The sequence below is a fragment of the Rhizobium sp. 05L429 genome (assembly GCF_056397645.1).
The window spans coordinates 114,594-171,862 of record NZ_JBFTNV010000012.1 but is presented as its reverse complement, the minus strand read 5'-3'; the positions used below and the strand labels follow the sequence as shown (position 1 = coordinate 171,862).

The 57,269-nt window shown below is 60.6% G+C and carries 55 protein-coding genes and 1 tRNA gene (2 of these 56 cut by a window edge); 39 read left to right on the top strand and 17 right to left on the bottom strand.

The features are described from left to right. The 3 genes from AC1DNW_RS15345 to hflX all read left to right on the top strand — a co-directional run. On the top strand, nucleotides 1-725 hold the 3' portion of the coding sequence (locus AC1DNW_RS15345; protein WP_477853372.1) for a D-amino-acid transaminase. 139 nt of this gene lie to the left of the window's left edge; the window shows 725 of its 864 coding nt (coding positions 140-864); the start codon falls outside the window, past its left edge; it ends in the stop codon at nucleotides 723-725. 110 nt (nucleotides 726-835) lie between these two features. Further along, complete coding sequence (gene hfq / locus AC1DNW_RS15340; protein WP_003539403.1) at nucleotides 836-1,078, top strand: RNA chaperone Hfq; 243 nt, start codon at nucleotides 836-838, stop codon at nucleotides 1,076-1,078. Between the two features lie 78 nt (nucleotides 1,079-1,156). Further along, nucleotides 1,157-2,482, top strand: coding sequence for a GTPase HflX (hflX, locus tag AC1DNW_RS15335; protein WP_113310133.1), 1,326 nt, complete (start codon nucleotides 1,157-1,159; stop codon nucleotides 2,480-2,482). A 20-nt stretch (nucleotides 2,483-2,502) separates the two neighbouring features. On the opposite strand, the gene mazG is transcribed toward hflX, so the two are convergent. Beyond that, the gene (mazG, locus tag AC1DNW_RS15330; protein WP_113310132.1) at nucleotides 2,503-3,348 is read right to left on the bottom strand and encodes a nucleoside triphosphate pyrophosphohydrolase; all 846 of its coding nucleotides are present in this window, start codon (nucleotides 3,346-3,348) and stop codon (nucleotides 2,503-2,505) included. 6 nt (nucleotides 3,349-3,354) lie between these two features. After that, nucleotides 3,355-3,942, bottom strand: coding sequence for a nucleoside deaminase (locus tag AC1DNW_RS15325; RefSeq protein WP_113310131.1), 588 nt, complete (start codon nucleotides 3,940-3,942; stop codon nucleotides 3,355-3,357). A gap of 48 nt (nucleotides 3,943-3,990) precedes the next feature. Between AC1DNW_RS15325 and AC1DNW_RS15320 the strand changes: the two genes are divergently transcribed. The 6 genes from AC1DNW_RS15320 to AC1DNW_RS15295 are packed head-to-tail and all read left to right on the top strand — an operon-like array spanning nucleotide 3,991 to nucleotide 9,436. Then, nucleotides 3,991-4,245: a hypothetical protein gene (locus AC1DNW_RS15320; protein WP_113310130.1), complete on the top strand. Its 255-nt coding sequence runs from the start codon at nucleotides 3,991-3,993 to the stop codon at nucleotides 4,243-4,245. Beyond that, nucleotides 4,229-5,665 (top strand): siroheme synthase CysG, encoded by a 1,437-nt coding sequence (gene cysG, locus AC1DNW_RS15315; protein ID WP_477853369.1) that lies wholly within the window; start codon nucleotides 4,229-4,231, stop codon nucleotides 5,663-5,665. Before AC1DNW_RS15320 ends, cysG begins: the two co-directional genes overlap by 17 nt. 1 nt (nucleotide 5,666) lies before the next feature. Then, nucleotides 5,667-5,981, top strand: coding sequence for a DUF2849 domain-containing protein (locus tag AC1DNW_RS15310; protein ID WP_113295596.1), 315 nt, complete (start codon nucleotides 5,667-5,669; stop codon nucleotides 5,979-5,981). An 8-nt stretch (nucleotides 5,982-5,989) separates the two neighbouring features. Then, nucleotides 5,990-7,660 (top strand): nitrite/sulfite reductase, encoded by a 1,671-nt coding sequence (locus AC1DNW_RS15305; protein WP_113310128.1) that lies wholly within the window; start codon nucleotides 5,990-5,992, stop codon nucleotides 7,658-7,660. Nucleotides 7,661-7,670: 10 nt separating this feature from the next. Then, nucleotides 7,671-8,183 carry a DUF934 domain-containing protein gene (locus AC1DNW_RS15300; protein ID WP_113295594.1) on the top strand — a complete coding sequence of 171 codons (513 nt, stop codon included), beginning with the start codon at nucleotides 7,671-7,673 and terminating at the stop codon, nucleotides 8,181-8,183. A gap of 41 nt (nucleotides 8,184-8,224) precedes the next feature. After that, nucleotides 8,225-9,436, top strand: coding sequence for a UbiH/UbiF family hydroxylase (locus AC1DNW_RS15295; protein WP_477853367.1), 1,212 nt, complete (start codon nucleotides 8,225-8,227; stop codon nucleotides 9,434-9,436). A gap of 120 nt (nucleotides 9,437-9,556) precedes the next feature. On the opposite strand, the gene AC1DNW_RS15290 is transcribed toward AC1DNW_RS15295, so the two are convergent. From AC1DNW_RS15290 to AC1DNW_RS15280, 3 genes are all read right to left on the bottom strand, one after another. Beyond that, complete coding sequence (locus AC1DNW_RS15290) at nucleotides 9,557-10,078, bottom strand: YidB family protein (RefSeq protein ID WP_113295592.1); 522 nt, start codon at nucleotides 10,076-10,078, stop codon at nucleotides 9,557-9,559. Nucleotides 10,079-10,273: 195 nt separating this feature from the next. Beyond that, a complete protein-coding gene (locus AC1DNW_RS15285) occupies nucleotides 10,274-10,414 on the bottom strand; it encodes a hypothetical protein (protein ID WP_162748546.1) in 141 nt (46 codons plus the stop codon). Nucleotides 10,415-10,563: 149 nt separating this feature from the next. Further along, the gene (locus AC1DNW_RS15280) at nucleotides 10,564-11,313 is read right to left on the bottom strand and encodes a cytochrome c biogenesis CcdA family protein (RefSeq protein ID WP_113310126.1); all 750 of its coding nucleotides are present in this window, start codon (nucleotides 11,311-11,313) and stop codon (nucleotides 10,564-10,566) included. Nucleotides 11,314-11,749: 436 nt separating this feature from the next. On the opposite strand from AC1DNW_RS15280, the gene AC1DNW_RS15275 reads away from it, so the two are divergent. Then, nucleotides 11,750-11,929, top strand: a complete 180-nt coding sequence (locus AC1DNW_RS15275) for a hypothetical protein (RefSeq protein WP_113295590.1) — start codon at nucleotides 11,750-11,752, stop codon at nucleotides 11,927-11,929. Between the two features lie 127 nt (nucleotides 11,930-12,056). On the opposite strand, the gene AC1DNW_RS15270 is transcribed toward AC1DNW_RS15275, so the two are convergent. The 3 genes from AC1DNW_RS15270 to AC1DNW_RS15260 all read right to left on the bottom strand — a co-directional run bounded on the left by AC1DNW_RS15270 (nucleotide 12,057) and on the right by AC1DNW_RS15260 (nucleotide 12,875). Further along, nucleotides 12,057-12,326, bottom strand: coding sequence for a hypothetical protein (locus tag AC1DNW_RS15270; RefSeq protein WP_007826745.1), 270 nt, complete (start codon nucleotides 12,324-12,326; stop codon nucleotides 12,057-12,059). A gap of 1 nt (nucleotide 12,327) precedes the next feature. Next, nucleotides 12,328-12,756: a helix-turn-helix domain-containing protein gene (locus AC1DNW_RS15265; protein WP_477853364.1), complete on the bottom strand. Its 429-nt coding sequence runs from the start codon at nucleotides 12,754-12,756 to the stop codon at nucleotides 12,328-12,330. 43 nt (nucleotides 12,757-12,799) lie between these two features. Next, nucleotides 12,800-12,875: transfer RNA gene (locus AC1DNW_RS15260), tRNA-Lys, on the bottom strand. A gap of 45 nt (nucleotides 12,876-12,920) precedes the next feature. On the opposite strand from AC1DNW_RS15260, the gene AC1DNW_RS15255 reads away from it, so the two are divergent. Both AC1DNW_RS15255 and AC1DNW_RS15250 read left to right on the top strand, forming a co-directional pair. Then, a complete protein-coding gene (locus tag AC1DNW_RS15255; protein ID WP_477853362.1) occupies nucleotides 12,921-13,094 on the top strand; it encodes a hypothetical protein in 174 nt (57 codons plus the stop codon). Beyond that, complete coding sequence (locus tag AC1DNW_RS15250; RefSeq protein ID WP_477853360.1) at nucleotides 13,095-13,331, top strand: hypothetical protein; 237 nt, start codon at nucleotides 13,095-13,097, stop codon at nucleotides 13,329-13,331. On the opposite strand, the gene AC1DNW_RS15245 is transcribed toward AC1DNW_RS15250, so the two are convergent. Genes AC1DNW_RS15245 through AC1DNW_RS15235 form a run of 3 tightly spaced genes read right to left on the bottom strand, consistent with a single transcriptional unit; the run spans nucleotide 13,328 to nucleotide 17,869 of the window. Continuing rightward, entirely contained in the window at nucleotides 13,328-14,194 is an 867-nt protein-coding gene (locus AC1DNW_RS15245) for a DMT family transporter (protein WP_113310197.1), read from the bottom strand. The genes AC1DNW_RS15250 and AC1DNW_RS15245 overlap by 4 nt on opposite strands. Before the next feature lie 22 nt (nucleotides 14,195-14,216). Continuing rightward, a complete protein-coding gene (locus AC1DNW_RS15240) occupies nucleotides 14,217-16,613 on the bottom strand; it encodes a PIG-L family deacetylase (protein ID WP_113310125.1) in 2,397 nt (798 codons plus the stop codon). Between the two features lie 35 nt (nucleotides 16,614-16,648). Further along, on the bottom strand, nucleotides 16,649-17,869 hold the full coding sequence (locus AC1DNW_RS15235) for an ROK family protein (protein ID WP_113310124.1): 1,221 nt from the start codon (nucleotides 17,867-17,869) through the stop codon (nucleotides 16,649-16,651). Nucleotides 17,870-18,132: 263 nt separating this feature from the next. Between AC1DNW_RS15235 and AC1DNW_RS15230 the strand changes: the two genes are divergently transcribed. From AC1DNW_RS15230 to AC1DNW_RS15185, 10 genes are all read left to right on the top strand, one after another. Beyond that, on the top strand, nucleotides 18,133-19,389 hold the full coding sequence (locus tag AC1DNW_RS15230; protein ID WP_477853358.1) for an extracellular solute-binding protein: 1,257 nt from the start codon (nucleotides 18,133-18,135) through the stop codon (nucleotides 19,387-19,389). Nucleotides 19,390-19,398: 9 nt separating this feature from the next. Further along, nucleotides 19,399-20,346, top strand: coding sequence for a carbohydrate ABC transporter permease (locus AC1DNW_RS15225; RefSeq protein WP_477853357.1), 948 nt, complete (start codon nucleotides 19,399-19,401; stop codon nucleotides 20,344-20,346). Continuing rightward, complete coding sequence (locus tag AC1DNW_RS15220; RefSeq protein ID WP_113295583.1) at nucleotides 20,343-21,200, top strand: carbohydrate ABC transporter permease; 858 nt, start codon at nucleotides 20,343-20,345, stop codon at nucleotides 21,198-21,200. The genes AC1DNW_RS15225 and AC1DNW_RS15220 overlap by 4 nt, the downstream gene beginning before the upstream one ends. Before the next feature lie 3 nt (nucleotides 21,201-21,203). After that, nucleotides 21,204-22,718 carry an argininosuccinate lyase gene (gene argH / locus AC1DNW_RS15215; RefSeq protein WP_113310122.1) on the top strand — a complete coding sequence of 505 codons (1,515 nt, stop codon included), beginning with the start codon at nucleotides 21,204-21,206 and terminating at the stop codon, nucleotides 22,716-22,718. Next, nucleotides 22,718-23,749: a sn-glycerol-3-phosphate ABC transporter ATP-binding protein UgpC gene (locus tag AC1DNW_RS15210; RefSeq protein WP_113310121.1), complete on the top strand. Its 1,032-nt coding sequence runs from the start codon at nucleotides 22,718-22,720 to the stop codon at nucleotides 23,747-23,749. The genes argH and AC1DNW_RS15210 overlap by 1 nt, the downstream gene beginning before the upstream one ends. Continuing rightward, a complete protein-coding gene (locus AC1DNW_RS15205) occupies nucleotides 23,746-24,642 on the top strand; it encodes a carbohydrate kinase family protein (protein ID WP_477853354.1) in 897 nt (298 codons plus the stop codon). The genes AC1DNW_RS15210 and AC1DNW_RS15205 overlap by 4 nt, the downstream gene beginning before the upstream one ends. Before the next feature lie 266 nt (nucleotides 24,643-24,908). Continuing rightward, nucleotides 24,909-26,207 (top strand): efflux RND transporter periplasmic adaptor subunit, encoded by a 1,299-nt coding sequence (locus AC1DNW_RS15200; RefSeq protein ID WP_113310119.1) that lies wholly within the window; start codon nucleotides 24,909-24,911, stop codon nucleotides 26,205-26,207. Nucleotides 26,208-26,219: 12 nt separating this feature from the next. Then, complete coding sequence (locus AC1DNW_RS15195) at nucleotides 26,220-26,936, top strand: ABC transporter ATP-binding protein (RefSeq protein WP_477853387.1); 717 nt, start codon at nucleotides 26,220-26,222, stop codon at nucleotides 26,934-26,936. Then, a complete protein-coding gene (locus AC1DNW_RS15190; protein ID WP_477853352.1) occupies nucleotides 26,926-28,128 on the top strand; it encodes an ABC transporter permease in 1,203 nt (400 codons plus the stop codon). The genes AC1DNW_RS15195 and AC1DNW_RS15190 overlap by 11 nt, the downstream gene beginning before the upstream one ends. 115 nt (nucleotides 28,129-28,243) lie before the next feature. Then, nucleotides 28,244-28,858: a GntR family transcriptional regulator gene (locus tag AC1DNW_RS15185; protein ID WP_113310116.1), complete on the top strand. Its 615-nt coding sequence runs from the start codon at nucleotides 28,244-28,246 to the stop codon at nucleotides 28,856-28,858. Nucleotides 28,859-28,906: 48 nt separating this feature from the next. Here AC1DNW_RS15185 and AC1DNW_RS15180 read toward each other — a convergent pair whose 3' ends face one another. Continuing rightward, nucleotides 28,907-29,719 carry a ferredoxin--NADP reductase gene (locus tag AC1DNW_RS15180; protein WP_113295575.1) on the bottom strand — a complete coding sequence of 271 codons (813 nt, stop codon included), beginning with the start codon at nucleotides 29,717-29,719 and terminating at the stop codon, nucleotides 28,907-28,909. A gap of 246 nt (nucleotides 29,720-29,965) precedes the next feature. On the opposite strand from AC1DNW_RS15180, the gene pcsA reads away from it, so the two are divergent. The 14 genes from pcsA to AC1DNW_RS15110 all read left to right on the top strand — a co-directional run bounded on the left by pcsA (nucleotide 29,966) and on the right by AC1DNW_RS15110 (nucleotide 46,091). Further along, nucleotides 29,966-30,691, top strand: coding sequence for a phosphatidylcholine synthase (pcsA, locus tag AC1DNW_RS15175; RefSeq protein ID WP_113310115.1), 726 nt, complete (start codon nucleotides 29,966-29,968; stop codon nucleotides 30,689-30,691). Between the two features lie 10 nt (nucleotides 30,692-30,701). Then, nucleotides 30,702-31,682, top strand: coding sequence for a quinone oxidoreductase family protein (locus tag AC1DNW_RS15170; protein WP_477853351.1), 981 nt, complete (start codon nucleotides 30,702-30,704; stop codon nucleotides 31,680-31,682). A 39-nt stretch (nucleotides 31,683-31,721) separates the two neighbouring features. Beyond that, nucleotides 31,722-33,290, top strand: a complete 1,569-nt coding sequence (locus AC1DNW_RS15165) for an ABC transporter ATP-binding protein (RefSeq protein ID WP_477853349.1) — start codon at nucleotides 31,722-31,724, stop codon at nucleotides 33,288-33,290. Next, entirely contained in the window at nucleotides 33,280-34,365 is a 1,086-nt protein-coding gene (locus AC1DNW_RS15160; RefSeq protein ID WP_477853348.1) for an ABC transporter permease, read from the top strand. The genes AC1DNW_RS15165 and AC1DNW_RS15160 overlap by 11 nt, the downstream gene beginning before the upstream one ends. Further along, nucleotides 34,362-35,282: an ABC transporter permease gene (locus AC1DNW_RS15155; protein WP_477853346.1), complete on the top strand. Its 921-nt coding sequence runs from the start codon at nucleotides 34,362-34,364 to the stop codon at nucleotides 35,280-35,282. Before AC1DNW_RS15160 ends, AC1DNW_RS15155 begins: the two co-directional genes overlap by 4 nt. 54 nt (nucleotides 35,283-35,336) lie before the next feature. Then, nucleotides 35,337-36,413, top strand: a complete 1,077-nt coding sequence (locus AC1DNW_RS15150; protein WP_113310111.1) for a BMP family ABC transporter substrate-binding protein — start codon at nucleotides 35,337-35,339, stop codon at nucleotides 36,411-36,413. A 144-nt stretch (nucleotides 36,414-36,557) separates the two neighbouring features. Continuing rightward, the gene (gene ytfQ / locus AC1DNW_RS15145; RefSeq protein WP_477853344.1) at nucleotides 36,558-37,520 is read left to right on the top strand and encodes a galactofuranose ABC transporter, galactofuranose-binding protein YtfQ; all 963 of its coding nucleotides are present in this window, start codon (nucleotides 36,558-36,560) and stop codon (nucleotides 37,518-37,520) included. Between the two features lie 118 nt (nucleotides 37,521-37,638). Next, entirely contained in the window at nucleotides 37,639-39,162 is a 1,524-nt protein-coding gene (gene ytfR, locus AC1DNW_RS15140; protein ID WP_113310110.1) for a galactofuranose ABC transporter, ATP-binding protein YtfR, read from the top strand. Next, the gene (locus AC1DNW_RS15135; protein WP_113310109.1) at nucleotides 39,159-40,169 is read left to right on the top strand and encodes an ABC transporter permease; all 1,011 of its coding nucleotides are present in this window, start codon (nucleotides 39,159-39,161) and stop codon (nucleotides 40,167-40,169) included. The genes ytfR and AC1DNW_RS15135 overlap by 4 nt, the downstream gene beginning before the upstream one ends. After that, a complete protein-coding gene (yjfF, locus tag AC1DNW_RS15130) occupies nucleotides 40,166-41,134 on the top strand; it encodes a galactofuranose ABC transporter, permease protein YjfF (RefSeq protein ID WP_113295567.1) in 969 nt (322 codons plus the stop codon). Before AC1DNW_RS15135 ends, yjfF begins: the two co-directional genes overlap by 4 nt. 13 nt (nucleotides 41,135-41,147) lie before the next feature. Continuing rightward, a complete protein-coding gene (locus AC1DNW_RS15125; RefSeq protein ID WP_113310108.1) occupies nucleotides 41,148-41,921 on the top strand; it encodes a FadR/GntR family transcriptional regulator in 774 nt (257 codons plus the stop codon). 63 nt (nucleotides 41,922-41,984) lie between these two features. Then, nucleotides 41,985-43,346, top strand: a complete 1,362-nt coding sequence (gene glmU, locus AC1DNW_RS15120; protein ID WP_477853342.1) for a bifunctional UDP-N-acetylglucosamine diphosphorylase/glucosamine-1-phosphate N-acetyltransferase GlmU — start codon at nucleotides 41,985-41,987, stop codon at nucleotides 43,344-43,346. Nucleotides 43,347-43,454: 108 nt separating this feature from the next. Continuing rightward, complete coding sequence (glmS, locus tag AC1DNW_RS15115; protein ID WP_477853341.1) at nucleotides 43,455-45,281, top strand: glutamine--fructose-6-phosphate transaminase (isomerizing); 1,827 nt, start codon at nucleotides 43,455-43,457, stop codon at nucleotides 45,279-45,281. A gap of 123 nt (nucleotides 45,282-45,404) precedes the next feature. After that, entirely contained in the window at nucleotides 45,405-46,091 is a 687-nt protein-coding gene (locus AC1DNW_RS15110) for a DUF502 domain-containing protein (RefSeq protein ID WP_113295563.1), read from the top strand. Here the strand turns inward: AC1DNW_RS15110 and recG are convergent. Continuing rightward, nucleotides 46,088-48,193, bottom strand: a complete 2,106-nt coding sequence (gene recG, locus AC1DNW_RS15105; protein ID WP_113310106.1) for an ATP-dependent DNA helicase RecG — start codon at nucleotides 48,191-48,193, stop codon at nucleotides 46,088-46,090. The two genes, AC1DNW_RS15110 and recG, sit on opposite strands and share 4 nt — an antisense overlap. A 94-nt stretch (nucleotides 48,194-48,287) precedes the next feature. On the opposite strand from recG, the gene AC1DNW_RS15100 reads away from it, so the two are divergent. Both AC1DNW_RS15100 and mfd read left to right on the top strand, forming a co-directional pair. Beyond that, the gene (locus AC1DNW_RS15100; protein WP_113295561.1) at nucleotides 48,288-48,590 is read left to right on the top strand and encodes an FAD assembly factor SdhE; all 303 of its coding nucleotides are present in this window, start codon (nucleotides 48,288-48,290) and stop codon (nucleotides 48,588-48,590) included. Further along, nucleotides 48,587-52,093 (top strand): transcription-repair coupling factor, encoded by a 3,507-nt coding sequence (mfd, locus tag AC1DNW_RS15095; RefSeq protein WP_477853338.1) that lies wholly within the window; start codon nucleotides 48,587-48,589, stop codon nucleotides 52,091-52,093. The genes AC1DNW_RS15100 and mfd overlap by 4 nt, the downstream gene beginning before the upstream one ends. Nucleotides 52,094-52,153: 60 nt before the next feature. Here mfd and AC1DNW_RS15090 read toward each other — a convergent pair whose 3' ends face one another. Next, nucleotides 52,154-52,825 carry a DsbA family oxidoreductase gene (locus tag AC1DNW_RS15090; RefSeq protein ID WP_113310104.1) on the bottom strand — a complete coding sequence of 224 codons (672 nt, stop codon included), beginning with the start codon at nucleotides 52,823-52,825 and terminating at the stop codon, nucleotides 52,154-52,156. A 126-nt stretch (nucleotides 52,826-52,951) separates the two neighbouring features. Then, complete coding sequence (locus AC1DNW_RS15085) at nucleotides 52,952-54,754, bottom strand: extracellular solute-binding protein (RefSeq protein WP_113310103.1); 1,803 nt, start codon at nucleotides 54,752-54,754, stop codon at nucleotides 52,952-52,954. A 285-nt stretch (nucleotides 54,755-55,039) separates the two neighbouring features. Between AC1DNW_RS15085 and AC1DNW_RS15080 the strand changes: the two genes are divergently transcribed. Next, nucleotides 55,040-55,711 (top strand): invasion associated locus B family protein, encoded by a 672-nt coding sequence (locus AC1DNW_RS15080; RefSeq protein ID WP_477853336.1) that lies wholly within the window; start codon nucleotides 55,040-55,042, stop codon nucleotides 55,709-55,711. A 109-nt stretch (nucleotides 55,712-55,820) separates the two neighbouring features. On the opposite strand, the gene hspQ is transcribed toward AC1DNW_RS15080, so the two are convergent. Continuing rightward, on the bottom strand, nucleotides 55,821-56,150 hold the full coding sequence (gene hspQ, locus AC1DNW_RS15075) for a heat shock protein HspQ (protein ID WP_113295556.1): 330 nt from the start codon (nucleotides 56,148-56,150) through the stop codon (nucleotides 55,821-55,823). Nucleotides 56,151-56,304: 154 nt separating this feature from the next. Beyond that, nucleotides 56,305-57,269: the 3' portion of a type I glutamate--ammonia ligase gene (gene glnA, locus AC1DNW_RS15070; protein ID WP_003559365.1), read on the bottom strand. It continues 445 nt past the right edge of the window; the window shows 965 of its 1,410 coding nt (coding positions 446-1,410); the start codon falls outside the window, past its right edge; the stop codon is at nucleotides 56,305-56,307.

Sequence of the window (57,269 nt, the reverse complement as noted above, 5' to 3'; positions counted from 1 at the left end):
CCCGGCATCTGAACCGGCTCGACCGTTCGCTGGGGGAACTGCGCATCGCCTGGCCGATGAGCCGTGCGGCGTTGACCCAGGTGATTCGCGAGACGCTGCGCCGCAACCATGTCCACAACGGCCTTTTCTACTTGCAGGTAACGCGCGGCGTTGCCCGCCGCGACCATGTCTTTCCCGCCGAAGGGACGCCGCCATCCATCGTCATCACTGCCAAGAGCACGGATCCGTCTGTTATCGCGAAAAAGAATACGACCGGCATCAAGGCGATTACCATTCCCGACAACCGATGGGACCGAGTCGACATCAAGACAGTCGGACTGCTGTCGAACGCTCTCGCGCGTCAGCAGGCGAAGGAAGCCGGCGCTCAGGAAGCAATCTATATCGACGCGGACGGCATGGTGAAAGAGGGGGCCGCGACCAACGTATGGATCGTCGATGCCGACGGTACACTGGTAACGCGACCTGCCGAACATGGCATCCTGCGCGGCATCACCCGCACGACTCTGATCGACKTCGCAGCCAAATTGGAGGTTGATATCGTCGAGCGGAAATTCTCCGTTTCGGAGATGATGGCCGCCCGTGAGGTTTTCATCACCGCGGCTACAAGCATTTGTTTTCCAGTGGTTTCCATTAACGGACAGGCGATTGCGAATGGTCATCCGGGAAGCCTCTCGCAGAATATTCGGGAAGCCTTTTTCGACGTTGCGGAAAAGATTACGATTTGATACCAAGATTTGCTGGGCAGGTGGAATGAGGGTGCCACCTGCCTTGCTGATGAGGTTGATTGATATTCTACCGGCTTGATCAGGCCGGCAATAAAGAAAGAAGCGGCGCGATGGCGGAACGTTCTCAGAATCTGCAGGACTTATTTCTCAATACTGTACGCAAGCAAAAGATTTCCCTGACAATCTTTCTGATTAACGGCGTGAAACTCACGGGTGTTGTCACCTCTTTTGACAATTTCTGTGTTCTTCTTCGCCGTGACGGCCATTCGCAGCTCGTGTATAAACACGCGATCTCGACCATCATGCCTGGTCAGCCAATGCAGATGTTCGAGAGCGAAGAAGCAGCGTCCTAACCAAGGCCAGCCGTCATTTCGACACGCGATACAAAGAACGATTCCATCATCCCTGAAGCCGCCAAGCACAGGGATGATATGCGCGCGACTGTCGTCGTGCCGGTGCTGAAGTCGCGTTCGCGTGGCGGTCAGACTGACTCGGCTTCGACCCGCACTCCCGAAAGCCGTCTCGACGAAGCGACGGGCCTTGCCCAGGCAATCGACCTCGATGTCGTGAACGCCTCCATCGTATCCGTCAACGATCCGCGTCCGGCAACACTTCTCGGAACGGGTAAGATCGAGGAAATCAAGCACCTGCTCGATGAGCGCGATTCCGGTCTCGTGATCGTCGATCATCCTCTGACGCCGGTGCAGCAGCGCAATCTCGAAAAGGAATGGAACGCCAAGGTTATCGACCGGACGGGCCTGATCCTTGAAATTTTCGGCCGCCGCGCTTCCACCAAGGAGGGCACGCTGCAAGTCGATCTTGCGCATCTGAACTATCAGAAGGGCCGTCTGGTCCGAAGCTGGACCCACCTTGAACGCCAGCGCGGCGGTGGCGGCTTCATGGGTGGTCCGGGTGAAACCCAGATCGAAGCCGACCGGCGCATGCTGCAGGACCGTATCATCAAGCTCGAGCGCGAGCTGGAGCAGGTGGTGCGCACCCGCCAGCTTCACCGCGCCAAGCGCCGGAAGGTGCCGCATCCGATCGTGGCGCTCGTCGGTTATACCAACGCCGGCAAGTCGACACTATTCAATCGCATTACCGGGGCAGGGGTTCTCGCTGAAGACATGCTCTTTGCGACGCTCGACCCGACCCTGCGCCGCATGAAGCTGCCGCATGGCCGCACCGTCATCCTCTCCGATACCGTCGGTTTCATCTCCGATCTGCCGACCCATCTGGTCGCCGCCTTCCGCGCGACGCTGGAAGAAGTGCTGGAAGCCGATCTCGTCCTGCATGTCCGCGACATGTCTGACGTGGACAATCAGGCCCAGAGCGCCGACGTGCTGCGCATCCTCAACGATCTCGGCATTGACGAGGCCGAAGGCGAGCGCCGCATTCTCGAAGTCTGGAACAAGATCGACCGGTTGGAACCCGAAGCCCATGACGCCATGGTGCAGAAGTCCTCCGGCATGAAGAATGTCATTGCCGTTTCCGCCATCAGCGGCGAAGGCGTGGACAGGCTTATGGATGAAATCAGCCGCCGTTTATCCGGCGTCATGACGGAAACGACTGTCACGCTGCCGGTCGACAAGCTGGCGCTGCTGCCCTGGCTTTACGACCATGCCATCGTCGATAGCCGCGAAGACAATGACGATGGCTCGGTGACGCTGGAACTGCGCCTGTCTGAGACGGAAGCCACCGAGCTTGAGCGTCGCGTCGGGCATGGTCCCAAGCCTGCAAAGGAAGACTGGGACCGGTAAGGCACCGATTGTTCGGTGCTTCACTCCGCCCCAGCCACCACAGCCCGCTCGATCGCCTTGGCCGCCTGCCAGATCTCTTCCATGCGTTCCAGGCTGGCTGCCTCCAGCGTCTCACCTTCTGCATCAAGAACCTGTTCGATATGATTGAATCGACGTCGGAACTTCGTATTCGTGCCGCGCAGCGCCTGTTCCGGATCGGCCTTCACATGCCGGCCGATGTTGACGATGGCGAAGATCAGGTCTCCGAGTTCGTCGCTGACCTTTGATTTATCGCCCTCGCGCAGTGCAACACGCAGCTCGTCGACCTCTTCCTCGATCTTGTCGAGGATCGGCTCAGGTGCCGACCAGTCGAAACCGACCTTGGCAGCGCGTTCCTGCAGCTTCAGAGCTTCCGTCAGCGCCGGAAAGCTGCGTTGCACCGAGCCGAGGAAGCCAGCCTTGAAATCTTCTGTGATGCCCCGCAGCGCCCGGCGTTCGGCGCGCTCGCGCTTTTCGGCCTGTTTGATATTGTCCCACTGCTTCTTCACTGCGTCGGGCGTATCCGCATCCGAGCGGGCAAAGACATGCGGGTGGCGACGGATCATCTTGCGGGTAATGGCTTCCACCACATCGCCGAAGGAAAACTCGCCTTCTTCCTCGGCCATGCGCGCATGAAAGACCACCTGCAGCAGCAGGTCGCCGAGCTCATCGCAGAGATCGTCCATATCCTTGCGCTCGATCGCATCGGCAACCTCATAGGCCTCCTCCATCGTATAGGGCTTGATGGTCTCGAAATTCTGCTCGATGTCCCACGGGCAGCCGGTTTCGGGATTACGAAGTGCCGCCATGATCTCGATCAGGCGCGAAATGTCTTTCGAAGGTTCCATGGTCTCTCAGCTCAGCGGAATGTCGTTGGCGCTTTTGGTGGCCTGATAGGTATCGGAAAGGGCGGCGTAGCGCGATTTGATCCGCGCTGCCTGCGCCTTGAGTTCAGCCTTCAGCGGAGCATCCTCGGTCTCGACGAGATCGGCGACCGCAAAGCTCTTCCAGAAAGCGTTTTGCCGCCTGTAGCCGCCGGGCTCCAGCCCGAAAACTTCCTTCAGGATCTTCAGATCATGCGGGATCGCGAAACTGTCGCGCGAATCCTCATGGCTGAAAAAATAATAGAAGTTGTCGAACCCGGCCCAGGTGATCGCCGACATGCACATGGTGCAGGGTTCATGAGTAGAGAGGAAAATCAGGTCCTTCGTCGCCGGTTTATCGTCAAGCTCGTAGAAGCGCTTCAGTGTGTGCACTTCGCCGTGCCAGAGCGGATTTTCGAGCTCGTTATTGGTCTCGGCGACGATGAGCGACAGATCGGATTTGCGCAGGATCGCTGCACCGAACACTTTGTTGCCGGAAGCGACGCCAAGTTCCGTCATCGGCAGGACGTTCTCTTCCATGACCTGTAGAAGGCGGGAGGCGATTGTCTTTTCCGGCATGAAAATCTCCTGTTCGGCTCATCCTATCGCCCATCGGAATGAAGCGGAATGCATAAGTCCGGCACTCGGGACTTTGCCACAGGCTTTATCGCTTCACCCGTTGGCATCGGGCAAAAAGCTGCAATAACGGCTCAAGATATGTGCTTTTTGCGCCGCACGGGTCAGTTTTCTCAAATCATTGATCAACCGGGTAAAAGAATACGCGACTGGCCGGCCTTTGGAATTCTGTTTCTTCAATCGGCTGTCCGAAGAATGCATATTCTGGCAACTTCGAAGTGGATTGAGAATGCCTCCCAGGACTGAACAGCTTTCGGTATTTCCCGCCTTCTTTCGCGTGGAAGGTCGGACTGCGACCGTTTTTGGCAATGGCGATGAAGCGTTCGCCAAGGTCCGCCTGCTCTTGAACACGCAGGCACGCATTATCGCGCATGCCGATCGCCCGGAAGCCGATTACCACGCTTTTCTGATTGCCAACCGCATCGAGACTGTCCGCGAAGCTTTTGCGCCCGAACAGGTCGAGGGTGCCGTACTGGTGTTTGCTGCAACCGGTGACGCGGAACGGGATCGCCGTATCGTTGACGCAGCCCGTGCCGTGAAGATCCCGGCCAATGCCGTCGACCAGCCCGACTATTGCGATTTCTACACGCCCGCTCTCGTCAATCGTGCGCCTGTTGCCGTTGCGATCGGTACCGAAGGGGCAGGGCCGGTGCTGGCGCAGATGATCCGCGCCCAGATCGATCAGCTCCTGTCGCCCTCGCTCGGCCGACTCGCCGCTCTGGCGACCAGCTATCGCAAGGCCGTCGAACACGTCGTTCCGCGTGGCGTTTCCCGCCGCATCTTCTGGCGCCGTTTCTTCTCCGGCCCGGTTGCCGATGCTGTCGCTAACGGTAACCTGCCACAGGCGCGCCGCGCCGCCAATGGCCTGTTGCGCTCGCTGGATCGCGTTGAAGGCCGCGTCTGGCTGGTCGGCGCCGGTCCCGGTGCCGAAGATCTCCTGACCTTGCGCGCCCAACGCGTGATGATGGAAGCCGATGTCATCGTCTATGACGCGCTCGTGCCGCAGGTAATCGTCGATATGGGCCGCCGCGATGCCGAGCGTCTCTCGGTCGGCAAGCGCAAGGGCTGCCATTCGAAGTCTCAGGAAGAGATCAACGACCTCTTGGTAGATCTCGGCCGCCAGGGAMAACGCGTCGTGCGCCTKAAGAGCGGCGATCCGCTGGTCTATGGCCGGGCAGGGGAAGAGATGGCAGCGCTGCGCGCCGCAGGCATCTCCTATGAGATCGTGCCYGGCATCACCTCCGCCTTTGCCGCGGCTGCCGATTTCGAGTTGCCGCTGACGTTGCGCGGTGTTGCCTCGTCGCTGGTATTCACGACCGGACATGATCTGACGGGTGACGTTCTGCCAGACTGGGCGAGCCTTGCGGTCTCGGGTGCCACGATCGCCGTCTATATGGGCCGCACGGTCGCAGCCTCCGTCGCAGAACGCCTGATGCAGGCCGGTATTCCCTCGGAAACCACGGTCGCCGTGATCGAGAATGCCAGCAGGGCTGACCGCCGACTTTTGCATGGAATCTTACGCGATCTTCCTGATCTGCAGCACCGTGATGAGTTGACCGGGCCGGTTATGGTCATTATCGGCGATGCGGTCGCAGGAGCCAATTTCGAACTGTCCGAACCGCTGGTGCGCGAACGTATCAGGTTCGATGAACTTGTAAGGAGCTGACATGGTAGACAAGGTTCTGACCGCCAATCGCCTGACCGACGGCATTGCCGTCTGGCTGAACGCCAATGGCGAATGGGTGACCTCGTTGCAGGAGGCCCTCGTCGCCCGCCATGCCGAAGCCGTCGCCGCACTCGAGGAGATCGGCAAGAAATCCTATGCCGACAACAAGGTCGTTGACGTTGCTGTCGTCGACGTTCAGGAAACCAACGGTCAGCTCTGGCCGTTGCGCCTGCGCGAGCGCATCCGCGCTCAGGGCCCAACCATGGAATATGCGCCTGGCTACAAGCCGGCCGATCCCGAATTCATTGCAGTCTGAGGAAGACGATGTACCGTTACGACGAATTTGACCACGCCTTTGTCGCCGAGCGCGTCGAACAGTTTCGCGACCAGGTCCAGCGCCGCCTTTCCGGCGAACTGGCCGAGGACGCATTCAAGCCGCTGCGCCTGATGAACGGAGTCTACCTGCAGCTTCACGCCTACATGCTGCGCATCGCCATTCCCTACGGCACGCTGAGCTCGCGCCAGGTACGCATGCTCGCCCATATCGCCCGTACCTATGACCGCGGCTACGGCCACTTCACCACACGTCAGAACCTGCAGTTCAACTGGCCGAAACTGTCAGATATTCCCGATGCGCTTGCCGACCTTGCGAGCGTTGAGATGCACGCGTTGCAGACCTCGGGCAACTGCATCCGAAACGTAACCGCCGATCACTTCGCAGGCGCCGCCGCCGACGAGGTTGCCGATCCGCGCCCTTACGCCGAAATTCTGCGCCAATGGTCGTCGGTTCATCCGGAATTTTCCTTCCTGCCGCGCAAGTTCAAGATTGCCGTCACCGGCGCGGAGCGCGACCGCGCCGCAATCCAGGTCCACGATATCGGTCTGCATCTGAAAAAGAACAACAAGGGCGAGATCGGCTTTGCTGTCTATGTTGGTGGTGGTCAGGGCCGTACGCCGATGATCGCAAAGCTGATCCGCGACTTCCTGCCCAAGGAAGACCTGCTTTCTTACACCACCGCCATCGTGCGCGTGTACAATCTGCATGGCCGCCGTGATAACAAGTACAAGGCGCGTATCAAGATCCTCGTGCACGAGACCGGCGCCGAAGAGCTTGCCCGCCAGGTCGAGGCTGAATTTGCACAGCTGAAGGATTCCGAGCTGAAGCTGCCGGAACAGGACGTACAGGCAATTGCCGCCTACTTCGCGCCGCCGGCCCTGCCGGAACGTGCCGAGGGCTGGGAAAACCTTGCTCGCTGGAAGAAGGCCGATGCAGCTTTTTCGCGCTGGGTGCAGCAGAATGTCCAGCCGCACAAGAACCCCGATTACGGCATGGTGACGATCTCGCTGAAGCCGATCGGCGGCATTCCGGGTGATGCGTCCGATTCGCAGATGGATGCCATTGCCGATATCGCCGAGGAATATGCCTTCGACGAAATCCGCGTCAGCCACGAACAGAACCTCATCCTGCCGCATGTCGCACTTGCCGACCTCGAAGCCGTCTATCGCGGGCTCGTGGCGATCAATCTGGCTGAAGCCAATGCCGGCCTGATCACCGATATCATCGCCTGTCCGGGGCTGGACTATTGCGCGCTCGCCAATGCGCGCTCCATTCCGCTCGCCCAGGAAATCTCCCGCCGTTTCGGCGATGCGGCGCGTCAGGCTGAGATCGGCGAGCTGAAGATCAAGATCTCCGGCTGCATCAATGCCTGTGGCCATCACCATGTCGGCCATATCGGTCTTCTGGGCGTGGAAAAGAAGGGTGCAGAACTCTACCAGATCACGCTTGGCGGCTCCGGCGACGAACACACCTCGATTGGTGAAATCATCGGCCGCGGCTTCGAGCCGGATAAGGTGACGGATGCGATCGAGACTATCGTCGAGACCTATCTGCGCCTGCGCCTTGATGCGTCCGAAATCTTCCTTGCAGCCTATCGTCGCGTTGGTCCGCAGCCTTTCAAGGARGCGCTCTACGGCTCGGCGGCGGAAGCGGCATAAGGAGAGGATGATGACGAAGATCTGGAGAGAGACCGGGTTTGTCGAAAACGATCCCTGGGTGATCGAGACCGACGAGGTGAAGGCATCTGGCGATCAGAAGCCGCTTTTGACCCTCGACGAGCTGATTGCTAAAGCCGACGAGAGCAATGATGTCGGCTTCGGCGTGCTGATCAAGCCGGCGGACGATGTCCTGAAGCTGGAGCCATATCTCTATCGCCTGGAGATCGTGGCTGTGGCATTCCCGGCCTTCAACGATGGCCGTGCCTTCAGCCATGCTTCGCTGCTGCGCCAGCGTCTCGGCTTTACCAACGAACTGCGTGCAGTCGGCGACGTGCTGATCGACCAAGTGCCGCTGATGCTGCGCGTCGGTATCGACAGTTTCGCCGTCACCAACGAGACGGCGATCCGCCGCCTGTCGGAAAAGCGCTTGCCGTCCATTCCGCATCATTATCAGCCGGCGGTGCGTGACGCCGAAGCCGGCAAGGGCTATAGTTGGCGCCGTCAGGCAAAGCCGGCCGCTTGAGGCTGCTGGTTCTGCCGTCTTTTTGATGACGGAACGATAGCATGAGCAAATTCGAAGTGGCGGTGATCGGCGGCGGTCTCGCCGGCATGATCGCCGCAGTCGCCATGGCGCGCGGCGGTCGCAACGTGGCGCTGGTCGCCCCTCCATCCCCCAAGGAAGATCGCCGCACCACGGCCCTGATGGACCAGTCGATTCGCTTTCTGGATCGGCTGACACTTTGGGAAAAACTGCGCCCGGCAGCCGCACCGCTCACCAGCATGCGCATCATCGACGGCACCAACCGTCTGCTGCGTGCGCCGACCACGACCTTCCGCTCCGCCGAAGTCGGGCTGGGTGCCTTTGGCTACAATTTCCCGAACAAGGCGCTGATGGATGTGCTCGAGGCTGCCGTCGCCGCCGAAGGCAATATCACCCGTTTCACCGCCATGGCTGAAACGATCGGKATCATGCCGGAGGCCGTGTCGATCACGCTCGCCGGCGGCGAAGAGATCAGTGCCGATTTTGCTATCGGTGCCGACGGCCGCAAATCCAAGCTGCGGGAGACTGCCGGTATCGACGTGCGCACCTGGTCCTATCCGCAATCGGCCATGGTGCTGAATTTCGCGCACACGCTGCCGCACCAGAATATCTCCACAGAGTTCCACACGGAGCATGGGCCATTCACGCAGGTGCCGCAGCCGGGCAATCGCTCCAGCCTCGTCTGGGTGCAGAATCCTTCCGATGCAGCAGCCCGCATCGAGCTTTCGCTCACTGAGCTCGGCAATGTCGTGGAAGAGCGTATGCAGTCCCTGCTTGGCGAGGTCAGTGTGGAGGAAGGCGTCCAGATCTGGCCGCTGTCTGGCATGATGGCGCATCGCTTCGGCAAGGGCCGCATCGCGCTGATCGGCGAGGCCGCCCACGTCTTCCCGCCGATTGGTGCGCAGGGCCTCAATCTCAGCCTCCGCGATATCATGGCGCTGACGGATCTTCTGTGCTCGCGCGCGGAATTGCCTGTTCCCGCCGATGCCGGCACCAGCTTCGACCGCAAGCGCCGCGCCGATATCATGACGCGCACCGCAAGTGTCGATCTGCTGAACCGTTCACTGTTGTCCGATTTTCTTCCCGTTCAGATGCTGCGCGCCGCAGGCCTGCATGTCTTGGCGGCTATTCCGCCGTTACGCAACATCGTTATGCGCGAAGGCATCGAGCCGGGCCGCGGCTTCCGGGATATTCCGGACGCGATCAAGGAACGCTTAAAGCGGAAGAAAGCGTGATTTAGCGTAGCCAGCAGAGAGCGGGGACCGTCGTATCTGGCCCCGTTCACACGGGGCTCGTGTTCAAACCCCGCGTGCGCGGAACGCGGAGATCGTTGCTGCCGGATTTGCCTATAGCCGTTAAACTGAAGTTCGGCCGCCGGATGTGGCATTGCTGGCGGAGGAGAGGAAATCATCCTCCGCGCTTGGAATCTTTCCATTGGGCGTCAGATCGTCGACGGCTTTGGGCAGGTCGTTGGCAAGACGCCCCAGGATTTCTTCACGGGACAACCCTGTTTTCGCCGCGAGCTCATTCAGCACATCCGGGCCCAAAGCCTCCTCTAGCTGGCCGCCATCGATGTTGGCGTTGGGGCCAGGCTTGACCCATGACTCGGCCTTGTCGCCGTGCCCGTTTTGCTGAAAAGTTTTGAGCAGATCGCCCAAGCCGCCACTGAGGATTCCGCCCGTCGTAAGGCCGCCCAAAAGATCGCCGAAACCACCCGAACCGCCGAACACGCCTCCGGCATTGCCAGCCTGCTCGCCTCCTGCACCAGTGCGCTGCGGATTCTGAATTCCTCGCAGCAGTTCGCCAATCTTGTCTCGGTTCTGATATCCCGCGATTGCAAGCACACCAAGAAGCGCCTTCAACGGTCCGCTCATCATGTCGGTTCTCCTCGTAGGGTCGTGGACACAGCAACCCTCAACTTTCGGAGAGCCTAATTGTTCCGCCGGGATCAGCCCTTACCGGGCGGCATCCATTTTTGTACGGGAAATGGATCGAGAGCCCACCGCTTCAAAACGTTGGCCGTAATTATTGAGCATCCATCAAGCTTGAGATTGGCTCCAGGCGAACGATGACTAGCGGACGCTTCCGGTAACCGATTCGTTGTCCGGCGCGACGGCCAGATTATAGCCCGAAAAGCCGGCCTGTAGGACGACAACCCACATCGCCATGGAAACGCCAACTGCAAAAATAAGATTCTTCAAGCGGCGAGACATCGACAACTCCAATCCGTGTTGTCGAGTTAGTCGCATAGATCCCTTCAACCGTTCGGCAAGGAAATCTGTAAAGATTTAACCGTCTTGACGATTCCGATCGAACAAGCTTGAGGCATCGCAAGTGATGCTGCAGCGGGCGAAGCTTTCGTTTAGCCGATCTGCATCAGGACTGGAAAGGTCTGCTGGAACCAGATCGCGACATTGCTGACCCATCCAAGCAGGAAGGCGAGACCGGTCAGCACGAGGAAGACGCCCATGATCTTCTCCACCGTGCCGAGGTGGCGGCGGAAGCGCGACAGGAAGCGCATAAACGCACCGGAGAACCCGGCGGCTATCCAGAAGGGAACAGCAAGCCCCAGAGAGTAGACGGCAAGCAGGCCTGCGCCGGAGCCAACAGTTTCACGCGATGCGGCAACGCCGAGGATCGCCCCGAGCACCGGCCCGATGCAGGGCGTCCAGCCGAACGCGAAAGCCAGTCCCATGATATAGGCGCCCGTCAGCGTTGCCGGTTTTCCATTGCCCTGGAAACGGGCTTCCCGTGCCAGCAGGCCGATCCGGAAAAGCCCGAGAAAATTCAGCCCCATGATGATGATGATCAGGCCGCCGATCTTCGAGAGCAGATCGAGATGCTGACGCAGCACCATGCCGATCGTCGAGGCACCTGCGCCGAGAGCCACAAAGACGGTCGCAAAGCCGAGGGTGAAGAAAAGCGCCGAAAAGAGCACGCCGCGCCGTACATCCGGTGCTGCGGCGACCGTGCCGCCACCGCGGAACTGCTCGACCGAGACGCCCGCCATATAACAGAGATAGGGCGGAACGAGTGGAAGCACGCAAGGCGAGAGGAAGGAAAGCGCTCCGGCAAGCAGCGCGCTCCAAAGGGAAATATCGGCAATCGACACGCATTCTCTCCGGCAGCAGTCTGAGCGATGTTCCTAGCGCCGCAAAGGGGTGATTGCCAATCACCTTTTTGCGCTGATCGCAGCCGGCCGCATCTCCAAATTGCCGCAGGCCTGGAGGTGGCTCCGGCTATCCCAGCATGGGACAGCGCATGTGGATATTAACCGCGCGCAAACCATCTTCGGTTCTCTGAATGGATCGACTCGCGCGTGACCGGTGGTATTGCCCGGCATTTGCGGGCACCCCACTGCGAATGTCGGGAGGTCCGGCCGGTGGATATACGAGGCTGACGCCGGATCTCTCGCTACTTTATCCGGCCTGCCGGCTGCGGCGCCCGAGAGCCGGCTTGTACTGTCGTTCAGTTGCGATGACGGCTTGGTGCTGGTATGCGCTAGCGTGAGAGATTGACGCGGAAACATCCACCGAGGAGAAACATCGATGAGCAGATTTCGGGCATTGGTAGCAGCCGGAGCGCTGATCGGCAGCTCGCTGCTCACGGCATGTGCAACTCCCCCGAATTCTTACGGCTCCGCCTCAGGTTACGTGCCGGGAGATTCGATGAATCGCGCCTGTGCGGATGGCTTCAGGCCTAGGGATGGTCGCTCCTGCAGCTACTGACGGCGAGCATTGTGATTCGCATTGATGAGCTTCCGGCACCAGTGCTGGAAGCTCATCAAGGTCTCTTCATGTGGCAGTGCGCGGATTGGCATGCCGCGACGAGACACTAGGGAACGGATTGATCCCCTCAATGCACCAGCGGCTCATCCTCATCGAGAAAGCTTCGCACGCCATCTCGTTCTGCGGTGGCCAGGAACTCTTCCCAAGCTTCCAGATCCGTGGCGAATGCATCTTCCCAGGTCGTCACGACTTCGGTTTGTGAAATGACCTCGAGAGTCCAATCGCCATTGGTGCCCGCCGGCCGATGTATGTCGACGAGCACGGTTACGCCGTCGTCTTCGAACTCGCCGGAGAAATCGGAATGCTCAAGCTTTGGTTCTTTGGGTGTTTTCGCCATTTTAACCTCCAGCACCAGGAGGTGCATCGTTCTCATAAAACTCGCGATACTGAATCGTCTCGCGTTCTTGCACATCGATCGACGCGCCGGTGGATTGCGTCAGGCGGACGCCTGGACCGCCGGAACCGGAATAGTTCCCATCCAGGAAGGTAATGCCGGCGGCTTCCAAAACCGCAACGACTGAAGCGACGTTGTTGCGAATACCCTCGACGGTGCCCTCACTGGCTTCCATACGGCGCAGGGTCGGAGCAGATACATTTGCTCTGCCGGCCAACTCAACCTGACCCATCCCCAGCAAAGCACGGGCGGCCGCCAACTGTCGGCCAGTTATGTGATCAAAATCGTCCATCGGTGGAATATCGCCCGATGCTCTCCGTTGGCAAGATTTGTTATCATTTTGAGCGAAATTAATCGATGAATGGAACTGCATCGGCTCGCTGGATGCGTCGCAAAGCTCGAAAATGAAAAGTTTATGGTGAGAGCGTCGGGGTTCGAACCCGAGACCTACTGATTAAAAGTCAGTTGCTCTACCGGCTGAGCTACGCTCTCACTCTCCGCGGTGCGAAGCACCCCGGCCGGAAGTGCGCGGAACATATGCAGGCGACCTATCGCGGTCAACCGAAAAAATCTCCTTATTGGGGCGCTGGGCACATTTCTTGCGCCGACGAAGTATTCGAGGCGATCCGCAACTGCAGCTTCGACCTGTCGATCATCGGCGTCTACGGCCTCGATGTCGAATACGGGCTTGTCGAGCGCACGAAGCACTAGATGCAGCTCAAGATCCGGCTCGCCGCGCTGAGTCGTTCCAATGTCTATGTGGCCGACCACAGCAAGATCGGCGCCGTTGGTCGCTATCCCGGCATTTCATTTTCCGAAATCGAGACCTTCGTGACCGACCAGCCGCTGGAAGAGCCTTTCGTGCCTCTGTTGACTGAGGTCGGCGCCAGCGTCCTCTCGGTGGCCGGCGATTGGCTGCGCGGCAGCGTCGATCCGACCCTGCGCTAATTTTTCCGCCGTTCCAGAAAGGCGACCGCCCGCAGCGTTCCGATAATGACGACGATGCCGATGAGCGTGCGAAGATCGGGCACTTCGTCGAAGAAGAAATAACCGCTCGCTGTCGCAAAGACGATCGACAGATAACCGAACGGGGCGAGCAGGCTGGCGCTGGCGATCTGGTAGGCCCGCAGGAAGCAGAATTGCCCGAGTTGTGCCAGAAGGCCAATGCCGAGCAGCGCAGGCCAGTCTTCGCTGCGTACCGGCTGCCAGACGAAAAGCGCAGGGATGAAAGTAATGACCGTCAGGCCTGCCGTATAGAAGACCATCATGACGGTCGTGTTCTCGTAATGCAGCATCCGCGTCTGGATCGTTGCCAGAGCGCCGAAGATGATGGAGAGCACTACCGCCGCCAGCCCGAGATTCCAGGCAAACGTATCCGGCGCCAGCATGATCAGCACGCCGACAAAGGCGAACACCGCGCCGATCCACCGCCATCGGCTGATCCTTTCTCCGAGCATGACGACGGCCATCAGCATCGAAACGAGTGGCCGCGTGAATCCGAGCGCATTGACCAGGACAAGCGGCAGCATGGTGAGTGCGATGAAATTGCTGGTCAGCGCAATGGCATTGCAGCTGATGCGCATGATGTTGCGCAACGGATCCCTGGAATTGGCAAGCTGCCTCCGATGCCGCCAGATCAATGGCAGGATAAGGACGAGCCCGATCAGCGCGCGGATGAAGACGAGCTGGATCGCCGGATAGGATGCACCCTGCATCTTCACCAGCACCGTCATGCCGGTTACCAGCGTTGTGTCGGAAAGCAGCCAGAGAATGCCGAAACGGCTGTCTCTGGCTGCAGCAGAGCCATCCATTCCGCCATCCATGCCTATCGCCTCAGGCAGGCTGAACGAGATTGGCGATCAGCCGAAACGCGCCTGATGTCAGCTTGTCGAGCTGATGATGCAGCACGAGGCTCGTATGCGTATGGCGACCCTTGCCGATCGCAGCCGAAATCAATGCGCCCTTGAGCGGCTGCTCTTCGGGGTCGTGCATCGCAAGAAGCGGCACATAGGCATCGTCCCAGCGGGCGGCGAAATAGAGGCCGCGTTCCTTGTCCCACCCATCCCAATCGGCGGGTGTGATCCTGTTCGGTTCCTGCAGCAGCGGATGCGCAGGCTCCAGCATCGTCACCTCTGATTTGGGGTCTGTCACCCGCCAGCGGACTGAGGGCGAGCCGATATCGATCCGCTTCGGCGGGGTGGCGTCCGGCTGCCAGCCATCGACGGGGCGATGATAGAGCGTCAGAAGATGTCCGCCCTCTTCGACGAAGCGATGCAGGCGCGAGGTGGCAGCGGCCAGATCCTTGCGGATGCCGAAAGCGAAGATGCCGACGACGATAGTGGTGAAGCGGGAGATATCGTCGGAAAGCGCCTGCGCATCGAGTTCGGTGACATCGAGCCCCATGCGGCCAAGCCAGAGCCCGACGCGATCCGCACCGCCGCCGACATAGCCGATCCTGGCGCCATCAGGCAGTTTGAGATCGAGCGCCAGGACGCGCAGCAGTTCCGGCTCGCGGAAGCTCGTGCGGCCGATGTGCGGATAGGCGATCGGCGAGACGCGCATCGCCGGCTGTCCGTCCACAAGTGGCGAAATGGTGACGAGGCCGGGCGTTATCGAGGCGGGCGGTGAAAGCGTAAGCGCGCCGTCAGCCTGCCTGACCGCCCAGCCGGGCGGTGCGGAAAAGCCGACGCTTCCTTCGGATGCGGCCTTGATCGTCAACTCCGACCTCTCGCCATCCAAGGGGATGATGAAGGCATTGGGCTGAAGGTTCAGCGAGTGCTGCGGCGCGACTGTAAGCGGCTCCTCAAGATCCACTGTCACTCTTACCGAACGGCTGCCGATCTGCGCCTTGACGTCGACTGATGCATTGCCGTTGCCGCCGAGGCTCGACCATCCCGGCTGATACTGCCGCGTGAGCGGCGCATCCGCTGCCGAGGTCAGCGCGTAGACGATCCGCTGCGGCGAGGTTTCCTTCAGGTTTGCCGAAAGGCCTTCCGGCAATCTTATGTCAGCCCCTACAACGGCAGTTCCTGCATTCCCGCCGAGATGAAGGATCAGCGTGCCGGATGCACCAGGCGAAAGCGCGGCGGGCTCGGCAACCGGCCGGACGAAGATCTGCTCGGCCTCGCAAAGCGCTGCATCGATTTCCACCAGCTTGCGCCGCAGGCGGTGCCCATGCGTTTCKAGGAATGTTTCAGGGGCGTTCTCGAGCGCCTTTTCAATCTGATGCGCCGCCTGCAGCAACGCTTCAACGATGGCCGATCGTTCCGGAAAACGCTCGATCGCCTTGCCGATTGCGCCATCCGCCCGCATCAATGCATCGACAACGGCCTGCGGCAGCTCCGTTTCGCGTGCCAGACCGGCAAGCGACGAGGGAAGGGAATCGAGAATGGAGGTTTCCGTAACCGAGCCTTCGGCGCTGAGCTTCAGATGCAGCGGCCAGTCATTGTCGCCGATATCGTGCCAGCGGCCCATGCCCTGAGAGGCATGGTAATAGCGCGACCACTCGCCGACATGGGTATAGCTGACGCCGCTGACAGGTTCGAGACCCGTGGCTTCGAGCGGCAGCGTCGTGGCCGGTGGCGGCACTTCGTCATCATAGGTATCGCCGCCGCCCGACCATGCGGGCAGATAGAATTTCGCGACCTGCCACGGCGTCAGACCCTCATCGAAATGTTCGGGAAAAGCGGTGGGATCGGCAGCAAGTCCAACCGCCGTTTCCGCCGCCCGTGTCATCGCACGGTGGTGCCCATGCTGGCCTGGCACATCAAGGAAGGTCGGCAGCACGATATCGGGACGCTCGGCGCGGTAGGCCCGCACCAGCCGCTCCACGATGCGCTCCTCGCCCCATCGGTCGAAGGTCCGGTCACCATTCTTCGAGAAGCCGAAATCGTGGATCGGATCATCAGGGCCGTGGCCGAGCCAGTGGACGTCGCCGTCGAGCTCCCGGGCAGCTTCTTCCATCTCGCGGCTGCGCAGGATGCCGAGCGCGCCGAGCCGTTCCGGGCCGAGCGCATTCTGCCCGCCTTCGCCGCGTGTTGAGCAGGCGACGATGACGCGCATGCCGAGGCCGAGGCGCAGGTAGGCGAGCAGGCCGTTGTGCTCGTCGTCGGGATGCGCGCCGGTATTCATCATGGTGACGGTCGAGGTCAGGCGCGACAGCGCCCGGTGCAGCCGCGTGAGCGAAAGGCTCCGCTTCTGTTTCTCAATACGGTCTCGATCGGTCAGCATGGTTCCTCCATTGGGGCAGACCGGCGGCGCGCATCTTAAGCTGCGTTATCGGCGACGGCGGTCGGTGAAATGTCGAGCTTGGGGGTCACGGCTTCGAAAAGCGGCAGTGCGGCTGCGCCAAGCGCGGCGGTGAGCTGGCCCGTCTGACCGCGGATGACGCGTGGCAGGGCGCGGGTGCGCCGGCTGGCAACGGAGACCGGGAGCGTCTGCATGGCCGCGACGATCTCGTCGATGACGGCATCGGGCAGGGCGCCGCCGAGGATGACTGTTTCCGGATCGAGGATGTTCTCCAGCATTGCCACCATCGGTGAAAGATAGTCCGCGGTCTCTGCGATCCACTCCTTCACAACGGGGTTACCATTGCGGTGCAGCACCTCGACCGCCGCGAAATCGGCATTCGCATAGCCGGCCTCGGTGAGCTTTTCCTTCAGTGCATGCAGCGAGGCATAGCGCTCCAGGCAGCCGCGCTGACCGCAGGGGCAGGGTTTGCCGCGCGGGGCGACGACCACATGGCCGATTTCGCCGGCATTGCCAAAAGCGCCGCGGAAGGGCGCACCGTCATGGATGAGGCCGAGACCGACGCCGACTCCGAAATAGATCATGCCGAAATTGGAAATGGCGCGACCCGCACCGAACAGTCGCTCACCGACAGCCGCCGCGTTCGCGTCGTTTTCGACAATGACGGTCTCGCCGCTGGCTTCGCTGAGGACGGCCGCCGGATTGATGCTGCTCCAGCCGGGCAGGGTGGTCGGGCCGACCGAGCTCATGCCCTCGATTTCGAAGGGGCCGGGCATGACCACGCCGATGCCGAGAAGCTTGGAGGGGAAGCGCTTGCGAACCTTCTTCACCTCGCCGGCGAAGAGCGGAACGATGTGCTCGGGGCTGGTATTCTCCACCGGCATGATGGTTTCGGAGCGTAACTTGCCGGAGAGGTCGAGCACGGTCGTCACCATATGGTCGGCGGCAATTTCGACGCCGATCGTGACGGCACCATCAGGGTTGACGGCAAACTGGATCGGCGGTTGGCCCCGGCCGGAGCGCAGGCGGCCGATTTCCATCAGCAGATCTTCGCTGACGAGTTCATCGACGATATTGGCGACGGCCTGCGCGGTCAGATGCGTGAGTTTGGCGATATGCATGCGGCCGAGCGAGCCATGCATGCGCACGAGATCCAGTACGACACGGCGATTGTGGTCGCGGCTGCGCTCAGGGTTCTTGCCCATAGCGATCTGCTGCTTGCCGGATTGCCGTCTCATCTCTCCGCCCCCCGTCTCTGTCGCTATGGATAACGCCCATATCATGAAAGGGGCAATAGAATAATTAAACTAAATTATCTTATTGACAAAGCCTTCCATCCCAACCAGCCTGAATGGGTCGCATTTGCGATGCCGAGGAAGGAGGAGCCTCAGTTCCATCTTCCCGAGCGAATCAAATTGGGGCGCCGGCAAAATCGCGGAAGGCCCTGGGGAACCAGATGAGCGCGAGCGGCATGAAAGCCGGCTCGKCATGGAGGGATAATATGCGTCGCGGAGTTTTGTTTGCCGGCCTGTTCGCGGGCATCAGCATGGTTGCGGTCAATAGCGCCCAGGCGGTCGAAATCGAGTATTGGCAGTATGTCTACGACACCCGCGTCAAGGCGATGGACCAGCTGATCGCCAATTTCGAGAAGGCCAATCCCGACATCACCGTCAAGCAGACGACTTTCCCTTATGCCGACTATCAGACGCGCGTCGTTGCTGCCAATCTTGCCGGCAACGGTCCTGACGTGATGCAGCTGTTCTATGGCTGGCTCGATCAGTTCATCGCCGGCGGGCTGCTGCAGCCGCTGCCGGCCGACGCTTTCCCGCACGACCAGATCGAGAAGGATTTCTTCCCGATCGTATCAGCCATGAAGCGTGGTGACGACTACTATGGCCTGCCGACCGCCGTCCGTTCGCTGGCTCTCTTCTACAACAAGAAGCTCTTCCAGGAAGCCGGCCTCGACCCGAACAAGCCGCCGCAGACTGTCGATGAATTCGTGGCTGCCGCCGAAAAGRCGGTCAAGCGCGATGCCGCTGGCAACATTGCCGTCGAGGGCACGACGCTCGACATGGGCGGCCAGGATCACCAGTGGTGGCGCGAAGTGCTGATCCGCCAGTATGGCGGCGAACCCTACACGGCTGACTATTCCAAGGTCACCTATAATAGCGATGMCGGCGTCAAGGCGCTGAAATTCTACACTAGCCTGCAGACCGAAAAGAAAGTCGGCCAGACCGGCTTCATGGATGAAGGCCAGGCTGCCTTCCGCGGCGGCAAGGCGGCGATGACCATCGACGGCACCTTCCGTCTCGGCTCCTTCGGCAGCATCAAGGATTTCGAATGGGGCGTCACTGAGCTGCCGGCAAACGCCGACGGCCTGCGTTCCAATTATGCGAGCTACTTTGCCAACGGCATTGGCGCCAAGGTATCAGGTGAAAAGCTGGAGGCCTCCAAGAAGTTTCTCGCCTACGTGACCTCGCCCGAAGCCATGAAGATCTGGCTCGGCACGGTCGGCGAACTGCCGGCCCGCCGCGAGGCCGCTCTGACCGACGAGAACCTCAAGAACCCGATCTATGCGCCATTCCTCAAGGCGCTCGCTTACTCCCACACCTCGCTCTTCGTCGATGAAGCTGGCCAGCGCCAGAACGCTATCGACATGGTCAACCGCGTGCTGCTCGAGGGACAGTCGCCCGAGGATTCCATTGCCCAGGCCGCAACGGCCGAGCAGGAAATCATCGACAATGCCAAGAGCAAATAAGGGACGGCCATGAGCTCCGCACCCGCGAATACGGAAGGGGCGGCTGTCAGCCGTCCCGCCGGATCGTTCTGGGATCGGCTGACGATGCGCCAGAAGCGCCTCGTCTGGGTCTGGACATTCCTGGCCCTGCCGATCCTGTTTTACTGCGTGATCCGCTTTTACCCGACGCTGCAGGCCTTCTACCTGTCCTTCACCAATTGGAACCTGATGAAGCCGCCGAAATTCATCGGCGTCGCCAATTATGTGAAGCTCTATAACGACCCGCAGTTCTGGAAGGTTTTCCGCAACACCTTCACCTATCTCATCATCGGCACGCCGCTGAGCCTGATCATATCTTTCGTCGTGGCATTCTTCCTGGATCGCGTGCGCTTGCTGCACGGGTTGATCCGTGCGCTCTATTTCCTGCCGTTCCTGACGACGGCTGCGGCCATGGCCTGGGTCTGGCGCTGGTTCTACCAGCCGGCCCCGATTGGCGTCATCAACGATGTGCTCGGCATGATCRGCCTGCCGCAGCAGCAGTTCATTCGCTCCGTCGACCAGGCTCTGCCGTCGATCATGGTGACCTCCATCTGGGCGGGCCTCGGCTTCCAGATCATCATCTTCATGGCCGGCCTTCGCGCCATTCCGAGCACCTTCTACGAGGCAGCCAAGATCGATGGACTCGGCGAATGGCCGATCCTCTGGAAGATCACGCTGCCGCTGCTGAAGCCGACGACCGTCTTCCTCGTCGTCTTCTCCTCGATCGGCTTCCTGCGTATCTTCGACCAGGTCTACAACATGACGACGAACGATCCCGGCGGCCCGCTCGGATCGACCAAGCCTCTGGTTCTGATGATCTATCAGACGGCCTTTTCATCCTACAACATGGGTTATGCGGCGGCGCAGACCGTGGTGCTATTCGCCATCCTGCTTTGCGTTTCCCTGCTGCAGCTCTGGATCCTGAGGGAACGCAAATGAGTGCCGTGACGACCAATACCGCGGCGCCGCTGCCGAAAGCCAATATCCGTCCCGGCGCGATCATCATCTGGACGCTGCTCTTCATCGGCGGCCTCATCATGGTCTCGCCGTTGCTCTTCATGTTCTCGACCTCACTGAAGACGGCAGGCCAGGTCTATGACCTGCGCCTCATCCCGGCCGAGCCGACGCTGCAGAACTACATCACGGTTCTCTCGGACGGCCGCTTCATGCGCTGGTTCCTGAATTCGACAATCGTTGCCTGCACGGTGACGCTCTCGAATGTCTTCTTCGACAGCCTTGTCGGCTATACGCTCGCCAAGTTCGAGTTCCGCGGCCGCTACCTGATCTTCCTKGCGATCCTCTCGACCCTGATGATCCCGACGGAAATGCTGGTCATCCCCTGGTATCTGATGTCGGCGCAGCTCGGCTGGCTCGACAGCTACTGGGGCATCATGTTCCCGGGCATGATGACAGCGTTCGGCACCTTCCTGATGAAGCAGTTCTTCGAGACGGTCCCGAACGACTTCCTCGAGGCTGCGCGCATCGATGGCCTGAACGAATTCCAGATCTGGTGGAAAGTGGCGATGCCGCTCGTCACACCGGCACTCTCGGCGCTGGCCATCTTCACCTTCCTCGGCAACTGGACGGCCTTCTTCTGGCCGCTGATCGTGACCACCAGCCGCGAACTCTACACGCTGCCGGTCGGGCTATCGAGYTTTGCCGTCGAGCAATCCATCCAATGGGAAATGATCATGACCGGCGCAGCTCTCGCGACATTGCCGACGCTGCTCGTCTTCCTGGTGCTGCAGCGCTACATCGTGCGCGGCGTCATGCTGGCCGGTCTGAAGGGATAAAACATGACCGAAACCAATCCGCGCCTCGCCGACAGGAGCGTCTTTCCTGATCCGGTCTATAAGGAAACGGTGCTGAAGCCGCTCTTCGACGGCGCCAAGACGCATCATGTCGACGGCTTCCGCCGCATCGACCGCGCTCATCTCGTCATGCTGGTCGAAACCGGCATTCTCGACCGCGAGCAGGCGGGCAAGATCGCCGGTGCACTTGAGGCGATCGACCGCGACATCGACCCGGAAAAGCTCGTTTATACCGGAGAGGTGGAAGACTTTTTCTTCCTGATCGAGAAGGAGTTGAAAGCCCGCATCGGTGTTGATATCGCCGGCCGCCTGCATACGGCGCGCTCGCGCAACGATATCGACCATACGCTTTTCAAACTCGGTCTGAAGGAGCGTATCGATGCGCTGATGGTCAAGGCGCGCAAGCTGCTCGACGCGATGATCGCCACGGCTGATTGGGAGAAGGACACTCTGATTGTCGCCTATACACATGGCCAGCCGGCGCAGCCGACCACGTTCGGCCATTATCTGTCGGCCGCAATCGAAGTGCTGATCCGCGATATCGAGCGTTTTGCGGAAGCACGTGAGATCGTCGACCTGAGCCCCATGGGAGCGGCAGCGATCACCACGTCGGGTTTCCCGATCGACCGCGCCCGCGTCGCCGAATTGCTGGGCTTTGCCGCGCCGCTGCGCAATTCCTACAGCTGTATCGCAGCGGTCGATTACACGACGTCGACCTATAGCGCGATCGAGCTGATGTTCCTCCATCTCGGCCGCCTGATCCAGGACTTCCAGTTCTGGACGAGCTTCGAGGTCGGCCAGATCTATGTGCCGAATGCGCTGGTGCAGATCTCTTCGATCATGCCGCAGAAGCGCAATCCGGTGCCGATCGAGCATATGCGCCATCTGGCGAGCCAGACCTTTGGCCGCGCCCGCACCGTGCTCGACGTCATGCACAACACGCCCTTCACCGATATGAACGATAGCGAGGGCGAAACGCAGGGCATGGGCTATGAGGCCTTCCACTCGGCCGGGCGTGTGCTCGACCTGCTGGCCGCCTTCATCTCCCAGATCAGCATCGACCCCGAGCGCGTGGCAAATAATATCCGCCGTTCCTGCATCACCATCACGGAATTGGCGGATTCACTGGTCCGCCTCGAAGGGCTTTCCTTCCGCCAAGCGCACGAGATTGCCGCAACCGTCGCACGTGCCGTGGTCGCCAAGGGTGGTGGTCTTTCGGATGATGGCTACGAGCCCTTCCTCACAGCTTTCGAGGAACTGGCGGGCCGCAAACCCGACATCGACAAGGTGCAGTTTGCCGAGATTGTCTCGCCGGAACATTTCGTTGCCGTTCGTGCCCGCTTCGGCGGTCCCGCACCGGCACCGATGGCGGATGCGCTCGCAGCCTACCAGGAAAAGGCTGCCGCATTCGCCGCAGATGCGCAGGAAAACGCAGCGCGCGAAGCCGCCGCTGCTGAGGAACTTCAAACCAGATTCACGGCATTGATGGGGACCGCCTGATGGCAAATATCGAACTGCAGGGGCTCGTCAAACGCTACGGCAAGCTGGGTGTCGTGCACGGCATCGATCTTGCGATTGCCGACGGTGAATTCGTCGTCTTCGTCGGCCCGTCCGGCTGCGGCAAGTCGACGACGCTGCGCATGATCGCCGGTCTCGAGGATATTTCCGGCGGCACGCTGAAGATCGGCGGCGAGGTGGTCAACGAGCGCGAACCGAAACAACGAAACATCGCCATGGTGTTCCAGAACTACGCCATCTATCCGCATATGAGCGTGCGCCAGAATATCGGCTTCGGTCTCTACACCTCCAAGCTTTCGCAGGCGGATAAGGACAAGCGCATCGACGAGACGGCGCAGATTCTTGGACTGACGGATTATCTCGCCCGTCGTCCGGCCGCACTTTCCGGCGGCCAGCGCCAGCGTGTCGCGATCGGCCGCGCCATGGTGCGCAACCCCTCCGCCTTCCTCTTCGACGAGCCGTTGTCGAATCTCGACGCCCAGCTGCGCACGCAGATGCGCATCGAGATCAAGCGCCTGCACCAGCGGCTCGGCACGACGATCGTCTATGTCACCCACGATCAGGTCGAGGCCATGACCATGGCCGACCGTATCGTCGTCATGAAGGATGGCCACATCCTGCAGGCGGGAACGCCGATGGATATCTACGAGAACCCCGCCGATGTCTTCACCGCGCGCTTCATCGGCAGCCCGTCGATGAACCTTCTGCCGGGCACAGCCGCGGCCGATGGTTTGCGCATCGGGCCGGGCGGTCCGCATCTGATCGGCGTGCGCCCGCATGATCTGGTTATCGGCGAAGGCACGGGCGTCCTTTCGCTCTCGGGCACGGTGACGGCCGTCGAGCCGCTCGGCGCCGAAACGCTGGTGCATTTCGATGTGGCGGGCACGTCCGTGATTGCAACCGCACCCGGTAAGGTGATACCGGCCGTCGGCAGCACCGTGAATGCCCATGCAGCCTCCGGTGCTCTCTATGTTTTCGATGCAAAAACGGAAAAGGCCCTCGGGCGCCAATGACATCTGATAATGACATGCGATCCGCGGTGCTCAGCATCGGCCGGATCTATTGCGACCTGATTTTCACGGGACTGGAGACCATGCCCGTGCTCGGGCGTGAGCTCTTTGCGGATGACCTGCGCATTGCAGCGGGCGGCGGCTCTTTCATCATGGCCRCTTATTCCGCCCATATCGGCCGCAAGACGGCTCTGCTCTCCCGTCTCGGCACCGATGGGCTTTCGAATGKCCTGATCGCGGAACTGGAAGCGAGCGGCGTCGATCTTCGCTTTCTCGACCGGGCGGCTGATGCCGGTCCACAGGTCACCGTCGCGATCAACAATGGCGAGGAGCGGGCCTTTCTGTCCCGTCGTGCCGGCGGCGCTGAACCGGCAACTCTTGGCGAGGCGCTTGCCTGGAGCGAGGCGCGTCACCTGCACATCGCCGAATTTGCCACGTTGGCGGAAATCCCCGGCCTAGTCGCAAAGGCGAGGGAGAACGGCCTCACCGTATCGCTCGATCCGAGCTGGGACGAAACGCTGATCTACCAACATGATTTCCTCGATCGCTGCGAGGGCATCGATCTCTTCCTTCCGAATGTCGAGGAAGCCATTGCCATCACTGGATGCTCCGATCCGGCCGAAGCGCTGGACAGGCTCGCCGCGCGCTTCCCGGCGGTGGCGTTGAAAGCCGGTGCCGGCGGCGCTTATTTCGCTTCCGGCGATGTGCGGCTTCATCAGAATGCCCCCACCGTCAAGGTCGTGGATACGACCGGGGCGGGCGATGCCTTCAACGCCGGTCTCATCCATGCCTGGCTTGGCGGCGCGAGTGCCGATGTTTTCCTGCGTGAGGGCATTGCCACGGGCAGCCTCGCAGTTCAGGCGGCCGGCGGCGCCGCGATCCTGCCCGCGCGTTAGATCTGGGGTACGATGCTGCGGCCCCTCAGGCCGCGGCCCTCTCAGTGAATTGGTGTTGCAACCATAAGTGTTAGGCTTGAATCCGCCCATTCCTAGCACGCTGCTTGCACTGTGAGCGCCATCCGGCTGTTTCCTTACGAATATTTCATGTTTTTCGGCCGCATTTCCGTACCATCATGGGGGCAACGGTAATGTTGGGTTCATCTTCGTTGTGATTATTCTGCCGCGAACAGGCCCAACGCGGCGAAGCATATCTCGAGGATGACATGGACAATCTGGAGGCTGGCAAAGAGACCGGTTCTGTAACCGGGGCGAATGCCGACTTGGCTGCCGTGCTGGCCACCGGACGGCGGAGCAGGGGCCGCCGCTGGCGTGGGCGCCTGATCGTTCTGGTGCTCGTGATTCTGGCCGCCGCAGCTGCAGCCTATTTCTACATGGGCCGCGGCAGCGCCGAAGTCAGCTATACGACGCAGCCGGTCAAGCGCGGCGATCTGACCGTACTTGTCACCGCCACAGGCTCCGTCCAGCCAACCGAACAGGTCGATATATCGAGCGAACTGTCCGGCACGATGCGCGACGTCAATGTCGATTATAACAGCACGGTCAAGGCAGGCGACGTTCTGGCCGTTCTCGACACCAACAAGCTGGAAGCCGACTTGAAGAGCTCGCGCGCGAAGCTCAATTCGGCCAAGGCCAATGTCGTCAAGGCAAATGCCGATCTGCAATCGGCCGCGACCTCGCTCGACCGTCTGAAGAGCCTCGTCAAAAGCAACGTCTCCACGCAGCAGAGCCTCGACGACGCGACCTACAAATATGACTCGGCCGTCGCCGCCAAGGATATAAACGAGGCCGAAGTGCTGGCCTCCGAGGCAGACCTTCAGCTTGCCGAGGTCAACCTTGCCAAGGCGAAGATTGTCTCGCCGATCGACGGCGTGATTCTGACCCGCTCCGTCGATCCGGGCGCGACTGTTGCTGCCTCGCTCTCGGCGCCGGTGCTTTTTACCCTTGCCGGCGATCTCAAGAAGATGGAGCTGCAGGTGGATGTCGATGAAGCCGATGTCGGCCAGATCGCCGTTGGCCAGAAGGCGAGCTTCACGGTCGACGCCTATCCGGATCGCACCTTTCCGGCCGTCATCGAGCAGATCCGTTTCGCCTCCGAAGTCGTCAACAATGTCGTCACCTACAAGGCGGTCCTTTCGGTCGACAATGCCGACCTGCTGCTACGCCCCGGCATGACGGCAACGTCCGACATCACCGTTGAGGCCGTCAAGGATACGCTGATGGTTCCGAATGCCGCCCTTCGTTACGCCCCGCCGCAGATGGAAACGCGTGGCGGCCGTGGGATTTTCAGCTTGCTCCGTCCGCCGCGTCTGCCTCGCAGCGGTGGGGGCGGTGATTCCAAGCTGACCGGGACGCAACGCCGCGTCTGGGTGCTTCGCAACGGCCACCCGGTACCGGTCGTGATCCAGGTCGGTTCTTCCGATGGCCAGTTCACTCAGGTCACCTCGGGCGAGCTTACCGAAAAGGATGCGATCATCACCGATACCGCGGCACGGACAAACTGACGGGAGCCGATGATGGAACGCCCGCCGCTTCTCGAATTCAGGCAAGTCTCGAAAATCTATGGCGAGGGCGCTGMGGCCATCCGCGCGCTCGACCGCGTGGATCTTTCGATCCGAGCGCATGAATTCGTCGCGATCATGGGACCGTCCGGCTCCGGAAAGTCGACGGCGATGAATATCCTCGGCTGCCTCGATGTACCGACATCGGGCGACTATGTCTTCCAGGGCATTTCGACGGGTGGCTTCGATCGCGGCCAGTTGACGCTTCTGCGCCGCCATATGCTGGGCTTCGTCTTCCAGGGCTTCAATCTCCTGTCGCGTACCTCCGCCGTCGAGAACGTCGAACTGCCGCTGATCTATCGCGGCATGGCAGTTGGCGAGCGGCGCAAGCGGGCCAATGAGGCACTTGGCCTCGTTGGTCTGTCGGGCAGGGAGCATCACAAGACGCAGGAACTCTCCGGTGGTCAGCAGCAGCGCGTGGCGATCGCCCGCGCTATCGTCACGGAGCCGGCTTTGCTGCTCGCCGACGAGCCGACCGGCAATCTCGATACCAGGACCAGCATCGAGATCATGGATCTGATGACGCGGCTGAACCGTGAACAGGGTATCACCATCGTTATGGTCACGCATGAGCCCGACATCGCCGCCTATGCGGGACGCCTGCTGCGCTTCGTCGACGGCAAGCTGGAAACCGAGATGGAGCATCGGCGGAGGGCAGAGCATGTTCTTTGAAACGCTGAAGTTGGCACTGCGCGCGATCAGCAGAAATCTGTTGCGCTCCTTCCTCACCGTGCTTGGCGTCGTCATCGGCGTCGCCGCCGTCATCGCGCTCGTCACCATCGGCAATGGTACGACGGCGCAGGTTTCGACCGAGCTTTCGCGCCTCGGCACCAATATGCTCTTCGTGCGTCCCGGTCAGTTCGGCCCTGGCCGCGCCAGTTCCGAGGCCCGGCGCTTCTCGCTGAAGGATGTCGAAGCGATCCGCGATCAGGTTCCTGGGTTGCGGGCGGTGGCGCCGTCCAACCAGTCGACGGCGACCGTTATTTTCGGCGGCCAGAACCATTCGACCACCGTCTACGGTACGACCAACGACTATTTCGTCGCGCAGGACTGGGATCTGGCGCTCGGTCGTGAATTCACGCCGGCCGAAGAGCGCGGTCAGTCGCGCTGCATCATCGGTGAAACCGTGCGTGAGCAACTGTTTGGCGCCTCCGACCCAACCGGCCAGCTGATCCGTGTCGGCAAGGTTTCCTGCCCTGTTATCGGCGTCCTGGCAAAGCGCGGTCAGTCCGGCATGGGCAACGACCAGGACGATGCCGTCATCATGCCGGTCAAGGTGTTCCAGCGCCGCATCAGCGGCAGCTCCAATGTGCCGACGATTCTCATTTCAGCGCGTGACGGCGTCTCGACATCAAAGGTGCAGGCAGATGTCGAGAACCTGCTTCGTGAGCGCCGCAAGATCATCCCCGGCCGCCAGGATGATTTCAACGTCAATGACATGACRCAGATCGCCGAAGCCATGAYAGGCACGACGACGCTGCTGACGGGCCTGCTTGGCGCAGTCGCTGCCGTCAGTCTGCTCGTCGGCGGCATCGGCATCATGAATATCATGCTGGTGTCGGTAACGGAKCGCACCCGCGAGATCGGCATTCGCCTTGCCATCGGCGCGCTTGAAAATCAGGTGCTGACGCAATTCCTCGTCGAAGCCGTCGCCCTGTCGCTGTTTGGCGGTATCGCCGGCATCATGCTCGGCCTGACGCTTGCATACGGTACGGTCAGCTTCCTCAATGTGCCCTTCGTGGTCAGCCCGCTCATCATCTTCATCGCCTTCGTCTTCTCGGCGGCAATCGGCATGATCTTCGGCTTCTTCCCGGCGAGGCGAGCTGCACAGCTCAATCCGATCGAGGCATTGCGCCACGAATAAGTGGCACGATTGGGAGTGTTCTTCTCGCACACCGCATGGCTTTGATATATCAGGAAAACTTGTCTTTAGCACCTAAGCGTGCCAGTATTGATATATCAGACTCGGATTCGCCCGTATGCAGGAATCTCTAAGCCATCTCGCCTACCTAGCCCTGGAGCACGCCATCGTGACGCTGGCTTTGGCACCTGGCGCGCTGGTGACGGAAAAGCAGCTTATCGATCTTGCAGGCCATGGCCGCACGCCGGTACGCGAAGCGATCCAGAAACTTGCCTGGCAGGGTCTGATTGTGGTGAAGCCGCGCGTCGGCCTGCAGGTTGCCGAAATTCACGCTGAAGACCACGCCAATGTCATGCAGGTGCGCCGCAAGCTGGAGCCGGTTGCGGCAGCTCTTGTCGCCGATGCTGCCAATGAGGAGCAGAGAGGACGGCTTGTCACCTGCGCCCGTGCGATGGAAGAATGCGCTGTCCGTGGCGATCTGGCGGGTTTTTTCGCCGCCGACAAAGCCTTTGACGAGATCCTCGAGGATGCTTGCCCGAACAGCTTCATGATCGCCGCGCTGGGGCCGGTCCAGACCCACTCCCGTCGCCTCTGGTATTCGACCGCCAATCCGGATCGCATGGATCGATCCATCTTTCTCCACGTCGCGGTCATCAGGTCCATTCATCAGGGCGAGGTCGAGCAGGCGCGCGAGGCAATGGCCGATTTGATCGATTATCTGAGCCAGAAATAGAAACGGCCCCGTTTCCGGAGCCGTTGCAGTGAAATCTATACCGTGGCCTCAGCCGACGAAGGCCCGTTCGATGACGAATTCTGCGGGCTTGCTGTTGGCGCCTTCGTCAAGGCCGGCCTTCTCCAGAAGCTCCTTCGTGTCCTTCAGCATGGCCGACGAACCGCAGATCATGCCGCGGTCAACAGCCGGATCGATCGGCGGCACGCCGAGATCGGTGAAGAGTTTGCCGGAGGAGATCAGGTCGGTGATGCGGCCGCGATATTCGAAGTCTTCGCGGGTGACGGTCGCATAGTGGCGCAGCTTGTCGCCGACCACTTCCTTGAGGAGCTCGTCGTTCTGGATCTCGTGCACGAGGTCGAAGCCGTATTTCAGCTCGGAAATCTCGCGCGTCGTATGAGTAAGGATGACCTCGTCGAACTTCTCATAGGTTTCCGGATCGCGGATGAGGCTCGCAAAAGGTGCGATGCCGGTGCCGGTGGAGAACATGTAAAGGCGCTTGCCCGGGGTCAGCGCATCGAGAACCAGCGTACCCGTCGGCTTTTTGCGCATCAGCACCTGGTCGCCCGGCTTGATGAGCTGCAGATGCGAAGTCAGCGGACCGTCCGGCACCTTGATGGAAAAGAATTCCAGCTCTTCGGCCCAGGCGGGGCTCGCGATCGAGTAGGCGCGGAAGACCGGTTTGCCGTCGACCATGAGGCCGATCATCGCGAACTCGCCAGAACGGAAACGGAAGCCATCCGGCCGGGTCATCGTGAAGCGGAAAAGCCGGTCGGTGTAATGCGTCACACTCAGCACCGTCTCGGCATAGACGCCGGCAGGGATAGCGGAAGCGAATTCTTCGGTCTTTGCAGGAGCGTTCATTTCGATATCGGGCTCGTCGTTCGCAGGATAATCATCGGCATGCGAGGCAGATATTACAAAACCCCGCTAAATTAAAGGCAATCCATTCCATCGCATGGCTGGGGAGCGAAATATGCATGTCACGGTCAGGATTCACCGCCTGTGGCGAACTGTCGCTTTTGCGCTGGCTAAGCTATTCAAAGGATGCATATTAGGCAAAAAACGACGCCCGCCGCGGCGCKGGCGCGACAGGTAGTACGGGGGAACATGAAGATTTTCAATTACAAGCGCGTTCCTTACGCGGAAATGCGCGCATTTTCCGTCCATATCCTGACGGCCTCCGGTTCTTTTCTGGCATTTCTCGGTGTAGTCGCCGCCGCCGAGCACCGTTTCGTCGACATGTTCTGGTGGCTGGGGCTTGCGCTCCTGGTCGATGGTATCGACGGGCCGATCGCCCGCAAGGTGCGTGTCAAGGAAGTCCTGCCCAACTGGTCGGGCGATACGCTCGACAATATCATCGACTACGTGACCTATGTGCTGCTGCCGGCCTTCGCGCTCTATCAGAGCGGCATGATCGGCGAGCCCTGGTCTTTTGCCGCCGCCGGCATGATCGTCGTGTCGAGCGCCATCTATTACGCCGATATGGGCATGAAGACAGAGGAGTATTTCTTCTCCGGGTTCCCCGTCGTCTGGAACATGGTGGTCTTCACACTCTTCGTGATGCATGCGAGCGAGACGACGGCCTTTATCGTCGTCACCGTTTCCGTGATCCTGACCTTTTTGCCGATCAATTTCCTGCATCCCGTGCGCGTCCAGCGCCTGCGCCCACTGAACCTCGGCATCTTTCTCCTGTGGTCGGCGCTTGGCGCCTATTCGCTGCTGATGCATTTCGACATGCCGCAATGGGCGGTCGTTCTCTTCATCGTGAGCGGCATCTACCTTTACGTCATCGGTGGGGTGCTCCAATTCTTCCCGGCGCTTGGACGCAAGTGAGGTAAGCAGCATGGCAAAGACGAAGGCGGTTTCTTTTTCCAGAAACGGTGGCCCTGAGGTTTTCGACTATGTCGATATCGATCTGCCGCCGCCTTCTGAGGGTCAGGTGCAGATCCGCCAGGATGCCATCGGCCTGAATTTCATCGACGTCTATTTTCGCGACGGCACCTATAAGGCACCACATCTGCCCTTCGTGACCGGCAAGGAGGGCGCCGGCGTTGTCACCGCCACTGGCCCTGKCGCCAGCGATTTCGCCGTCGGCGACCGCGTCGCCTACGCCAGTGCCGATGGCGCCTATAGTGCCGAACGCAATATTGAGACGAAACATCTGGTAAAGGTGCCCGACGGCATCAGCCTGGAAACGGCGGCTGCCATGATGCTGAAGGGTATGACGGCCGAGTATCTCCTGAACCGCACCTTCAAGGTCGGCCCCCAGACCGTTCTGCTGTTTCATGCCGCAGCCGGAGGCGTCGGCTTGATTGCCGGCCAGTGGGCAAAAGCGCTCGGGGCAACTGTCATCGGCACGGCAGGCTCCGCCGACAAAGTCCAGCTGGCCCTCGACCACGGCTACGACCATGTCATCAACTACAAGACCGAGAACTTCGCCGAGCGCGTGCGGGAAATCACCGGCGGCAAGGGTGTCGACGTGGTCTATGACTCGATCGGCCGCGATACTTTCCCGCAATCGCTGGATTGTCTGAAGCCGCGAGGTCTCTTTGCATCCTTCGGCCAATCCTCTGGCGCGATTGAGAACTTTACGATGGCGCATCTCGCCCAAAGGGGCTCGCTCTATGCCACGCGCCCGACGCTCTTCACCTATATTGCCACGCCTCGGGAACTCACCGATTGTGCAAACAATCTATTTGATGTTGTGCAGGGCAACAAAGTGCGTATCAATATCAACCAAACCTATCCGCTGCGTGAGGTTGGGCGGGCCCACACGGATCTGGAAACAAGAAAAACAACCGGAACGACACTGCTGATTCCATGAGATCCAAACGGACCGATCGGCAGAAGAAATGAGGGGAACGTGTCGCCATTGAATGTGCCGGCTTCCGGTGCGTTGTTATCGGTCCAGAAGCTCACGAAATTCTTCGGTAGCTTTGCCGCATGCAATGAAATCGATCTCGATATAGCGCCGGGCGAGATTCATGCGCTTCTCGGCGAAAATGGCGCAGGCAAATCCACACTCGTCAAAATGCTCTTCGGCGTTCTGGAGCCGACGGACGGGCAGATCCTCTGGGAGGGCAGGCCGGTCACGATCACCTCGCCGGGCGAGGCCCGCAAGCTTGGCATCGGTATGGTCTTCCAGCATTTCTCGCTGTTCGAGGCGCTGACTGTTGCCGAAAACATCGCGCTTTCTCTCGACGACAGCATTCCGATCGGCAGGATCGCCGAGGAGGCGAGGGCGCTGTCTGAGGCCTATGGCCTGCCGCTCGACCCGCATGCGCATGTCGCCGATCTCTCGGTCGGTGAGCGCCAGCGCATTGAAATCGTCCGCGCGCTGCTGCAGAACCCGAAGCTCATCATCCTGGACGAGCCGACATCGGTGCTGACGCCGCAGGAGGCCGACAAGCTCTTCGAAACCCTCTTCAAGCTGCGAGCCGAGGGTCGCTCCGTTCTCTATATCAGCCATCGCCTGGAAGAGGTGCAGCGCATCTGCGATCGCGCCACCGTGCTCCGCCACGGCCGCGTGACCGGTGCTTGCGATCCCAAGCAGGAGACGCCCGCCTCTCTCGCCCGCATGATGGTCGRCAGCGAGGTTGCTGCCGTTACTCATCCCGAGCGCAACGACAAGGGCGAGGTGCAGCTTGCCGTCTCGAACCTCTCCGTCGGCGCGCGGACACCGTTTGCCATGCCGCTACGCAATGTCTCTCTGGCCGTTTGCTCGGGAGAAATCCTCGCAATCGCCGGTGTGGCCGGCAATGGACAAAGCGAGCTTTTCGATGCGCTGTCAGGCGAATATCCAGTCTCGTCTGCCGAAGCGATCATTATTAGAAAGAAACCCGTCGGTACTCAGGGCATCACCGCCCGCCGGCTGCTCGGCGCCGGCTTCGTGCCCGAGGAGCGGCACGGACATGCGGCCGTCTCCGCCATGAAGCTCTCCGACAACCTGGTACTGGCCCGCAGCCAGTCGGACCGCAAAGCCTTCCTCGGTCTCCTCGGCATCATCCGCCACGGCGCGGTGAAATCTGCCGCCCGGCGCATTTCGGAGGTCATGGATGTCCGCAAGAGCGGCGATGATCCCGCCGCAGGTTCGCTCTCCGGCGGCAATCTGCAGAAATTCATCGTCGGCCGCGAGCTTGATCGCCAACCGGCTGTCCTCGTCGTCAACCAGCCGACATGGGGCGTGGACGCAGGTGCCGCAAGCCGTATTCGCCAGGCTCTCGTCGATCTTGCAAAAGCCGGTTCTGCTGTCGTCGTCATCAGCCAGGATCTCGACGAGATCTTCGAGGTGGCGACCGACATCGCCGTCATTTCCGAGGGACGTCTTTCCAAGCCCTATCCGGCCGGTGACCTGACGCGCGAAAAGATCGGTCTGCTGATGGGCGGCCTGCATGAAAACACGCATGGCGCGGAGGCTGCTCATGCGCATTGAGCTTGAAAAGCGCCCGCAGGTCTCGAAACTCTATGCCTTCGTTTCACCGCTTCTCGCTCTCGTACTGACGCTGATATTTGGCGCCATCATGTTCGCCATGCTCGGCAAGGATCCGCTCGAGGCGCTTGACGCCTTCTTTCTCGAGCCGCTTCTGGAAGTCTGGTCGCTGCACGAACTGGCGATCAAGGCTGCCCCGCTGATCCTGATCGCCGTCGGCCTTGCCGTCTGTTATCGCTCCAACAATTGGAACATCGGCGCCGAAGGCCAATTCACCATCGGCGCGATCACCGGCTCCTATATCCCGATCGTCTTCTACGATTGGCATTCGCCGTTTGTGCTGCCGCTGATGCTGATCCTGGGCGCGCTCGGCGGCGCCCTGTTTGCCGCCATTCCGGCGCTGTTGAAGGCCCATTTCAATACCAACGAGATCCTGACGTCGCTGATGCTGGTCTATATCGCCCAGCTTTATCTCGATTGGCTGATACGCGGCGCATGGCGTGATCCGAAGGGGTTCAATTTCCCTGTTTCCCGCGACTTTGCGCCGGAAGCGATCGTGCCGGCGATATGGGAGGAATCGGGACGCGCCCATTGGGGTTTCATCTTCGCCATCGTCGCGGCCGTCCTCGTCTGGTTCATGATGCGCTTCACGCTGAAGGGTTTCGAAGTCGTCGTGCTTGGCCAGTCGGAACGGGCAGGGCGTTTTGCAGGCTTCTCGTCGAAGAGGATGATCTGGTTCAGCTTCCTCTTCTCCGGCGCGTTGGCCGGCCTTGCCGGCATTTGCGAAGTCTCGGGCTCGATCGGTCACCTGCAGCCTGCGATCTCGCCGGGCTACGGTTTCACCGCCATCATCGTCGCCTTTCTCGGCCGTCTCAATCCGCTTGGCGTCGTCGCTTCGGGGCTGGTGCTGGCACTGACCTATCTCGGGGGCGAGGCCGCACAGCTTTCGATCGGCGTCTCGGACAAGGTCACCCGCGTTTTCCAGGGACTGATCCTCTTCTTCGTGCTCTCCTGCGATACGCTGATCTATTACAAAATTCGCATCATCTGGTCGCGGGTGAAGGGTAGCGCGGCATGAGCATCTTCGAAGCCATTCTTCTGACCGTCATCACGGCCTCGACACCGCTCGTCATCGCAGCACTCGGCGAACTGGTGACGGAGCGCTCCGGCGTCCTCAACCTCGGCGTCGAGGGCATGATGATCATGGGCGCGGTCGCCGCTTTCGCCGGCGCGCAGATGTCGGGATCGCCCTATGTCGGAATCATCTGCGGGATTGTCGCCGGCGCGCTTTTCTCGCTGCTTTTTGCCTTTCTGACACTGACGCTGGTGGCAAACCAGGTGGCAACCGGTCTCGCACTCACCCTTCTCGGTCTCGGTCTATCCGGCCAGTTGGGCGAGGCCTATGTCAGCGTGCAGGGTATCCGGCTGGAGGAGATCGTGGTTCCCATCCTGTCCGATATTCYGGTCATCGGCCCGGTTCTCTTCAAGCAGGATTTCATCTTCTACCTGTCGATCGCGCTGGTTTTCGGCGTGAGCTGGTTCCTGTTCCGTAGCCGTGCCGGCCTCAAGCTTCGGGCGATCGGCGACAGTCATGGTTCCGCCCATGCGCTTGGCATTCACGTCATTCGCACGCGCTATCTGGCAGTCATGTTCGGCGGCGCCTGCGCTGGTCTTGCCGGTGCGCAGCTCTCGCTGGTCTATACGCCGCAATGGGCGGAGAACATGTCGGCCGGTMGCGGCTGGATTACCCTTGCGCTCGTCGTTTTCGCCTCCTGGCGCCCGTGGCGGGTCTTTGCCGGCGGCTACCTGTTCGGAGCGGTCACGATCCTGCAGCTTCATGCGCAGGCCTTTGGTCTCGGCATTCCCTCGCAGTTTCTCTCGATGCTGCCCTATGCCGCGACTATTGTGGTTCTGATCATCATTTCTCATAATCGGCGCACGACGTTGATCAACACGCCCGCTTCGCTTGGAAAAGCCTTCGTACCGGAGCGATAGAACAAGAACATAGAGACGGGTTTCCGGAAAATCTTCAAACCAACAGGGGTCATCATGAAGAAGTTCGCACTCACACTTGCCGCATCGGCTGCCGCTGTCATCGGCATATCCTCGGCCGCCGAAGCAGCGGACAAGACGAAGGTCTGCTTCGTCTATGTCGGTTCGCACACCGACGGCGGTTATTCGCAGGCACACGATCTCGGCCGCCAGCAGGTTCAGGCCGAATTCGGCGACAAGATCGATACGCCTTACCTCGAAAACGTTCCGGAAGGCCCGGATGCCGAGCGCGCCATCGAGCGCCTTGCCCGCTCCGGCTGCAAGCTGATCTTCACGACGTCCTTCGGCTTCATGGACGCTACGGTCAAGGTTGCTGCCAAGTTCCCGGACGTCAAGTTCGAGCACGGCACCGGTTACAAGGCCGGCCCGAATCTCGCGACCTACAACTCGCGCTTCTATGAAGGCCGCTACATCCTCGGCCAGATCGCCGCCAGGACCTCGAAGAACCACGGCGCTGCCTACATCGCTTCCTTCCCGATTCCCGAAGTCGTGATGGGCATCAACTCCTTCGAACAGGGCGCCAAGTCGATCGATCCGAGCTTCAAGCTGAAGGTCATCTGGGTCAACACCTGGTTCGATCCAGGCAAGGAAGCCGACGCTGCCAAGGCCATGATCGACCAGGGCGTCGACGTGCTGACGCAGCACACCGACACGACCGCGCCGATGCAGGTTGCCGAAGAGCGTGGCATCCACGCTTTTGGTCAGGCATCCGACATGATCGCAGCCGGCCCGAAGGCGCAGCTGACGGCAATCGTCGACACCTGGGGTAACTACTACTCCAAGCGCATCCATGCGCTTCTGGACGGCACCTGGAAGTCCGAGCAGAGCTGGGACGGCCTAAAGGACGGCATCCTCAAGATGGCGCCCTACACCAACATGCCTGACGATGTGAAGAAGATGGCTGAGGAAACCGAAGCCAAGATCAAATCCGGCGAACTGCACCCCTTCACTGGCCCGATCAACAAGCAGGACGGTACGCCCTGGCTGAAGGCCGGCGAAAAGGCGGATGACGGCACGCTGCTCGGCATGAACTTCTACATCGAGGGCGTCGACGACAAGCTGCCGGCGCAATAACAAAACTGCAATTCGCAGTTGCGAAAGGCGCTCCTCCCGGGGGCGCCTTTTTTGCTGCGGTGCATACCAAAATGCTCATTTACAAAAGTAATACTATATGATTTTTTGACCCTGCGCCGCGAGATGCGGCATTGGGAGGAAATCATGAAATTGAAGACTGCACTTTTGAGTGCCACGATTCTGGCTGCCTGCATGTTCGGTTCGGCTTCGGCTGCCGGCCTGACCGTTGGCTTCTCGCAGATCGGCTCGGAATCGGGCTGGCGTGCGGCTGAAACGACCGTGACCAAGGAGCAGGCCAAGAAGCGCGGCATCGATCTGAAGTTTGCCGATGCGCAGCAGAAGCAGGAAAATCAGATCAAGGCACTGCGCTCGTTCATCGCTCAGGGCGTCGATGCCATTCTCGTTGCTCCTGTTGTCGAAACCGGCTGGGACGACGTTCTGAAGGAAGCCAAGGAAGCCAAGATTCCGGTCATCCTGCTCGACCGCACCATCAAGGCTCCTGATGATCTCTACCTGACGGCTGTTACCTCCGACCTGGTCCACGAAGGCAAGGTCGCCGGCGATTTCTTGGTCAAGACGGTCGGCGACAAGAAGTGCAATGTCGTCGAACTGCAGGGCACGACCGGTTCGTCGCCGGCCATCGCACGCAAGAAGGGCTTCGAAGAGGCCCTTGCCGGCCACGACAACCTGAAGATCGTTCGCAGCCAGACCGGTGACTTCACMCGCACCAAGGGCAAGGAAGTCATGGAAAGCTTCCTGAAGGCCGAGAATGGCGGCAAGGATATCTGCGCTCTCTACGCCCATAACGACGACATGGCCGTCGGCGCCATCCAGGCGATCAAGGAAGCCGGCCTGAAGCCCGGCAAGGATATCCTCGTCGTCTCCATCGACGCCRTGCCCGATATCTTCAAGGCCATGTCCGAGGGTGAGGCCAATGCCACGGTCGAGCTGACGCCGAACATGGCAGGCCCGGCCTTCGATGCGCTCGATGCCTACCTGAAGGACAAGAAGGCTCCGCCGAAGTGGATCCAGACCGAGTCCAAGCTCTACACGCCTGCCGACGACCCGATGAAGGTCTACGAAGAGAAGAAGGGTCAGGGTTACTGATTGAAGCTTGAACCGCACCGGTCCATCATGGACCGGTGCGGAACTGCCGGTACCAGCAGGGCGTCATGCCMGTTTTTCGTACAGGCGTAAGGCGCAATATCAGGAAACAGCAACCCTCATGGTTCACAATTTCGAGAATATTCTCGCAGCCGCCGGCATATCGAAATTCTTCCCCGGCGCCGTCGCCCTGGATAAGGTGGATTTCACGCTACGTCGGGGTGAGGTGCATGCGCTTCTCGGCGAAAACGGCGCCGGCAAATCGACGCTCATCAAGTGCATTACGGGTGCCTATCGCCGCGACGGCGGAAGCCTGACGCTGGAAGGTCACGAGATCGATCCGGCCGATACGCTGGCCGCCCAGAAGCTCGGCATCGGCACCGTCTACCAGGAGGTCAACCTCCTTTCCAATCTCAGCGTTGCGGAGAACCTCTTCCTCGGCCGCCAACCGAAGCGCTTCGGTATGATCGATGCCCGCACCATGAACAGAAATGCCCGTGAGCTTCTGGCAGGCTATGGCCTCGATATCGATGTAACCGCGCAACTCGACCGCTTCTCGGTCGCCGTCCAGCAGATCGTGGCGATCGCCCGGGCCGTCGATCTCTCCGGCAAGGTGCTCATCCTCGACGAGCCAACGGCAAGTCTCGATACGCATGAAGTCGAAATGCTCTTTGGTGTCATAAATGACTTGAAAAAGCGCGGATTAGGCATTGTCTTCATTACTCATTTTCTTGAACAGGTTTATGCAGTCAGCGACCGCATCACCGTGCTGCGCAATGGCCGGCTTGTCGGTACACATGAGGCAGCGGAACTGCCGCGGCAGAACCTGATCGCCATGATGCTCGGGCGCGAACTCGCCCAGACGGAACATGCTGCCAAAGAACGCACCATTGCCGCCGGCGAGGTCAAATATACGTTCGAGGGCTTTGGAAAACGCGGCAAGGTAAAACCCTTCGATCTCGAGGTCCGTGTCGGCGAAGTCGTCGGCATTGCCGGGCTTCTGGGCTCCGGGCGCACAGAGACCGCCGAACTCATGTTCGGCATCGAAAGCGCCGACAGCGGCGTCGCCAGGATCGATGGAGCGCCGGTAACGCTGTCGAGCCCGCGTGCCGCGATCGGCAAGGGCTTCGGCTTCTGCCCGGAAGATCGCAAGACGGATGGCATCATCGGCGACCTGTCGATCCGCGAGAATATCGCCCTTGCCCTGCAGGCCCGCCGAGGCTGGGCGCGACCGCTCTCTCGTACCGAACAGAACGCGATCGCTGACGAATACATCAGAGCGCTCGATATCCGCACGACCGACCGCGAGAAGCCGATCCGGCTGCTCTCAGGCGGCAATCAGCAGAAGGCGATCCTCGCCCGCTGGCTCGCAACCAATCCGGATTTCCTGATCCTCGACGAGCCGACCCGCGGCATCGATGTCGGTGCCCATGCCGAAATCATCAAGCTCATCGAGCAACTGTGCGCCAGGGGCATGTCGCTGATCGTCATCTCCTCCGAACTTGAGGAGCTGGTGGCCTACAGCTCGCGCGTCATCGTGCTGCGTGATCGCGAGCATATCGCTGAATTGACCGGCGAGCGCATTACCGCTGCCGGCATCGTCGACGCCATTGCGGCAGCCGACAAACGAACGGAGGACGCATGACTGCCTCGCTGAAGGTGCTGGGCTCTCGTCTTGCGCCGCAATTGATTGCGCTTCTGGTTGTTCTTCTTTTGAATTTCAGCTTCTTCCCGCAATTTCTTGATGTGATTGTTCAAAATGGGCGCCTCTATGGCAGCATCATCGACGTGCTCAATCGTGGGGCGCCCGTGGCGCTGTTGGCGATCGGCATGACGCTCGTKATCGCCACCAAAGGCATCGATCTCTCGGTTGGCGCTGTTATCGCAATCTGCGGTGCCGTTGCGGCCTCGTCGATCGTCGAAGGCCATTCGCTTGCTTATACTCTTGTACTGACCGTAGTTATCGGCCTTCTTTGCGGCGCCTGGAACGGCTTTCTCGTCTCCATCCTCAATATCCAGCCGATTATCGCGACACTTGTGCTCATGGTCGCCGGCCGCGGTATCGCTCAGCTCATTACGGAAGGCGTGATCATGACCTTCAACGATGACGGGCTGATCTTTCTCGGCAGCGGTTCCTTCGCCTTCCTACCCATGCCTGTCGTCATCTGGCTGATCGCTGGCCTGCTGGTCATTCTGCTGGTTCGCCGGACTGCGCTCGGCATGCTGATCGAGGCTGTCGGCATCAACAGACGCGCGAGCACGCTCTCGGGCGTACAGACGCCGGTGTTGCTGATGGCTGTCTATATGTTGAGTGGCCTCTGCGCTTCGATCGCCGGAATTATCGTCGCCGCCGACATCAAGGGGGCGGACGCCAACAATGCCGGCCTCTGGCTGGAGCTCGACGCTATCCTCGCCGTGGTCGTCGGCGGCAATTCGCTGCTTGGCGGCCGCTTCAGCATCATCGGTTCGCTGATCGGCGCCATGATCATCCAGGCGGTCAATACCGGCATTCTGCTTTCCGGTTTCCCGCCGGAGTTCAATCTCATCATCAAGGCGGTCATCATCATCGTCATTCTGGTCATCCAGTCGCCAGCGATGCAGTCGCTCGCCAACTTCTTCACTCGCCGGACGGACGCAGGGGGGCGCAAATGAATTCCAAATACCTGCCGCTCTTTGCGACCATCGTGATCTTCGTGCTCGCCTATGCGCTCTGCACTCTGCAATATCCGAACATCCTGTCGACGCGGGTCATCGGCAACCTACTGACTGACAATGCGTTTCTCGGCATTGCCGCCGTGGGCATGACCTTCGTCATCATCTCCGGCGGCATCGATCTATCCATCGGCTCAGTCATCGCCTTCACCGGCGTCTTCCTGGCCGTCATTCTGCAGAACACCAGCATCCACCCGCTGGCAGCCTTCGCGATCGTTCTCATCATCACCACGGCCTTCGGTGCGGTCATGGGCATGATCATCCACTTCCTGCAGATGCCGCCCTTCATCGTCACGCTCGCCGGCATGTTCCTGGCCCGCGGCATGGCCTATGTCCTGTCGATCGACAGCATTCCGATCAATCACGAATACTATTCCACGCTGACCAGCCTCTACTATCGGCTGCCAGGCGGCGGACGGCTGACGCTGATCGGCGGCATCATGCTCGTCGTCTTCGCAGCCGGCATCTTCATCGCCCACCGCACCCGCTTCGGAACCAATGTCTATGCGCTGGGCGGCGGTGTGCAGACGGCGCAGCTGATGGGTGTTCCGGTGGCACGCACGACGATTCAGATCTACGCCCTGTCGGGTTTCCTGGCGGGCCTATCCGGAATCGTTTTTTCCCTATACACGTCTGCCGGATATTCTCTTGCGGCGGTGGGCGTTGAACTGGATGCCATCGCAGCAGTCGTCATTGGAGGGACGCTGCTGACAGGAGGAGCGGGATTCGTGGCAGGGACCTTCATCGGTCTGCTGATCCAGGGGCTCATTCAGACTTACATCACCTTCGACGGTACGCTGTCGAGCTGGTGGACGAAGATCCTGATTGGCTTGCTGCTTTTTGCATTCATGGTGATGCAGAAAGCCATCCTTTTCCTTTCCAGTCTGAACAGGAGATATGGCTAGGGGGAGTGACGGATTGCGCAACAGACCGCTTGAAACCCGGAAGGCAGGGCGAAGAACCCGAACAAGCCACGCGCATGTCGTCGATGAACTCGGCCGGGCAATCGTTGCCGGCACCTATCCGGTCGGCACGATCCTGCCCGGCGACGGCGAGCTGGCACAGCGCTTCAAGGTCTCGCGCACGGTGCTGCGGGAAACGATGAAGACGCTCGCAGCCAAGGGCATGGTCGTTGCAAAGGCGCGCGTCGGCACGCGTGTGACGGAAAAGAACTTCTGGAACATGTTCGACACCGAAATCATCTCCTGGCATTTCGCCAACGGCGTCAACGAAGAATTCCTCCTGCAGCTCTACGACATCCGCCTTGCTTTCGAGCCCTTCGCAGCCGGTCTTGTGGCCGAGCGTGCGAATCCGGCCGAGATCGAATTACTGCGCGGCCTGGCGCTCGACATGGCCGCAAGCGATCACACGGCCGACAGTCTCGCGCTTGCCGACCTGCGCTTCCATCTCGCCGTTTCAGAAGTATCTCACAATCCCTTCATGCGCACGCTCGGTGGGCTGATCGAGGCAGCGCTCGTCGGCATGTTCCGCATGAGCACGCCGCCCTCGCAGAGTGGTTTCGCCAACATCGCCGAAACCCACATGCGCATCGTCGATGCCATCGCGGCAGGCAATACCGCAGCAGCGCGCAAGGCGATGGAGGATGTCATCGTCGAGGGCAGGGAGCACGTCCACGAAGCCTTCTCCGCGCTCGCCGAGCCAATCGTTTCCCTGCCGATTTCGTCTTTTTGAAGCCTCGCCTTGCTGCTATGAGCGGCAGAACAGCCGCCTAGCAATGGATTCTCGGAGTCTGCCATGGAACGCACCTGCCTTGCCGTCATTCTCGCCGCCGGCGACAGCACGCGAATGAAATCCGCAAAGTCGAAAGTGCTGCATGAGGTCKCCGGCAGGCCGATGATCGCCCATGTCGTCGATGCGGTGGCCGCGACCGGAATTTCCTCCGTCGCCCTGGTTGTCGGCCGCGATGCCGAAAAGGTGGCGAAGGCTGCCGATATCGGTGGCGTGAAGATCGAATCCTACCTGCAGGAACAGCGCCTCGGCACCGGTCACGCTGTTCTCGCCGCCCGCGAGGCGATTGCTGGAGGTTATGACGATATCCTCGTCACCTATGGCGATGTGCCGCTGCAGACGGCCGGCCCGTTGCTTGAAGCCCGCAAGGCGCTGGCCGAGGGCAGTGACATTGTCGTTATCGGTTTCCACACGGATCGCCCGACGGGCTATGGCCGCCTRCTCGTCAAGGACGGCGAGTTGATTGCCATCCGCGAGGAAAAGGATGCGACGGATGCCGAACGCGCAGTCACCTGGTGCAACAGCGGCCTGATGGCGATCAACGGCCGCAAGGCGCTCGATCTCCTGTCGCGCATCGGCAACAGCAATGCCAAGGGCGAATATTATCTGACCGACCTCGTCGAGATCGCCCGTTCGCTCGGCGGCCGCGTCACGGCCGTCGACGCGCCGGAAGTCGAGATGACCGGCTGCAACACCCGCGCCGAACTGGCTGACATCGAGCGTTTCTGGCAGCAGCGCCGTCGCCTCGAATTGATGTTGTCAGGCGTGACGATGATCGCCCCGGAAACGGTCTTTCTGTCCTACGACACGGTCATCGGCCAGGATGCGCTGATCGAGCCGAACGTCGTCTTCGGCCCGGGCGCCGTCATCGATAGCGGAGCGGTCATTCATGCCTTCTCGCATATCGAAGGCGCCCATGTCAGCGAAGGTGCGACCGTCGGTCCATTTGCGCGTCTGCGTCCGGGTGCCGATCTCTCGGCCGGTTCCAAGGTCGGTAATTTCTGCGAAGTCAAGAACGGCAAGATTGGCGAGGGCGCCAAGGTCAACCACCTGACCTATATCGGCGACGCCGTCATCGGATCCGGCACCAATATCGGCGCGGGCGCAATCACCTGCAATTATGACGGGGTGAACAAGTTCGAGACTGTTATCGGCAAGGATGCCTTCATCGGCTCTAACTCTTCGCTGGTTGCCCCCGTTACGATCGGCGACAACGCCTATATCGCCTCCGGCAGTGTGATCACCGCAGACGTACCAGCCGAGGCGCTCGCTTTCGGCCGTGCCCGGCAGGAGATCAAGCCTGAGCGGGCCAAGCTGCTGCGCGAACGCGCGCTTGCCATCAAGGCGGCCAAGAAGGCCAAATCCTGAGCCTTCTTCCGTAACGGGCGGAAACCGAAAGTGACCGCCGTACCAATTGAGAAATAAGCGAGAATCGCTAGGAGTGGCCTCAAGATTGAAGCCCGAGGGGAAGTTTGCATGTGCGGAATTGTTGGGATCGTCGGAAATGCGCCGGTTTCGGGCCGTCTTGTCGATGCGCTGAAGCGGCTGGAATACCGCGGTTACGATTCCGCTGGCGTCGCCACCATCCATGAGGGCGTCATGGATCGCCGTCGCGCCGAGGGCAAGCTCTTCAATCTGGAAAAGCGCCTCGACAGCGAGCCGCTGCCGGGAACGACCGGCATTGCCCACACACGCTGGGCAACCCACGGCGTGCCGAACGAGACCAACGCCCATCCACATTTCGTCGAAGGCGTCGCCGTCGTCCATAACGGCATCATCGAGAATTTCTCCGAGCTGCGCGACGAGCTGAGCCACGACGGCGCAGTCTTCCAGAGCCAGACCGATACGGAAGTCGTCGCCCACCTGATGGCCAAGTATCTGCGTGAGGGCCTGTCGCCACGCGAAGCCATGCTGAAGATGCTGAACCGCGTCACCGGCGCCTATGCGCTGGCCGTGATGCTGAAGAGCGACGCCGACACGATCATGGCAGCCCGCTCCGGCCCGCCGCTTGCAATTGGTTACGGCAAAGGCGAAATGTTCCTGGGCTCGGATGCCATCGCACTGTCGCCCTTCACCAACGAGATCACCTATCTCGTTGACGGCGACTGGGCGATCATCACCCGCGACAGCGCGACCGTGCTCGATTTCTCCGGCAAGGTGGTCAAGCGCCCGCGGCAGATTTCCCAGGCGACCGCCTATGTGGTCGACAAAGGCAATCACCGCCATTTCATGGAAAAGGAAATCTACGAGCAGCCGGAGGTCATCTCCCACGCGCTCAGCCATTACGTGGATTTCGCTGCCAATACGATCAGCCCGAACKCATCCGCCATCGATTTCAAGGCGGCGACCGGTCTTGCGATCTCCGCCTGCGGCACAGCCTATCTCGCCGGCCTGATCGGCAAATACTGGTTCGAGCGTTACGCCCGCTTGCCGGTCGAAATCGACGTCGCCTCGGAGTTCCGCTATCGCGAAATGCCGCTGCAGCCCTCGCAGGCAGCCCTCTTCATTTCCCAGTCGGGCGAAACAGCCGATACGCTGGCATCGCTCCGTTACTGCAAGGAAAACGGCCTGAAGATCGGCGCCGTCGTGAACGTGCGGGAATCGACCATCGCCCGCGAATCCGATGCCGTCTTCCCGATCATGGCCGGGCCCGAAATCGGCGTCGCCTCCACCAAGGCCTTCACCTGCCAGCTTGCCGTGCTTGCATCGCTGGCAATCGGCGCCGGCCGCGCCCGCGGCACGATCAGCGCCGAAGACGAAAAGGCGATGGTGCGCCACCTGGCCGAAATGCCGCGCATCATGAGCCGCGTCGTCAATCTCATCCAGCCGCAGATGGAGGCTTTGTCGCGTGAACTCTCCAAATGCAAGGACGTGCTCTATCTCGGCCGCGGCACCAGCTTCCCGCTTGCCATGGAAGGCGCGCTGAAGCTCAAGGAAATCTCCTACATCCACGCGGAAGGTTATGCCGMCGGCGAGCTGAAGCATGGGCCGATTGCGCTCATCGATGAGAACATGCCCGTTATCGTCATCGCGCCCTATGACCGCTTCTTCGAGAAGACCGTCTCCAACATGCAGGAGGTCGCAGCCCGCGGCGGCCGCATCATCTTCATCACCGATGAGGCCGGTGCCGCCGCTTCGAAGCTGCCGACCATGGCGACGATCACCCTCCCCAATGTCGATGAGATCATCGCACCGATGATCTTCTCCCTGCCGATCCAGTTGCTGGCCTACCATACGGCAGTCTTCATGGGCACGGACGTCGACCAGCCGCGCAACCTCGCAAAATCGGTGACTGTGGAGTAAGTCCCGAGGGGCTGAAACCTGTTGTGCGAAAAGGCGAATTCTGGCAGTTTTGTGCCTGCGGACACAGGGGGAAGGCCGGTGACCCGGCCTGTCTGAAGACTGAAACGGAGTTCATCAAAAAAGATGACCGAGAAGGCTCCCCGAGTGCCGGTCGCAATGCGGCTGAGGAATAATTTTCTCGCCGGCCTGATCATCTGCGCACCGATCGCAATCACCATCTGGTTGACCTGGACCTTCATCCATTGGTCGGACAGCTGGGTGCGGCCCTATATTCCAGCGCGCTGGAATCCCGAGAGCTATCTGAACTTCGCCATTCCCGGTTTCGGCCTGCTGACTGCGGTGATCCTGATCACCATCGTCGGCTTCCTCGGCAAAAACCTCATCGGCCAGAGCATCGTTCGTTTCGGCGAATCCGTCGTCCAACGCATGCCGCTGGTCCGCACTGTCTACAGAAGCGTGAAGCAAATCTTCGAGACGGTGCTGAAGGAGCAGTCGAATTCCTTCAAGAAGGTCGGCCTCATCGAATATCCGGGGCCAGGTCTCTGGGCGCTTATCTTTATCGCTACCGATGCCAAGGGCGAAATCGCTTCGAAATTCAATGCGATGGGGCAGGATATGGTCACCGTCTTTTTGCCGCCTACACCCGTGCCGACGGCAGGTTTCCTCATCTTCGTGCCGCGCGAGAAGATCGTCATGCTCGACATGAGCCCGGAGGATGCGGCCAAGTTCCTGATATCAGGCGGCCTCGTCGCCCCGGAACATCTTCCGGTCGTGCGACCCAAGCCGATGGTGCTTTCCAAGGTTGACTAGCCGGCCCTGAGGAACCGTATCGCTTCGTCGCGGCGGAAGAGGTAGAGCAACGTACGCACGGCCTCGCCACGCTCGCTCGTCAGGTCCGGATCGCGCTCGATCAGATAGGCCGCATCCTTACGGGCGATTTCCAGCAAATCAGCATGTGCCTCGATACTGGCGATACGGAACCCAGGCGTGCCTGACTGTCGCGTCCCGAGAATTTCGCCTTCGCCGCGCAGTTTCAAATCTTCTTCGGCAATCCGGAAACCGTCTTCCGTATCGCGCATGATGGAAAGCCGCGAGTGACCCGTCTCGCCGAGCGGCCCTTTGTAGAGCAGGATGCAGGTGGACGCCTCGTCACCACGCCCGACACGGCCGCGAAGCTGGTGCAGCTGCGCCAGCCCGAAGCGCTCGGCATGTTCGATCACCATGATCGTTGCATCCGGCACGTCGACGCCGACTTCGACGACGGTCGTCGCCACCAGCAGCCGCAATTCGCCGCTCTTGAAGGCGAGCATGATGGCATCCTTCTCAGGCCCGCTCATGCGTCCGTGAATGAGGCCGATGCCCGGGCCGAGCGCCGAGACGAGCGTCGCGTGCCGCTCCTCCACCGACATCAGATCGACTTCTTCGGATTCCTCGACTAGCGGGCAGATCCAATAGGCCTTCTTGCCCTCCGACAATGCGCTCTTCAGCCTGCCGACAATCTCTCCGGTCCGCTCGGTCGGCACGGTGATAGTGGTGATAGGCTTTCGCCCGGCTGGCTTCTCGGTGAGCTTCGAAACGTCCATGTCGCCAAAGGCTGCCAGCACCAATGTGCGCGGGATCGGCGTTGCCGTCATGACCAGCATATGCGGTGAGATGCCCTTTGCCGTCAGCCTCAGCCGCTGGTGCACGCCGAAACGGTGCTGCTCGTCGACGACAGCCAGCATCAGGTTCTTGTAGTTGACGCTGTCCTGGAAGAGCGCATGCGTGCCGATAATGATCTGCGCTTCGCCGGACGCAATGCGATCGAGAATATCCTCGCGCTCGCGGCCCTTTGTACGACCGGTCAGCACTTCGACGCCGAGACCGGCTGCGGCCGCGAATTTCGAAATCGTCGCATGATGCTGGCGAGCGAGGATTTCCGTTGGCGCCATCAGCACGGCCTGTCCGCCACTTTCGATCACCGCCGCCATCGACATCAGCGCCACCAGCGTCTTGCCGGAGCCGACATCGCCCTGCAGCAGCCGCAGCATGCGCTCTTCGCCGGCCATATCCTGCAGGACGTCGGCAACGGCTTCGGTCTGGCTGCGCGTCGGCGAAAAGGGCAAGCTCTGCAGTATTTTGCCGCTGATGTCTCCGGTTGCGTGGACCGGCTGCCCGGCGACCTTGCGCAGCCTCTGGCGCACAAGCGCCAATGACAGCTGGCCGGCGAGGAACTCGTCATAGGCAAGCCTGCGGCGGGAAGGGGTCTGCGGATCTATATCAGACGTATCCCGCGGCTCGTGCAGCATATGGAAGCTGTCGCGGATGGATGGCAGGCCCTGCTTTTGGGCTAGCGCAAGATCGATCCATTCCGGCAGCTCCGGCATGCGCGGCAATGCCGCCTCGATGATCTTGCGCAGGGTCTTCGGAGAAAGCCCCGCCGTCAGCGGATAGATCGGCTCGACCAGCGGCAGGTTCTCGCCTTCGCTTGCCTTGACGATATAGTCCGGATGCACCATCGAAGCGCGGCCGTTGAACCAGTCGACCTTGCCGCTGACGGTCACTTCCTCGTCGATCGGCAACTGCTTTTCCAGCCACGCCGCCTGACCACGGAAGAAGACGAGCGTCAGCTCGCCGGTCTCGTCATGCAGGAAGACCCGGTAGGGAACGTTGCGATTGCCGCGCGGCGGCGCCTGATGCCGGTCGACACGCGCCGTGATCGTCACGATCGCTCCTTGTGGCGCGCGCGCGATCCCCGGCTGGTTGCGCCGGTCGATCAGTGAATGGGGCGCGTGGAACAGCAGGTCGATGACCCGGCAATCGTCCGGTGTCTCGCGTCCGAGCAGCTTGACGAAAAGCTCCGAGATCTTCGGGCCGACGCCCGGAAGGCCCGAAACGGGAGAAAACAGCGGGTCGAGAATGGCGGGGCGCATGGGCGTCAAAATGCGATGAACAATAGGGCCTTGGCAAGGCTGACAAGCCGCTTTCGAGGGTCTATAGAGGCGCATCAACAAGGAAGGTGATGCCATGACAGGAGTAACGCTCACGAGCGCCGGTCTCGATCCCCGACGCCGCCGGATTCTGTTCCGCTGCTGGCATCGCGGCATCAGAGAGATGGACCTTGTCTTCGGCCAATTCGCCGAAAATGAACTTCCCACCATGAGCGAAGCCGAGCTCGACGAGTTCGAGACGATCATGGCCGAAGAAGACAACGACCTCGTGCGCTGGATCATGGGAACCTGGCCGACGCCAGAGCATTTACAGACGCCCATGTTTGCCCGCATTGCCGCCTACAAACCCGATTTCGAGACCCCCAGGAAGCCGGAATGATCCCAGGTTTTGATGCCAGGAAGCTCGCAGCCGCCGCCGAGCCGCTGACGATCGGCAACGTGCCTGCGGGCATGGAGCCGCTGCTGCTTGCCGAGCTCGCCCGCAKCGGCGAACCCGTCGCCTATGTGCTGTCGGACGGTCACCGCATGGCCGATCTGGAACAGATGCTGGGCTTCGTCGCTCCCGATATCCCGGTTCTGACGCTGCCGGCTTGGGACTGTCTTCCCTATGACCGCGTCTCGCCGAGCGCCGATACCTCGGCACGGCGCCTCGCGGCACTTTCCGGCCTGATCGCACACCGCAAGAAGCCGCATGCGGCAATCGTGCTGGTGACGGCCAATGCCATGCTGCAGAAGGTGGCGCCGCAGGATATCATCGAAAGCCTGACCTTCTCGGCGCGCCCCGGCAATCAGGTGCGCATGGAGGATATCGCCGGCCGGCTGGAGCGCAACGGCTTCGAACGCGTAGCAACGGTGCGCGAGGTCGGCGAATATGCCGTGCGCGGCGGTATTCTCGATGTCTTCGTGCCTGGCTCGGAAGAACCGGTCCGCTTGGATTTCTTCGGCGATACGCTGGAATCGATCCGCAGTTTCGATCCGGCAAGCCAGCGCACGATCGGCCAGGTGCGTTCCCTTGATCTCAATCCGATGAGCGAAGTGACGCTGACGCCGGATACGATCAGCCGTTTCCGCAAGAACTACCTCTCCACCTTTGGCGCCACCACCCGCGACGATGCGCTCTACCTGGCCGTTTCCGAAGGTCGCCGCTATCCAGGCATGGAACACTGGCTGCCGCTTTTCTACGAGAAGCTGGATACGGTGTTTGATTACCTCTCCGGCTTCCGCGTCGTCACCGATCACACGGTGCGTGAAGCGGCCGAAGAGCGCTCCAAGCTCGTCTACGACTATTATGATGCACGCCTGAATTCCGGCCAGCCGGCCAAGGGCCAGATGGCGCAGGGCACGCCCTATAAGCCGGTCTCCCCCGGCCAGCTCTATCTCGACAGCAAGATCTTCGCGCACACGCTTGATGCGATCAACGCTATCAGGGTGTCGCCTTTCAACGAGCATGAGGGCGAGGCACGCCGCGTCGTCAATCTCGATGCGCGTCAGGGGCCGCGCTGGGCTCGCTCCAATGCCGAAGGTGGCGGCGATGCCGAACGCGTCAACGTCTTCGACGTCGTTGTCAAACATATTGCCGACAAGCGCGCCGGCGGCGCAAAGGTCGTCATTACCGCCTGGACCGAGGGTTCGCTCGAGCGCCTGCTACAGGTGCTGAACGAACACGGTCTCGAGCGGGTCAAGCCGATCACCGCGCTGAAGGATCTCGGCGGCCTGGCAAAGGGTGAGGCGGCAGCGGCTGTATTCAGCCTCGAATCCGGTTTCGAGTCTGGCGATCTCATCGTCATCGGCGAACAGGATATTCTCGGCGACCGCATGGTGCGCCGCTCCCGCCGCCGGAAACGCGCGGCAGATTTCATCTCCGAAGTCGCCGGCCTCGACGAAGGTTCGATTGTCGTCCACGCCGAACACGGCATTGGCCGTTTCGTCGGCCTTCGCACCATCGAGGCGGCCGGTGCGCCGCATGCCTGCCTCGAGCTGCAATATGCCGACGATGCCAAGCTCTTTCTGCCGGTCGAAAACATCGATCTCCTGTCGCGGTTCGGCGGCGAGGGCACGGAAGTGCAGCTCGACAAGCTCGGCGGTGGCGCATGGCAGATGCGCAAGGCCAAGCTCAAGAAACGGCTGCTGGATATGGCCGATGCGCTGATCCGCATCGCCGCCGAGCGCCTGACGCGCCATGCACCGGTTCTGACGACGCCGGAAGGGCTCTACGACGAATTTGCCGCCCGTTTCCCCTATGACGAAACCGAAGATCAGGAAAACGCCATCGAGGCTGTGCGGGGCGATCTCGGCGCCGGCCGGCCGATGGATCGCCTCATCTGCGGCGACGTGGGCTTCGGCAAAACCGAGGTTGCACTGCGTGCCGCCTTCGTCGCTGCCATGAACGGCGTTCAGGTCGCCGTCGTCGTGCCCACCACACTGCTCTCCCGCCAGCATTTCAAGACCTTTTCAGAGCGCTTCCGTGGTCTGCCTATCCGCATCCAGCAGGCCTCACGCCTCGTCGGCTCCAAGGATCTGGCGCTCACGAAAAAGGAAGTGGCCGACGGCAAGACTGACATCGTCGTCGGCACCCATGCGCTGCTCGGCGCCGGCATCAACTTCGCCAATCTCGGCCTGCTGATCATCGATGAGGAGCAGCATTTCGGCGTCAAGCATAAGGAGCGCCTGAAGGAGCTGAAAAGCGACGTGCATGTGCTGACGCTCTCGGCGACGCCGATCCCGCGTACACTGCAGCTTGCCATGACGGGAGTGCGTGAACTCTCGCTCATCACCACGCCGCCGGTCGACCGCATGGCGGTGCGCACCTTCATCTCGCCCTTTGACAGCCTCGTCATCCGCGAAACGTTGATGCGTGAGCATTATCGCGGCGGCCAGAGCTTCTATGTCTGCCCGCGCCTTGCCGATCTGGAGGATGTGCACGCCTTCCTGCAGTCCGATGTGCCGGAGTTGAAGGTCGCCGTCGCCCACGGCCAGATGCCGGCCGGCGAGCTGGAAGACATCATGAATGCCTTCTACGAGGGCCGTTACGATGTCCTGCTCTCGACCACCATCGTCGAATCCGGCCTCGACGTGCCGACGGCCAATACGCTGATCGTCCACCGCGCCGATATGTTCGGCCTGGCGCAGCTCTACCAGCTGCGCGGTCGTGTCGGCCGTTCGAAAGTGCGCGCCTTCGCGCTCTTCACGCTGCCGGTCAACAAGGTGCTGACGGCGACCGCCGAGCGCCGCCTCAAGGTGTTGCAGTCGCTGGATACGCTCGGCGCTGGCTTCCAGCTCGCAAGCCACGACCTCGATATCCGCGGGGCCGGCAACCTGCTCGGCGAGGAGCAATCCGGCCACATCAAGGAAGTCGGTTTCGAGCTGTAYCAGCAGATGCTGGAAGAGGCGGTCGCCGAGGTGAAGGGTGTCGACGAGATCCAGGATACCGGCTGGTCGCCGCAGATATCCGTCGGCACGACCGTGATGATCCCGGAAGGTTACGTGCCCGACCTGCACCTGCGCATGGCGCTCTACCGCCGCCTCGGCGAAGTGACCGAGCTCAAGGAAATCGATGGCTTCGGTGCCGAGATGATCGACCGCTTCGGCCCAATGCCGGTGGAGGTCCAGCACCTGCTGAAGATCGTCTATATCAAGTCGCTCTRCCGTACCGCCAATGTCGAGAAGCTCGATGCCGGCCCAAAGGGCGTCGTCGTGCAGTTCCGCAACAAGGAATTCCCGAACCCGGCCAATCTCGTCGGTTATATCGGCAAGCAGGGTGCGATGGCGAAGATCCGCCCCGACCACAGCCTGTTCCTGACACGCGACCTGCCGACCCCGGAAAAGCGCCTGCAAGGTGCAGCCGTCATCATGACGCAGCTTGCGGAACTCGCGAAAAACTAAGGGCAGCCCGGCGAAAACCGGACTGCCCGACTGAAGGCGTGGTTCTGATGGCAGGCGGCGTCAGTTCATCCCGGCGCGTGCTTCGGCCTTTGCTGCGGCAATTTCCCTGAGGGCGCCTGCCAGCACATCCGGCGTCTGAGCACCGCTGACGGCGTACTGCTGGTCGAAGATGAAGAACGGCACGCCATTGACGCCCATGCGCTGCGCTGCGTCGATTTCCGAGAGGATGACGCTGCCGTCGGCGTCCGAAGCGAACAGGGCGGCAATGACGGAGCGCTGCAGGCCTGCCTTCTCGGCAATAGCGAGCAGCACTTCATGATCGCCGACATTGCGGCCTTCCTCGAAATTGGCCTTGAAGAGCGCCGAGACGACTGCCTCCTGCTTCTGCCGGTCCTCGACACCAGCCCAGTGGATCAGCCGGTGCGCGTCGAGCGTGTTCGGTCCGATCTTGATGGCCTCGAAATTGAAGTTGATGCCGACGTCGCGGCCATAGCCGGTCAGCATCTTGTGCGCCTCAGCCACGCGTTCGGCGCCACCGAGTTTCTGCTCCAGCATCTTCTTCTGGTCGACGCCTTCGGGCGGATAATCCGGGTTGAGGCGGTAAGGGCGCCAATTGATATCGACGCCGATTTCATCCTGCACCTCGGCGATCGCCAGCTCCAACCGCGCCTTGCCGAGATAGCACCAGGGGCAGACGACATCGGAGACAACGTCGATGGTGATGCGTTCCATTGTGATTCCTTGTTTTGCCATCCCTCAATGACGGTTGGCTCGATCGCATAGAAGATGTTTTCGACGATCTTTAGAGGAAGGCCGAGGCAAGAGAAAGGAAATAGAACGGTGCGCCTGATGATGTGATTACTGCGCGCTCGTATCCCACCAGGTCTGCAGCTGATAGCCGTAGAGCGGGACGGCGTCGGGATGGCCGATGCGCTTGTTGCGCGCCACCCATTGCTGGTCGACGTGGTATAGGGGCAGCACATAATGGTTGGAGAGCAGCAGCCGGTCGTAGGAGCGCACGGATGCGGTGAAATCCTCGGCAGAGCGTGCCCGCAAGAGATGGTCGATCAGCGTATCGAGATTGGGATCGTTGGCCCCGGCGAAGCTGTCCGTGCCTTCACGCGTACGTGCAGCCGAAGACCACCGACCGAGCTGCTCGTTGCCGGGCGACAGTGACGAGGTATAGCTCTTCATGATCACGTCGTAGTCGAACGTGTTCGTCCGGCTCTGATACTGCGAATCGTCAACGGTCCGGATCGAGGCTGCAACGCCGATCGTCTGCAGCGAGCGCTGATAGGCGACAGCAAGTTTTTCCTGGTCGGGATTCTGCGTCATGATCTCGAAGACAAGCGGCTTGCCGCTTGCATCGACCATCTTGCCGTTCTTGATCGTATATCCCGCTTCCTTGAGGATATCGACCGCCTGTTTCAGCACCTTGCGGTCGCGTCCTGAGCCGTCGGTCACCGGCAGCTTGTAACTGCCGTCGAGAATGGCGGGATCGATATGGTCCTTGATCGGTCCAAGCAGCGCCAGTTCACTGGCATCCGCCGGCACGCCGAAGCTTGAGAGGTCAGAGTTTTGCCAGAAGCTCTGCGTGCGTTTGTAGGCATCGGAATAGAGATTCTTGTTGGCCCATTCGAAGTCGAAGACCAGCGACAGGCCCTCGCGCACCTTGATGTCAGCAAATATCGGCCGACGCGTATTGAAGACGAAGCCCAGCATGCCGCTTGGCAGTTTTGGCTCGAACACATCCTTCAGGACGGAGCCTGACGTGGCGGCCGGGAAATCGTAGGCATTGGCCCAGTGCCCGGGATTGCCGTCAAGGTAAAGGTCGATGTCGCCTTTCTTGAAGGACTCGAACAGTGTCGTATCCTGCAGGAAATACTGCACGCTGATCTGATCATAATTGTCCATGCCGACCTTGGCTGGAATATCCTTGCCCCAATAGTTCGGATCACGCTCGTATGTGATGCTCTCGCCGGGCTTGAGGCTTTTCACTTTATAGGGGCCGGATCCAACAGGCGGCGTCAGGGTCGTGCGATCGAATGTTTCGGCATTGATCACATGCTTCGGCAGGACCGGAAACAGGCCGAAGATCAGCGGTGTTTCGCGATCGGCCTTGTCGTTGAAGGTGAAACGCACGCTGTGTTCGCCGACCTTTTCCATCTTGGAAACAACATCGAGGCGTCTGGAAAATGGCGGACGACCTTTGTCGCGTAGCAGCTCGAAGGAGAAGATGACATCCTCCGGCGTCACAGGCTGTCCATCCGACCATTTGGCCCTTGGATTAAGATTGAACTGAAGAAAGGTGCGATCCTCGTCCCATTCCACAGTTTCCGCCAGCAGGCCGTAAAGCGTGAAAGGCTCGTCACTGGAGCGTTGCAGCAGCGCCTCATAGACAAGATTGCCGAACTGCGGGTCCCACATGCCACGCGCCGTTGTCCGGTTGCTCTTGATGATGAAGGGATTCAGGTTGTCGAATGTGCCGACCACGCCATAGGTGATTTTCCCGCCCTTTTTCACGTCGGGATTGACGTAAGGGAAGTTCTTGTAATCGGCAGGCAACGCCGGCGCACCGTGCATGGCGATACCATGCACTGGGTCCGCGGCGACGGCACCGGCGACAAGGATGAAAGCGGCGAGAATGGCGATCCGGAGCATTGCTGAAATTCCTTGATGCACGGCAATGGGCACGATTCGCCGGAAGGGTAGCATGAGAGCACGCAATTCCAACCGCGACCGCCGCTTTCTTTACCTATGTGCCAAAATGCCCGCGAAATTGCCAAAGAAATGCTGGATATCTTCAACGCTGCGATGTAACACGTGACCCGAAGTTTTGGGGTCATGCATTTGCCTTATTTTTTTAAGAGGTGGAGTGCCGAACGACCCGGTGGTTGGGGCGGCCGAACGTAGCCCCGCAACGGATATCAGGAGACGGAATTCGTTATGATGTTCAAGTCTGAAAAGAAAATGCGGGCAGCACTGTCCGTTATGGCAGTGGTTTTCGGCGCTTCGGCTCCGGTCTCGTCCTTCGCACAGGATGCGGCGGCCCAGGCTCCGGCAGCGTCGGCTGACGCTCCCGCACAGGCCGTCGGTGCACCGCGCCTCGGCTGGTACAAGACCTGCAGCAAGCAGGAAGACAACGACATCTGCGTTGTTCAGAACCTGGTTCTCGCAAACGGCGGCCAGCTCGTCACGGCCGTTGGCCTGATCTCGGTTTCCGGCAAGATCAATCGCAAGATCCTTCAGGTCTCGGTTCCGGCCGCACGCCTGATCCCCCCGGGCATCGCGATGCAGATCGACGGCGGCAAGGGCCAGAAGCTCGACTACGCCGTCTGCCTGCCGGACAAGTGCACGGCTGAAATCCCGCTGACGGACGCCATGATCGCAAGCCTCAAGAAGGGCAGCGACGTGGTCTTCACCTCGATCAACTTCCGCCGCGCTCCGAACCCGATCAAGGTTTCGCTCGAAGGCTTCACCGGCGCTTATGACGGCGAACCGGTGTCCGAATCGAAGCTTGCCGAAAGCCAGCGCAGCCTGCAGGACAGCATGCAGAAGAAGGCTGAAGAAGCCCGCAAGAAGCTGGAAGACGCCCAGAAGKCAGCAAAGGCCCAGTAATCGGGACTTTCAGGAATTCGCGGAAAACCCGGCTTCAGGCCGGGTTTTTTGTTGCCAAAGAAAAGGCCCCGCGATGCGGGGCCTTGTTATTGAGGTTATGTCATCCGACTTAGTGGGCGAAGCTCATCTTGGGTTTGAACTGGCCTGTCGGGCTGCGGTCGAAGATCTGCTCGACCTGCGGATTGCGAAGCGGAGTATCGCTTTCGTCGCTCATCAGGTTCTGCTCGGAAACATAGGCGACATACTCACTGTCGTCGTTCTCCGCAAGCAGATGGTAGAACGGCTGGTCCTTGCTGGGGCGGACTTCCGCGGGAATGGAATTCCACCACTCTTCCGTATTCGCGAACTCTGGATCAACGTCGAAGATGACGCCGCGAAACGGGAAAACCTTGTGCCGGACCACTTCGCCTATACTGAACTTTGCTAGTTTTTCTTTCATGGTACGACTTCCTTTCTCACCTGATTTGGTGATCGGTCCCCCACAAATCAAGATTTTTTGCGGGATTGCGTCACATGATTGTCATCTGCCCATCGACCTCTGTGGCCTCCGGATCGAAAAAAGCCCCGGCGAACCGGGGCTTCCATTTCCTGTCTTATGCCGAGTAGTACATGTCGTATTCGACCGGATGCGGCGTCATTTCGAAGCGCATCACTTCGGCCATCTTCAGTTCGATGAAGGCGTCGATCTGGTCGTCGTCGAAGACGCCGCCGGCCGTCAGGAACTTGCGGTCCTTGTCGAGGCTTTCGAGCGCTTCGCGCAGAGAGCCGCAGACGGTCGGAATCTTCTTCAGTTCCTTCGGCGGCAGGTCGTAGAGGTCCTTGTCCATGGCCTTGCCGGGATGGATCTTGTTCTTGATGCCGTCGAGGCCTGCCATCAGCATGGCAGCGAAGGCGAGGTAGGGATTGGCGGTCGGATCCGGGAAGCGGACTTCGACGCGCTTTGCCTTCGGGTTGGTGCCGAACGGAATGCGGCAGGAAGCCGAGCGGTTGCGCGCGGAATAGGCGAGCAGTACCGGTGCTTCGTAACCCGGGACGAGACGCTTGTAGGAGTTCGTCGACGGGTTGGTGAAAGCGTTGATCGCCTTGGCATGCTTGATGATGCCGCCGATATAGTAGAGGCAGCTTTCCGAAAGGCCTGCATATTCGTCGCCGGCGAAAGTCGGCTTGCCGCCCTTCCAGATCGACTGGTGGACGTGCATGCCCGAGCCGTTGTCGCCGAAAATCGGCTTCGGCATGAAGGTTGCCGTCTTGCCATAGGCATTGGCGACCTGATGGACGACATACTTGTAGATCTGCATCTTGTCGGCGTTGCGAACGAGCGTGTCGAACTTGATGCCGAGTTCGTGCTGGGCAGCAGCCACTTCGTGGTGGTGCTTTTCGACGACGACGCCCATTTCGGAGAGAACCGTCAGCATTTCCGAACGCATGTCCTGGGCGCTGTCGACGGGCGGAACCGGGAAATAGCCGCCCTTGACGCGCGGACGGTGGCCGAGGTTGCCGGTTTCATAGTCGGTGTCGTCGTTCGACGGCAGTTCGGTGGAATCGAGCTTGAAGCCGG

Bases quoted from the DNA above. Each gene is read 5' to 3' on its own strand.
- AC1DNW_RS15265 (WP_477853364.1), bottom strand. From the start codon at position 12,756: ATGCAGTTCCATTCATCGATTAATTTCGCTCAAAATGATAACAAATCT.
- AC1DNW_RS15185 (WP_113310116.1), top strand. From the start codon at position 28,244: ATGCAGGAATCTCTAAGCCATCTCGCCTACCTAGCCCTGGAGCACGCC.
- yjfF (WP_113295567.1), top strand. From the start codon at position 40,166: ATGAATTCCAAATACCTGCCGCTCTTTGCGACCATCGTGATCTTCGTG.
- AC1DNW_RS15110 (WP_113295563.1), top strand. From the start codon at position 45,405: ATGACCGAGAAGGCTCCCCGAGTGCCGGTCGCAATGCGGCTGAGGAAT.
- AC1DNW_RS15325 (WP_113310131.1), bottom strand. From the start codon at position 3,942: ATGCCGGAAAAGACAATCGCCTCCCGCCTTCTACAGGTCATGGAAGAG.
- mazG (WP_113310132.1), bottom strand. From the start codon at position 3,348: ATGGAACCTTCGAAAGACATTTCGCGCCTGATCGAGATCATGGCGGCA.
- AC1DNW_RS15250 (WP_477853360.1), top strand. From the start codon at position 13,095: ATGCAGCTCAAGATCCGGCTCGCCGCGCTGAGTCGTTCCAATGTCTAT.
- AC1DNW_RS15285 (WP_162748546.1), bottom strand. From the start codon at position 10,414: ATGTCTCGCCGCTTGAAGAATCTTATTTTTGCAGTTGGCGTTTCCATG.
- pcsA (WP_113310115.1), top strand. From the start codon at position 29,966: ATGAAGATTTTCAATTACAAGCGCGTTCCTTACGCGGAAATGCGCGCA.
- hspQ (WP_113295556.1), bottom strand. From the start codon at position 56,150: ATGAAAGAAAAACTAGCAAAGTTCAGTATAGGCGAAGTGGTCCGGCAC.
- AC1DNW_RS15270 (WP_007826745.1), bottom strand. From the start codon at position 12,326: ATGGCGAAAACACCCAAAGAACCAAAGCTTGAGCATTCCGATTTCTCC.
- hfq (WP_003539403.1), top strand. From the start codon at position 836: ATGGCGGAACGTTCTCAGAATCTGCAGGACTTATTTCTCAATACTGTA.
- AC1DNW_RS15200 (WP_113310119.1), top strand. From the start codon at position 24,909: ATGGACAATCTGGAGGCTGGCAAAGAGACCGGTTCTGTAACCGGGGCG.
- AC1DNW_RS15320 (WP_113310130.1), top strand. From the start codon at position 3,991: ATGCATAAGTCCGGCACTCGGGACTTTGCCACAGGCTTTATCGCTTCA.
- AC1DNW_RS15235 (WP_113310124.1), bottom strand. From the start codon at position 17,869: ATGAGACGGCAATCCGGCAAGCAGCAGATCGCTATGGGCAAGAACCCT.
- recG (WP_113310106.1), bottom strand. From the start codon at position 48,193: ATGCGCCCCGCCATTCTCGACCCGCTGTTTTCTCCCGTTTCGGGCCTT.
- AC1DNW_RS15180 (WP_113295575.1), bottom strand. From the start codon at position 29,719: ATGAACGCTCCTGCAAAGACCGAAGAATTCGCTTCCGCTATCCCTGCC.
- AC1DNW_RS15275 (WP_113295590.1), top strand. From the start codon at position 11,750: ATGAGCAGATTTCGGGCATTGGTAGCAGCCGGAGCGCTGATCGGCAGC.
- AC1DNW_RS15090 (WP_113310104.1), bottom strand. From the start codon at position 52,825: ATGGAACGCATCACCATCGACGTTGTCTCCGATGTCGTCTGCCCCTGG.
- AC1DNW_RS15160 (WP_477853348.1), top strand. From the start codon at position 33,280: ATGCGCATTGAGCTTGAAAAGCGCCCGCAGGTCTCGAAACTCTATGCC.
- AC1DNW_RS15290 (WP_113295592.1), bottom strand. From the start codon at position 10,078: ATGATGAGCGGACCGTTGAAGGCGCTTCTTGGTGTGCTTGCAATCGCG.
- AC1DNW_RS15150 (WP_113310111.1), top strand. From the start codon at position 35,337: ATGAAGAAGTTCGCACTCACACTTGCCGCATCGGCTGCCGCTGTCATC.
- argH (WP_113310122.1), top strand. From the start codon at position 21,204: ATGACCGAAACCAATCCGCGCCTCGCCGACAGGAGCGTCTTTCCTGAT.
- ytfR (WP_113310110.1), top strand. From the start codon at position 37,639: ATGGTTCACAATTTCGAGAATATTCTCGCAGCCGCCGGCATATCGAAA.
- AC1DNW_RS15300 (WP_113295594.1), top strand. From the start codon at position 7,671: ATGACGAAGATCTGGAGAGAGACCGGGTTTGTCGAAAACGATCCCTGG.
- hflX (WP_113310133.1), top strand. From the start codon at position 1,157: ATGCGCGCGACTGTCGTCGTGCCGGTGCTGAAGTCGCGTTCGCGTGGC.
- AC1DNW_RS15255 (WP_477853362.1), top strand. From the start codon at position 12,921: ATGCAGGCGACCTATCGCGGTCAACCGAAAAAATCTCCTTATTGGGGC.
- AC1DNW_RS15245 (WP_113310197.1), bottom strand. From the start codon at position 14,194: ATGGATGGCTCTGCTGCAGCCAGAGACAGCCGTTTCGGCATTCTCTGG.
- AC1DNW_RS15100 (WP_113295561.1), top strand. From the start codon at position 48,288: ATGACAGGAGTAACGCTCACGAGCGCCGGTCTCGATCCCCGACGCCGC.
- AC1DNW_RS15210 (WP_113310121.1), top strand. From the start codon at position 22,718: ATGGCAAATATCGAACTGCAGGGGCTCGTCAAACGCTACGGCAAGCTG.
- AC1DNW_RS15310 (WP_113295596.1), top strand. From the start codon at position 5,667: ATGGTAGACAAGGTTCTGACCGCCAATCGCCTGACCGACGGCATTGCC.
- AC1DNW_RS15085 (WP_113310103.1), bottom strand. From the start codon at position 54,754: ATGCTCCGGATCGCCATTCTCGCCGCTTTCATCCTTGTCGCCGGTGCC.